The organism is Streptomyces sp. NPDC029292, assembly GCF_055569295.1.
In genome coordinates this window covers 643,142-698,992 of sequence record NZ_JBVHXR010000002.1, presented here as the reverse complement: position 1 = coordinate 698,992, position 55,851 = coordinate 643,142, and the positions used below count along the sequence as shown (strand labels likewise).

General features: G+C 70.7%; 52 protein-coding genes and 3 pseudogenes (1 of these 55 running past the window's edge). 23 read left to right on the top strand and 32 right to left on the bottom strand.

What is annotated here, in order from left to right; translation table 11 throughout:
• Positions 1-76: 76 nt before the first annotated feature.
• A complete protein-coding gene (gene lon, locus ACZ4WS_RS08080) occupies positions 77-2,512 on the bottom strand; it encodes an endopeptidase La (protein ID WP_467978228.1) in 2,436 nt (811 codons plus the stop codon).
• Between the two features lie 139 nt (positions 2,513-2,651).
• On the opposite strand from lon, the gene ACZ4WS_RS08075 reads away from it, so the two are divergent.
• The 5 genes from ACZ4WS_RS08075 to ACZ4WS_RS08055 all read left to right on the top strand — a co-directional run bounded on the left by ACZ4WS_RS08075 (position 2,652) and on the right by ACZ4WS_RS08055 (position 6,963).
• The gene (locus ACZ4WS_RS08075) at positions 2,652-3,305 is read left to right on the top strand and encodes a class I SAM-dependent methyltransferase (RefSeq protein WP_467978226.1); all 654 of its coding nucleotides are present in this window, start codon (positions 2,652-2,654) and stop codon (positions 3,303-3,305) included.
• 134 nt (positions 3,306-3,439) lie between these two features.
• Positions 3,440-4,192, top strand: coding sequence for a GNAT family N-acetyltransferase (locus ACZ4WS_RS08070; protein WP_467978360.1), 753 nt, complete (start codon positions 3,440-3,442; stop codon positions 4,190-4,192).
• 118 nt (positions 4,193-4,310) lie between these two features.
• Positions 4,311-4,955, top strand: coding sequence for a GNAT family N-acetyltransferase (locus ACZ4WS_RS08065; protein WP_467978224.1), 645 nt, complete (start codon positions 4,311-4,313; stop codon positions 4,953-4,955).
• Between the two features lie 149 nt (positions 4,956-5,104).
• Positions 5,105-6,640, top strand: a complete 1,536-nt coding sequence (locus ACZ4WS_RS08060) for a sulfatase family protein (RefSeq protein ID WP_467978223.1) — start codon at positions 5,105-5,107, stop codon at positions 6,638-6,640.
• 170 nt (positions 6,641-6,810) lie between these two features.
• A complete protein-coding gene (locus ACZ4WS_RS08055) occupies positions 6,811-6,963 on the top strand; it encodes a hypothetical protein (protein ID WP_467978221.1) in 153 nt (50 codons plus the stop codon).
• On the opposite strand, the gene ACZ4WS_RS08050 is transcribed toward ACZ4WS_RS08055, so the two are convergent.
• Positions 6,930-7,742, bottom strand: a complete 813-nt coding sequence (locus ACZ4WS_RS08050) for a rhomboid-like protein (RefSeq protein WP_467978358.1) — start codon at positions 7,740-7,742, stop codon at positions 6,930-6,932. The two genes, ACZ4WS_RS08055 and ACZ4WS_RS08050, sit on opposite strands and share 34 nt — an antisense overlap.
• 161 nt (positions 7,743-7,903) lie before the next feature.
• Entirely contained in the window at positions 7,904-8,038 is a 135-nt protein-coding gene (locus ACZ4WS_RS08045) for a hypothetical protein (protein WP_467978219.1), read from the bottom strand.
• Between the two features lie 13 nt (positions 8,039-8,051).
• Here ACZ4WS_RS08045 and ACZ4WS_RS08040 point away from each other — a divergent pair, with 13 nt between their 5' ends.
• The 5 genes from ACZ4WS_RS08040 (at position 8,052) to ACZ4WS_RS08020 (ending at position 15,090) form a co-directional block, all read left to right on the top strand.
• Complete coding sequence (locus ACZ4WS_RS08040; RefSeq protein WP_467978217.1) at positions 8,052-8,276, top strand: hypothetical protein; 225 nt, start codon at positions 8,052-8,054, stop codon at positions 8,274-8,276.
• Between the two features lie 63 nt (positions 8,277-8,339).
• Positions 8,340-9,017, top strand: coding sequence for a spermine/spermidine synthase domain-containing protein (locus tag ACZ4WS_RS08035; protein WP_467978356.1), 678 nt, complete (start codon positions 8,340-8,342; stop codon positions 9,015-9,017).
• A 113-nt stretch (positions 9,018-9,130) separates the two neighbouring features.
• Positions 9,131-9,868, top strand: coding sequence for a response regulator transcription factor (locus tag ACZ4WS_RS08030; RefSeq protein ID WP_467978215.1), 738 nt, complete (start codon positions 9,131-9,133; stop codon positions 9,866-9,868).
• Positions 9,865-10,971, top strand: a complete 1,107-nt coding sequence (locus tag ACZ4WS_RS08025; protein ID WP_467978213.1) for a HAMP domain-containing sensor histidine kinase — start codon at positions 9,865-9,867, stop codon at positions 10,969-10,971. Before ACZ4WS_RS08030 ends, ACZ4WS_RS08025 begins: the two co-directional genes overlap by 4 nt.
• 282 nt (positions 10,972-11,253) lie before the next feature.
• The gene (locus ACZ4WS_RS08020) at positions 11,254-15,090 is read left to right on the top strand and encodes a multifunctional oxoglutarate decarboxylase/oxoglutarate dehydrogenase thiamine pyrophosphate-binding subunit/dihydrolipoyllysine-residue succinyltransferase subunit (RefSeq protein WP_467978211.1); all 3,837 of its coding nucleotides are present in this window, start codon (positions 11,254-11,256) and stop codon (positions 15,088-15,090) included.
• Positions 15,091-15,213: 123 nt separating this feature from the next.
• Here the strand turns inward: ACZ4WS_RS08020 and fxsT (ACZ4WS_RS08015) are convergent, their stop codons facing one another.
• The 11 genes and pseudogenes from fxsT (ACZ4WS_RS08015) to ACZ4WS_RS07965 form a co-directional block, all read right to left on the bottom strand.
• Positions 15,214-17,502, bottom strand: a complete 2,289-nt coding sequence (gene fxsT / locus ACZ4WS_RS08015; RefSeq protein WP_467978209.1) for an FxSxx-COOH system tetratricopeptide repeat protein — start codon at positions 17,500-17,502, stop codon at positions 15,214-15,216.
• Positions 17,503-17,737: 235 nt separating this feature from the next.
• Positions 17,738-18,391 (bottom strand): annotated as a pseudogene (locus ACZ4WS_RS08010) (AAA family ATPase); the annotation flags it as partial.
• Positions 18,334-18,738, bottom strand: coding sequence for a CU044_2847 family protein (locus ACZ4WS_RS08005; RefSeq protein WP_467978207.1), 405 nt, complete (start codon positions 18,736-18,738; stop codon positions 18,334-18,336). The pseudogene ACZ4WS_RS08010 and the gene ACZ4WS_RS08005, both read right to left, overlap by 58 nt.
• Before the next feature lie 107 nt (positions 18,739-18,845).
• Positions 18,846-21,857, bottom strand: coding sequence for an FxSxx-COOH system tetratricopeptide repeat protein (gene fxsT, locus ACZ4WS_RS08000; RefSeq protein WP_467978205.1), 3,012 nt, complete (start codon positions 21,855-21,857; stop codon positions 18,846-18,848).
• Positions 21,858-22,017: 160 nt separating this feature from the next.
• Positions 22,018-23,595 carry an aKG-HExxH-type peptide beta-hydroxylase gene (locus ACZ4WS_RS07995; RefSeq protein ID WP_467978354.1) on the bottom strand — a complete coding sequence of 526 codons (1,578 nt, stop codon included), beginning with the start codon at positions 23,593-23,595 and terminating at the stop codon, positions 22,018-22,020.
• Entirely contained in the window at positions 23,595-24,791 is a 1,197-nt protein-coding gene (locus ACZ4WS_RS07990; protein ID WP_467978203.1) for an FxsB family cyclophane-forming radical SAM/SPASM peptide maturase, read from the bottom strand. Before ACZ4WS_RS07990 ends, ACZ4WS_RS07995 begins: the two co-directional genes overlap by 1 nt.
• Positions 24,792-25,036: 245 nt before the next feature.
• Positions 25,037-25,213: an FxSxx-COOH cyclophane-containing RiPP peptide gene (gene fxsA / locus ACZ4WS_RS07985; protein ID WP_467978201.1), complete on the bottom strand. Its 177-nt coding sequence runs from the start codon at positions 25,211-25,213 to the stop codon at positions 25,037-25,039.
• A 54-nt stretch (positions 25,214-25,267) separates the two neighbouring features.
• On the bottom strand, positions 25,268-28,630 hold the full coding sequence (locus ACZ4WS_RS07980; RefSeq protein WP_467978199.1) for an SAV_2336 N-terminal domain-related protein: 3,363 nt from the start codon (positions 28,628-28,630) through the stop codon (positions 25,268-25,270).
• A gap of 7 nt (positions 28,631-28,637) precedes the next feature.
• Positions 28,638-29,681: an AAA family ATPase gene (locus ACZ4WS_RS07975; protein ID WP_467978197.1), complete on the bottom strand. Its 1,044-nt coding sequence runs from the start codon at positions 29,679-29,681 to the stop codon at positions 28,638-28,640.
• Positions 29,682-29,861: 180 nt separating this feature from the next.
• On the bottom strand, positions 29,862-32,021 hold the full coding sequence (locus ACZ4WS_RS07970; protein ID WP_467978195.1) for a VMAP-C domain-containing protein: 2,160 nt from the start codon (positions 32,019-32,021) through the stop codon (positions 29,862-29,864).
• Positions 32,018-32,623 carry a CU044_2847 family protein gene (locus tag ACZ4WS_RS07965; RefSeq protein WP_467978194.1) on the bottom strand — a complete coding sequence of 202 codons (606 nt, stop codon included), beginning with the start codon at positions 32,621-32,623 and terminating at the stop codon, positions 32,018-32,020. The genes ACZ4WS_RS07970 and ACZ4WS_RS07965 overlap by 4 nt, the downstream gene beginning before the upstream one ends.
• A 183-nt stretch (positions 32,624-32,806) precedes the next feature.
• Between ACZ4WS_RS07965 and ACZ4WS_RS07960 the strand changes: the two genes are divergently transcribed.
• Complete coding sequence (locus ACZ4WS_RS07960; RefSeq protein WP_018892073.1) at positions 32,807-32,989, top strand: DUF6104 family protein; 183 nt, start codon at positions 32,807-32,809, stop codon at positions 32,987-32,989.
• A gap of 39 nt (positions 32,990-33,028) precedes the next feature.
• Here ACZ4WS_RS07960 and ACZ4WS_RS07955 read toward each other — a convergent pair whose 3' ends face one another.
• The gene (locus ACZ4WS_RS07955; RefSeq protein WP_467978192.1) at positions 33,029-33,859 is read right to left on the bottom strand and encodes a hypothetical protein; all 831 of its coding nucleotides are present in this window, start codon (positions 33,857-33,859) and stop codon (positions 33,029-33,031) included.
• A 225-nt stretch (positions 33,860-34,084) separates the two neighbouring features.
• Here ACZ4WS_RS07955 and ACZ4WS_RS07950 point away from each other — a divergent pair, with 225 nt between their 5' ends.
• The gene (locus ACZ4WS_RS07950) at positions 34,085-35,068 is read left to right on the top strand and encodes a DUF4097 family beta strand repeat-containing protein (RefSeq protein WP_467978190.1); all 984 of its coding nucleotides are present in this window, start codon (positions 34,085-34,087) and stop codon (positions 35,066-35,068) included.
• A gap of 1 nt (position 35,069) precedes the next feature.
• Positions 35,070-36,140, top strand: coding sequence for a PadR family transcriptional regulator (locus tag ACZ4WS_RS07945; protein WP_467978188.1), 1,071 nt, complete (start codon positions 35,070-35,072; stop codon positions 36,138-36,140).
• Positions 36,141-36,252: 112 nt separating this feature from the next.
• On the opposite strand, the gene ACZ4WS_RS07940 is transcribed toward ACZ4WS_RS07945, so the two are convergent.
• The 4 genes from ACZ4WS_RS07940 to ACZ4WS_RS07925 all read right to left on the bottom strand — a co-directional run bounded on the left by ACZ4WS_RS07940 (position 36,253) and on the right by ACZ4WS_RS07925 (position 39,768).
• Positions 36,253-36,840 carry a Clp protease N-terminal domain-containing protein gene (locus tag ACZ4WS_RS07940; protein WP_467978186.1) on the bottom strand — a complete coding sequence of 196 codons (588 nt, stop codon included), beginning with the start codon at positions 36,838-36,840 and terminating at the stop codon, positions 36,253-36,255.
• Positions 36,840-37,049: a helix-turn-helix domain-containing protein gene (locus ACZ4WS_RS07935; protein ID WP_010984411.1), complete on the bottom strand. Its 210-nt coding sequence runs from the start codon at positions 37,047-37,049 to the stop codon at positions 36,840-36,842. Before ACZ4WS_RS07935 ends, ACZ4WS_RS07940 begins: the two co-directional genes overlap by 1 nt.
• Before the next feature lie 199 nt (positions 37,050-37,248).
• Positions 37,249-38,214 (bottom strand): zinc-binding dehydrogenase, encoded by a 966-nt coding sequence (locus ACZ4WS_RS07930; protein ID WP_467978184.1) that lies wholly within the window; start codon positions 38,212-38,214, stop codon positions 37,249-37,251.
• A 330-nt stretch (positions 38,215-38,544) separates the two neighbouring features.
• On the bottom strand, positions 38,545-39,768 hold the full coding sequence (locus ACZ4WS_RS07925) for an NAD(P)-dependent malic enzyme (RefSeq protein WP_467978182.1): 1,224 nt from the start codon (positions 39,766-39,768) through the stop codon (positions 38,545-38,547).
• A 539-nt stretch (positions 39,769-40,307) separates the two neighbouring features.
• Here ACZ4WS_RS07925 and ACZ4WS_RS07920 point away from each other — a divergent pair.
• The 3 genes from ACZ4WS_RS07920 to ACZ4WS_RS07910 are packed head-to-tail and all read left to right on the top strand — an operon-like array spanning position 40,308 to position 43,019.
• Entirely contained in the window at positions 40,308-41,264 is a 957-nt protein-coding gene (locus ACZ4WS_RS07920) for an ABC transporter substrate-binding protein (RefSeq protein WP_467978180.1), read from the top strand.
• A 28-nt stretch (positions 41,265-41,292) separates the two neighbouring features.
• Positions 41,293-42,258 carry an amino acid ABC transporter permease gene (locus ACZ4WS_RS07915; protein WP_467978178.1) on the top strand — a complete coding sequence of 322 codons (966 nt, stop codon included), beginning with the start codon at positions 41,293-41,295 and terminating at the stop codon, positions 42,256-42,258.
• On the top strand, positions 42,258-43,019 hold the full coding sequence (locus ACZ4WS_RS07910) for an amino acid ABC transporter ATP-binding protein (protein ID WP_467978177.1): 762 nt from the start codon (positions 42,258-42,260) through the stop codon (positions 43,017-43,019). Before ACZ4WS_RS07915 ends, ACZ4WS_RS07910 begins: the two co-directional genes overlap by 1 nt.
• Positions 43,020-43,080: 61 nt before the next feature.
• Here ACZ4WS_RS07910 and ACZ4WS_RS07905 read toward each other — a convergent pair whose 3' ends face one another.
• From ACZ4WS_RS07905 to ACZ4WS_RS07895, 3 genes are all read right to left on the bottom strand, one after another.
• Complete coding sequence (locus ACZ4WS_RS07905) at positions 43,081-43,848, bottom strand: hypothetical protein (protein ID WP_467978175.1); 768 nt, start codon at positions 43,846-43,848, stop codon at positions 43,081-43,083.
• On the bottom strand, positions 43,845-44,333 hold the full coding sequence (locus ACZ4WS_RS07900) for a sigma-70 family RNA polymerase sigma factor (protein ID WP_467978173.1): 489 nt from the start codon (positions 44,331-44,333) through the stop codon (positions 43,845-43,847). The genes ACZ4WS_RS07905 and ACZ4WS_RS07900 overlap by 4 nt, the downstream gene beginning before the upstream one ends.
• Before the next feature lie 128 nt (positions 44,334-44,461).
• Positions 44,462-45,220, bottom strand: a complete 759-nt coding sequence (locus tag ACZ4WS_RS07895) for a class I SAM-dependent methyltransferase (protein ID WP_467978171.1) — start codon at positions 45,218-45,220, stop codon at positions 44,462-44,464.
• 100 nt (positions 45,221-45,320) lie between these two features.
• On the opposite strand from ACZ4WS_RS07895, the gene ACZ4WS_RS07890 reads away from it, so the two are divergent.
• Positions 45,321-45,950, top strand: coding sequence for a CGNR zinc finger domain-containing protein (locus ACZ4WS_RS07890; protein WP_467978169.1), 630 nt, complete (start codon positions 45,321-45,323; stop codon positions 45,948-45,950).
• Here the strand turns inward: ACZ4WS_RS07890 and sodX are convergent.
• Positions 45,854-46,288 (bottom strand): nickel-type superoxide dismutase maturation protease, encoded by a 435-nt coding sequence (gene sodX / locus ACZ4WS_RS07885; protein ID WP_467978353.1) that lies wholly within the window; start codon positions 46,286-46,288, stop codon positions 45,854-45,856. The two genes, ACZ4WS_RS07890 and sodX, sit on opposite strands and share 97 nt — an antisense overlap.
• Before the next feature lie 145 nt (positions 46,289-46,433).
• Between sodX and sodN the strand changes: the two genes are divergently transcribed.
• The 5 genes and pseudogenes from sodN to ACZ4WS_RS07860 all read left to right on the top strand — a co-directional run bounded on the left by sodN (position 46,434) and on the right by ACZ4WS_RS07860 (position 49,193).
• Positions 46,434-46,829, top strand: a complete 396-nt coding sequence (sodN, locus tag ACZ4WS_RS07880; protein WP_023546844.1) for a superoxide dismutase, Ni — start codon at positions 46,434-46,436, stop codon at positions 46,827-46,829.
• Between the two features lie 148 nt (positions 46,830-46,977).
• Positions 46,978-47,217 (top strand): annotated as a pseudogene (locus ACZ4WS_RS07875) (ATP-binding cassette domain-containing protein); the annotation flags it as partial.
• Between the two features lie 341 nt (positions 47,218-47,558).
• Entirely contained in the window at positions 47,559-47,939 is a 381-nt protein-coding gene (locus ACZ4WS_RS07870; RefSeq protein ID WP_467978351.1) for a helix-turn-helix transcriptional regulator, read from the top strand.
• A gap of 10 nt (positions 47,940-47,949) precedes the next feature.
• A complete protein-coding gene (locus ACZ4WS_RS07865; RefSeq protein WP_467978167.1) occupies positions 47,950-48,366 on the top strand; it encodes a VOC family protein in 417 nt (138 codons plus the stop codon).
• Positions 48,367-48,443: 77 nt separating this feature from the next.
• Entirely contained in the window at positions 48,444-49,193 is a 750-nt protein-coding gene (locus tag ACZ4WS_RS07860; protein ID WP_467978165.1) for a VOC family protein, read from the top strand.
• On the opposite strand, the gene ACZ4WS_RS07855 is transcribed toward ACZ4WS_RS07860, so the two are convergent.
• From ACZ4WS_RS07855 to ACZ4WS_RS07830, 6 genes and pseudogenes are all read right to left on the bottom strand, one after another.
• A complete protein-coding gene (locus ACZ4WS_RS07855; protein WP_467978163.1) occupies positions 49,190-49,378 on the bottom strand; it encodes a hypothetical protein in 189 nt (62 codons plus the stop codon). The two genes, ACZ4WS_RS07860 and ACZ4WS_RS07855, sit on opposite strands and share 4 nt — an antisense overlap.
• Positions 49,379-49,431: 53 nt before the next feature.
• Positions 49,432-49,779 carry a DUF952 domain-containing protein gene (locus tag ACZ4WS_RS07850; RefSeq protein ID WP_467978161.1) on the bottom strand — a complete coding sequence of 116 codons (348 nt, stop codon included), beginning with the start codon at positions 49,777-49,779 and terminating at the stop codon, positions 49,432-49,434.
• A 10-nt stretch (positions 49,780-49,789) separates the two neighbouring features.
• Positions 49,790-50,298, bottom strand: a pseudogene (locus ACZ4WS_RS07845) (RNA polymerase sigma factor); the annotation flags it as partial.
• 38 nt (positions 50,299-50,336) lie between these two features.
• A complete protein-coding gene (locus ACZ4WS_RS07840) occupies positions 50,337-50,750 on the bottom strand; it encodes a YciI family protein (RefSeq protein ID WP_467978159.1) in 414 nt (137 codons plus the stop codon).
• A gap of 104 nt (positions 50,751-50,854) precedes the next feature.
• Positions 50,855-51,079 carry a hypothetical protein gene (locus ACZ4WS_RS07835; protein WP_467978157.1) on the bottom strand — a complete coding sequence of 75 codons (225 nt, stop codon included), beginning with the start codon at positions 51,077-51,079 and terminating at the stop codon, positions 50,855-50,857.
• Positions 51,080-51,389: 310 nt separating this feature from the next.
• Positions 51,390-51,992 carry a dihydrofolate reductase family protein gene (locus ACZ4WS_RS07830; protein ID WP_467978155.1) on the bottom strand — a complete coding sequence of 201 codons (603 nt, stop codon included), beginning with the start codon at positions 51,990-51,992 and terminating at the stop codon, positions 51,390-51,392.
• A 136-nt stretch (positions 51,993-52,128) separates the two neighbouring features.
• Here ACZ4WS_RS07830 and ACZ4WS_RS07825 point away from each other — a divergent pair, with 136 nt between their 5' ends.
• On the top strand, positions 52,129-52,719 hold the full coding sequence (locus ACZ4WS_RS07825) for a TetR/AcrR family transcriptional regulator (protein WP_467978153.1): 591 nt from the start codon (positions 52,129-52,131) through the stop codon (positions 52,717-52,719).
• Positions 52,720-52,725: 6 nt separating this feature from the next.
• Here ACZ4WS_RS07825 and ACZ4WS_RS07820 read toward each other — a convergent pair whose 3' ends face one another.
• From ACZ4WS_RS07820 to ACZ4WS_RS07810, 3 genes are all read right to left on the bottom strand, one after another.
• Complete coding sequence (locus ACZ4WS_RS07820; protein WP_467978151.1) at positions 52,726-53,316, bottom strand: GNAT family N-acetyltransferase; 591 nt, start codon at positions 53,314-53,316, stop codon at positions 52,726-52,728.
• Between the two features lie 300 nt (positions 53,317-53,616).
• Positions 53,617-54,726 (bottom strand): family 2 encapsulin nanocompartment cargo protein polyprenyl transferase, encoded by a 1,110-nt coding sequence (locus tag ACZ4WS_RS07815; RefSeq protein WP_467978149.1) that lies wholly within the window; start codon positions 54,724-54,726, stop codon positions 53,617-53,619.
• A gap of 127 nt (positions 54,727-54,853) precedes the next feature.
• Positions 54,854-55,851, bottom strand: partial view of a family 2B encapsulin nanocompartment shell protein gene (locus tag ACZ4WS_RS07810; protein ID WP_467978147.1) — the 3' portion only. It continues 409 nt past the right edge of the window; only the last 998 of its 1,407 coding nucleotides appear in the window; the start codon falls outside the window, past its right edge — the gene reads right to left on this strand; it ends in the stop codon at positions 54,854-54,856.

The window sequence follows — 55,851 nt, the reverse complement described above, 5'->3', positions numbered from 1 at the left end:
CTGACGTACGGCGAAGGCCCGGGCCTCCCTCACGGGACCCGGGCCTTCCCTATCCGGTCGCGTCCTCCCCCAGTGCTTAACGCCTGGGAGGTACCCCCATCGCCGCTACCGGAACCTCCGGCGTCGCGCCGTTCGTCGCCGGCGACAGCGCCAGCTCCAGGACCTGGCGGACGTCCGTGACGGCGTGGACGTCGAGCTTCTCCAGGACCTCGGCCGGGACATCGTCCAGGTCGGGCTCGTTGCGCTTCGGGATGATGACCGTCGTGACACCCGCGCGGTGCGCGGCGAGCAGCTTCTGCTTCACCCCGCCGATGGGCAGGACACGACCCGTCAGCGAGACCTCACCCGTCATCGCCACGTCCGTACGGACCAGGCGGCCGGACAGGAGCGAGGCCAGCGCCGTCGTCATGGTGACGCCCGCGCTCGGACCGTCCTTGGGAACGGCCCCCGCCGGGAAGTGGATGTGCACACCCCGGTCCTTCAGGTCGCCGACGGGCAGTTCGAGCTCCGCGCCGTGCGACCGCAGGAAGGAGAGGGCGATCTGTGCCGACTCCTTCATCACGTCACCCAGCTGACCGGTGAGGGTCAGACCGGCCGCGCCCGTCTCCGGGTCGGCCAGCGACGCCTCCACGTACAGCACGTCACCGCCCGCGCCCGTGACGGCCAGTCCGGTGGCGACACCGGGGACCGCCGTACGGCGCTCGGCCGGGTCCTGGGCGGACTCGGGCACGTGGTGCGGACGCCCGATGAGCGCGCGCAGATCGGCGTCGGTCACCGTGAACGGCAGCTTCCGCTCGCCCAGTTCGTGCTGAGCCGCGACCTTGCGCAGCAGTCGCGCGATCGACCGCTCCAGGTTGCGTACGCCCGCTTCCCGCGTGTACTCACCGGCGAGCTTGCGCAACGCGCTCTCGTCGAGGGTGACTTCGTCGCCCTGCAGCCCGGCCCGCTCCAACTGCCTCGCCAGCAGGTGGTCACGGGCGATGACGACCTTCTCGTCCTCGGTGTAGCCGTCCAGGCGGACCAGCTCCATACGGTCGAGCAGGGCCTCCGGGATGGCTTCGAGCACATTGGCCGTGGCCAGGAAGACGACGTCGCTGAGGTCGAGTTCGACCTCCAGGTAGTGGTCGCGGAAGGTGTGGTTCTGCGCGGGGTCGAGGACTTCGAGCAGGGCCGCGGCGGGGTCGCCTCGGAAGTCGGAGCCCACCTTGTCGATCTCGTCCAGCAGGACCACCGGGTTCATGGACCCGGCCTCCTTGATGGCTCGGACGATACGGCCGGGCAGCGCGCCGACGTACGTACGCCGGTGGCCGCGGATCTCGGCCTCGTCCCGTACGCCGCCGAGGGCGACGCGGACGAACTTACGGCCCATGGCGTGCGCGACGGACTCGCCGAGCGACGTCTTGCCGACACCGGGCGGGCCGACGAGCGCGAGCACAGCACCGCCGCGCCGTCCGCCGACCACGCCGAGCCCGCGCTCGGAACGCCGCTTGCGCACCGCGAGGTACTCGGTGATGCGCTCCTTCACGTCCTCCAGGCCGGCGTGCTCGGCGTCGAGGACGCCCTTGGCGCCCTGGATGTCGTACTCGTCCTCGGTCCGCTCGTTCCACGGCAGCTCAAGGACGGTGTCGAGCCAGGTCCGGATCCACGAACCCTCGGGCGACTGGTCGCTCGCCCGCTCGAGCTTCTCGACCTCCTTGAGCGCGGCCTCGCGGACCTTCTCGGGGAGGTCGGCGGCCTCGACACGGGCCCGGTAGTCGTCGGACTCGTCCTCGCCCTCTTCGCCCTTGAGGTCGCGCAGCTCCTTGCGCACGGCCTCCAGCTGGCGCCGCAGCAGGAACTCGCGCTGCTGTTTGTCGACGCCTTCCTGTACGTCCTTGGCGATGGACTCGGCGACATCCTGCTCGGCGAGGTGCTCGCGGAGCTGCTCGGTGGCGAGCTTCAGCCGGGCGACCGGGTCGGCGGTCTCCAGCAGCTCCACCTTCTGTTCAAGGGAGAGGAAGGGCGAGTACCCGGAATTGTCGGCAAGGGCGGAAACGTCATCAATCTGCTGTACGCGGTCCACGACCTGCCAGGCGGCGCGCTGGCGCAGCCAGCTGGTGGCGAGGGCCTTGTATTCCTTGACCAGGTCGGTGACCCGGCCGGGCAGCGGGTCCGGCACGGTCTCGTCGACCCGGGTGCCCTCCACCCACAGGGCGGCGCCGGGACCGGTCGTCCCCGCACCGACCTTCACGCGCCCGCGCCCGCGGATCAGCGCGCCCGGGTCGCCGTCGGCCAGGCGGCCGACCTGCTCGACGGTACCGAGCACACCCGTGCCCGCGTACGTCCCGTCGATGCGTGGCACCAGCAGTACCTGTGGCTTGCCCGGTGTCGAACGGGCGGCGGCCTGGGCGGCCTCCACCGCGGCGCGTACGTCGGTGTCGTTCAGGTCCAGCGGAACCACCATCCCGGGCAGCACGACCTCGTCGTCGAGCGGCAGCACGGGCAGGGTGAGCGGTGTGGAGGTGGCAGCCATGATCTCCCCTTCGGCAGTCAAGTTGAGCTATGCCGACTCAATGCATGTGAGCCTTCAATTGTTCCCCGGGCGTTGTTCGCTCTGAGCGATCGATCGCTCGCCGCTGGTCTTGTCCGAGGGGACACCTAAGGTCACGGGTATGCCCGAGCCCTCCTATCTGGCCGCGGTCCGCGACTCCTACGACACCGTCGCCGCCGACTACGTGACACACGTCCCGCGTCCGGCCGAGCTGGATCCGCTGACGCGCGCGATGCTCGTCGCCTTCGCCGAACTCGTGCGGGCCGCCGGCCGCGGCCCGGTCGCGGACCTCGGATGCGGGCCCGGCCTCGTGACGGCACACCTGACCACGCTGGGGCTGTCCGCCTTCGGCATCGACCTGTCGCCGAAGATGATCGAGCCGGCTCGGCGCATCCACCCGGACCTGCGGTTCACGGAGGGCTCGATGACCGCGCTGGACCTCGGGGACGACGAGCTCGGCGGCATCCTTGCCTGGTACTCCACCCACCACACGCCACCGGAGCAACTGCCGTTGGTGTTCGCCGAGTTCCACCGCACACTCGCACCCGGCGGCCACCTGCTGCTGGGAGGCCACGTCGGCGACGAGCACCTGCGTCCGGCGCAGGCGTACGGGCACCCGGTGTCCTACCGGTCCTACCTCCAGCCGCTACCCCGCATCGCCGAGCTACTGGGCGAAGCCGGACTCGTCGTCACCGCACGGCTGGAGCAGGAGCCGAGCGAGCGGGTGAAGAGACAGCACGCCTGCCTCCTGGCCCACAAACCCGAGCGGCCGTAATCCGGAATCCGGAAAGGGCCCGGACACCCTTGTGCCAATAATCGGTTGCCGCAGCTCACGTGACCCGTACCGTCTACTCAGTGACGGATACGAACACAAGCACGGACACCTTGCTCGCGGCCTACGACGAGCAGATGCGCGGCGCTCCTCCCACCCCGCCCACCGGGGTCACGTACGAGCAGGACGGGCCACTGCTGCGAATCGTCGGGCAGTCCCGCGGCTTCGTCAGCGGCAGGCGCGATCTGGGCGTGCGCGGGGCGGAACTCGATGAGCTGATCGCCCGGCAGTGCGCGTATTTCGCCGCGCGCGGCGAGGCGCTGGAGTGGAAGACACGTGAGCACGACCACCCGGCCGACCTCACCGACCGGCTGCGTGCCGCGGGCTTCGTTCCCGAGGAGCGGGAGACGGTGCTCATCGGGCGCGCCGAGGAGATGGCCGTACGGCAGCCTGCCCTGCCGGAGGGCGTCGTCGTGCGGCAGGTCACCGAGGACGCGGACATGCGCCGTATCGCCGCGATGGAGTCGACCGTCTGGGGAGACGACTGGAGCTGGCTCGCCGACGATCTGATCGGCCGGGTCGCCACCGCGCCGGACGAGATCGCCGTCTTCGTCGCCGAGGCGAACGGTGAGGTGGTCTGCGCGGCCTGGCTGGTCTTCCGCGCGGGCACCGAGTTCGCCAGTCAGTGGGGCGGCTCGACCCTGCCCGAGTGGCGGGGCCGCGGAATCTACCGCGCTCTGGTCGCCCGGCGCGCCGCCCTCGCCGTCGCCCGCGGCGTCCGCTTCCTCCACGTGGACGCCTCCGACGACAGCGCCCCCATCCTGCGCCGGCTGGGCTTCCACGCCGTCACCACCACGACGCCGTACGTCTGGTCGCCGTCGCAGGCCTGAGATTCCGCCGTCCAGTCATACCTGCACGCCCTGCGCTCCTTTCGGAACGGATGGGCTCTGCCGTACCCTCATCCCCGTAATACTCCTTTTTGCATAGTGACTATTACAGGGGGTCTCGATGGGCAAGCTCGTACGGGCCTGGGTCGACGGCTGGGTCGTCTCGCGCGGGGCGGCGGCGCCGGTCGTCGAACCGTGGGGGTACACGGTCGACGTGGGGCAGGCGCAGCAGGTCACACGGCATGTCTTCGGCGCGACCAATGACGAGGTCGACGAGACCACGGTCCGGAAGATCGCCGACGGGGTGACCGGGGCCGGGGTGTGGCTCAAGGTCTTCACCGAGCCGTCGACCGTGGCGAGCTGGCTCGGCGCGGGCTGGTGGCTCGACGAGGCCGCCCATCTGATGACAGTCCGCTTCTCCGATGTCCCGCAGTCGCCCGTCCCGGACGGTTACCGGCTGCGCGCCTGGTCGTGCGGCGGCGTCACCCGCGTCCTGATCGCGGCGCCGGACGGCTCGCTGGCGGCGCGCGGCCAGATCGCTCCGACCGGCGAGACGGCGGTCGTCGACCAGATCGAGACGGCCGCGGCACACCGTCGGCGGGGGCTCGGCCGCCTGGTCATGCACACCCTCACGCACGCCGCGCTCACTCAGGGCGCGGAGATCGGCGTCCTGGCGGGGACACCGGTCGGGCGGACGCTGTACGAGACTCTGGGGTGGCGCGCCATCGCACCGCTCACGAGCGCGAAGTTCACCGGCAGCGCCTGAACTCGACGAACCCCTGCCCCTCCCCCGGTGACTGCCACCGCTTCGCAAGGCCACCGCCACACGACCGCAACGCCATTCACAGGCAACGCCTTCAAACTGCAAGCTCATTCACAGCTTTCGGGGACGGCACGACGGGGGCGAGCGGGAACATGGGGAACGACATGGGCGAGGAGCGGCGGGGGCGGCCGGGGCGGCGTGCGGTGATCGCCGGGGCCGGGGCCGTGGTGGCGGCGGGCGTCGGCGCGGTGGTGGTCCGGGCGGCACAGGGTGAGGGCGAGGGCGGGGCCGAGACCACGGCACCGGTGGGGCGCACCGCGGCGCCGGTCGTCAGCCGGGCTCCCGCCACCGCACCGGGAGCGGGAGCCACCAGGCCGCCCGGGAAAGCCGGCGACCGCCCCAACATCCTCGTCGTCGTCACCGACGACCAGCCCAGGCAGACCGAGTGGGCCACCCCGAAGACCCTCGACTGGCTCGGCGAACACGGCGTGACCTTCGAGCGGGCGCACGCCACCACTCCCCTCTGTGCCCCCTCCCGCGCCTCGATCATGTCGGGCCGGTACGCCCACAACCACGGCGTTCTCGACACCCGCCACCCCACCCGCCTGGACCAGAACACCACCGTCCAGCGGCAGTTGCACCAGGCCGGATACCGCACGGGAATGTTCGGCAAGTACCTCAACTACTGGCACACCGGCGTCAACCCGCCGCACTTCGACGAGTGGCTGCTGCAGGAGCCGGTCCGGTACTACAACGGCCACTACAACGACAACGGGACCGTCCGGAACATCCCCGGGTACAACACCACCGTCATCAAGAACCGGACCCTCGCCTTCATGGAGCGCTCCCGCGGCGACGACCGGCCATGGTTCGCGTACGTCGCCACGCGGGCCGCCCACGAACTGAACGTCCCGGAGAAGAAGTACGCGGGGACCCGGGTGCCTGAGTGGGAAGGGCGGCCGTCGGTCTTCGAGAGCGACAAGGCCGACAAGCCGCCGTTCCTGCGCGGCGGTGCGGCCCAGCACTCGCTCGCCGACGGACAGGCCCTGCGGGCACGACAGTTGCGCACGCTGCTCTCCGTGGACGACGCGATGCGGGACTTCCGCGACAAGCTGCGCGCGCTCGGGCAGCTCGACAACACGCTCGTGCTGTTCACCAGCGACCACGGTCTCCTCTGGGGCGACCACGGCTGGCTGCGCAAGTCGGTGCCCTACCGGCCGAGTCTGGAGGTGCCCTTCTATCTGTCCTGGCCGGGCGGCGGGCTCGGGGCCCCCAAGGCCGACGACCGGCTCACCGCCCACATCGACATCGCGCCCACCCTCCTCGACGCGGCCGGGATCGAGGCGGACACCCCGCACGACGGGCACTCGCTGCTCGGCACGCACGACCGTGACCATCTGCTCGCCGAGTGGTGGTGGAACCGCCAGGACAAGCAGCCCATCCACAGCTGGGCCACGTACATCGGCAAGACCGAGCAGTACACGGAGTACTACCGCCTCCGCCTCGACAAGAACGGCCGCCTCCCCGGGGACACCAACAGCGGCGAGGTCCTCTTCCGTGAGTACTACGACCTGCTCCACGACCCGTACCAGCTCACGAACAAGCTCCATGGGGCGACCACCGCGCAGGAGCACCGGCTCGGAATCCCGGAACTGGCGCGCCGGCTGACGGCGGACCGGCGCGGCTGACCACAGGCGCGCGGACACGATCACGACGCACAACTGATCCAGGCCGTCGGGGCGGGCACCCGTACGCCCTGCACCGACTGCTCCTGTTCGACGAGCCGACGACCGGCCTCGACCCCCGTCAACGCGAGCGGTTCCACGCCCTCCTGCGCGACATCGGCCAGGAGACGACCGTGGTCGTGTCGACCCACCTCATGGAGGACATCACCGGCGCCTGCGACGACGTGACCGTACCGGTGTCCGGCCGGGTCCGCTTCCACGGACCGGTCGCCGGACTGGCGGCGGCCGGAGGCTACTCGGCGGTGGTGGGGAACGGCCGCGGCTGAGGGCCGGCGGCTCCCGCGGATCCTCCGCGCGCTCCCCGCCAGCGCCGCACCAGCGGCCAGGTCGAGACCCCGATCGCCAGGGACAGCAGGTGTCCCCAGTCCGTCATCGGGTCCGTGAATTCGATCAGGTCGGCGACGAGCGTCGTACCGAAGGCGATCAGAACCGGCCAGCGCAGCCACGGGGTCAGCAGTCCCGTGAGCGCGCCGACGCTCGCGGCGACACCGAAGCTGATGCCGTAGTCGAGGCGGTGCAGGGAGCTGTCGGGCAGCCGGCCCGCCAGCACCGAGAGGCCGACGGGCACTTCGGTGGCCAGGGTGGCGACCACATGCCCGAACAGGAAGACGCCCGCCGTCCGCAGACCGCCTGTCCGCCGCTCCAGCGCGGTGAGCACCAGCAGGAACCCGACCGCGTACGGCGAGGTGATCCCGCCCGCGATCCACAGCGCGCTGGCCAGCAGCGCCAGCACCGGGTTCTGCACGAGGTGGGCGACGTCCGTGCTGGATCCCTGATGCAGCGCGTGCACGACCGAGGGGTCCGCGCGGTCGGCGACGAGCGAGGTGACGGCGAGGACAGCCACGTAACCAAAGGTGAAGGGTGTCCCGGTCGGGGTGGGGAGCAGGCGCCAGGGGCGGAGGCCGCGGAGCCGGGCGAGGAGTGCGGACGCCGGGGCCGAGGGGGCGGGTACCGGGGCCGCCGGGGCGGAGGGGACGACGGTGACGAAGCCGCCGCGCTGCCGGGGCACCCCCTCCAGCAAGGGCGCACCCGTTTGCGGATCCATGAGCGCGGCGTCAGCCGGCTCGGGCGCACTCCGGTCCACGGTGAGGCGCTCCTTCCGTTACGCCCCACCCTTCGTGTCCCGGGCGTCGCTGTCTATGACCGACGCCACGCGAGAGGCGATTCACAGCAACCTGAGAGACGTGTACGGCATCCCGCCGCGCGTCAGTCGGTGCCGGCGGGCAACCCCGTGCCCGCGGTGGGGGGCGAGCGGAGCAGCCGGTCCAGGTACGCCCGCATACGGGCGGCCATGCCGACGCCCTGGGGGTCGAGCGCCCACTGGAGCCGGATCCTCGACACGACGCCCACGCTCGTGTGCGTCCATCTCGAACGGCCCGCCGTACTCCCCGAGATCGCCGGGAAGGCCGCCGCGCTGGTCGCCGACTACGGCGCGAGCGACGCGGCCCTGCTCGACATCGCCTTCGGGCGGGCGCGGGCCGAGGGGCGGCTGCCCTTCGAACTGCCGCGCTCAATAGAGGCGGTGGAGGCATCCCGGCCGGACGTGCCCCACGACACGGAGGACCCGGTGTTCCCGTAAGGGCACAGGCTCTGATCCGTCAATTCGGTCGCCCGTCCTGGTGAAACTGCCAGGATGGGGACCATGACTGCCTCGTACGACACCCCCGTAGTCATCGATCGCCGAGAGGGCCCGTACGGCGAGGTCGTGCTGCGGCGCCACGGCGCGCTGTTGCAGATCATCGCCAACGGGTGCTTCCTGATGGACACTTCCGACGGTCGCTCGGAGCGGCTGCTCGTCGACGCCGCGTACGACGCGCTGGACGGGCGGGCGGCGCCAAGCGTGCTGATCGGGGGCCTCGGCGTCGGTTTCTCGCTCGCCCACGCCGCCGCGGACCCGCGCTGGGGCCGGATCACGGTCGTCGAGCGCGAGCGGGCCATCATCGACTGGCATCTCGGCGGGCCGCTCGCCGAGCTCTCCGCGGGCGCGCTCGCCGATCCACGCACCGACATCGTCGGAGCCGATCTGGTCGCGTACGTCAATGAGACTTCCGCCACGTACGACGCGCTGTGCCTCGACATCGACAACGGGCCTGGCTGGACGGTCACCGAGGACAATCAGAGCCTGTACTCGAAGGCCGGACTGGCAAGCTGCGCAAGGGTATTGAGGCCCGGCGGGGTACTCGCGGTGTGGTCGGCGCAGCCCTCTCCGGAATTTGAAGGAACCTTGTGGAATGCCGGGTTCCAGCGGGTGCGTACCGAAGAGATCCCGGTTGCCCGGGGCGTTCCGGACGTCGTACATCTCGCAGTCAGGCCTGGATAGCCGAGCGATGGTGACTGCCCGTACTCTGCTTCCCTGACGCGGATCATTCAAGCGTCAAGCGCAGTCATGGGATCACCCCACGGATTCCGGAAAGCACACCTCAGGGGCGGGCGATGGAGCAGACACACACCTCCCACAACGGCACGGCGGCAACGCCGGGCGCTCAACGACGGGTCCTCGTGGTCGAGGACGACCCGACGATCGTCGACGCCATCGCGGCCCGCCTGCGTGCCGAGGGATTCCTGGTGCAAACCGCGGGCGACGGCCCTGCCGCCGTCGACACCGCCGAGGCCTGGCAGCCAGACCTGCTGATCCTCGACATCATGCTGCCCGGCTTCGACGGCCTGGAGGTCTGCCGCCGCGTGCAGGCCCAGCGCCCGGTGCCGGTGATGATGCTCACCGCGCGCGACGACGAGACCGACATGCTGGTCGGGCTCGGCGTCGGCGCCGACGACTACATGACCAAGCCGTTCTCGATGCGCGAGCTGGCCGCCCGCGTGCACGTCCTGCTGCGCCGGATGGAGCGGGCCGCGCTGGCCGCCGCGACGCCGCGCAGCGGGATCCTGCGCCTCGGCGAGCTGGAGATCGACCACGCGCAGCGCCGGGTGCGGGTGCGCTCGGAGGACGTGCACCTGACGCCCACCGAGTTCGACCTGCTGGTCTGCCTGGCGAACACCCCGCGCGCCGTGCTCTCGCGTGAGCAGCTGCTCGCCGAGGTGTGGGACTGGGCGGACGCCTCCGGCACCCGGACCGTCGACAGCCACATCAAGGCGCTGCGCCGGAAGATCGGCGCCGAGCGGATCCGCACGGTGCACGGCGTGGGTTACGCGCTGGAGACCCCGACGCCATGAGCGGCGGGCCGCCCGCACGGAGAAGCCCCGGGGAGCCCTGGGGCGGTGTACGCCCGTTCTCGATCAAGACCAAGCTGGGCGTGCTGGTCGTCATCTCGGTGCTGATCACCACCGGGCTGTCGATGATCGCGGTGCACACCAAGACGGAGCTGCGCTTCATCACGGTGTTCTCGATGATCGCCACACTGCTGATAACGCAGTTCGTGGCGCACTCGCTCACCGCGCCGCTCGACGAGATGAACGCGGTGGCCCGGTCCATCTCGCACGGCGACTACACGCGCCGGGTGCGCGAGAACCGCCGCGACGAGCTGGGCGACCTGGCCCAGACGATCAACGTCATGGCCGACGAGCTGGAGGCCCAGGAGCGCCAGCGCAAGGAACTCGTGGCGAATGTCTCGCACGAGCTGCGCACGCCGATCGCGGGCCTGCGCGCCGTGCTGGAGAACGTGGTCGACGGCGTTTCGGCCGCCGATCCGGAAACCATGCGTACGGCGCTGAAGCAGACGGAGCGGCTCGGGCGGCTGGTCGAGACGCTGCTGGACCTCTCGCGCCTCGACAACGGCGTCGTACCGCTCAAACAGCGCCGCTTCGAGGTGTGGCCGTACCTCTCGGGCGTGCTCAAGGAGGCCAACATGGTCGCCTCCGCGCGCGCGGGCATCGCGTCCGGCTCCGGCAGCCACACGCGTACGGACGTCCATCTGCACCTCGACGTGTCCCCGCCGGAGCTGACCGCGCACGCGGACCCGGAGCGGATCCACCAGGTCGTGGCCAACCTGATCGACAACGCGGTCAAGCACAGCCCGGCCCATGGCCGGGTGACGGTGAAGGCGCGGCGCGGGACCCTGCCGGAGTCGCTGGAGCTGGAGGTCCTCGACGAGGGCCCCGGCATCCCGAAGTCGGAGTGGCACCGGGTCTTCGAACGGTTCAACCGGGGATCGGTGCGCGCGCCGCACGGGCCGGGCAGCGACGGCGGCACGGGCCTCGGCCTGGCGATCGCCCGCTGGGCGGTCGATCTGCACGGCGGCCGTATCGGTGTGGCCGAATCCCAGCGGGGCTGCCGGATCCAGGTCACCCTTCCGGGACTTCCGTCTCTGCCAAGTTGACGTAAAGTTCGAACCGGAGCCACAAGATCCATCGCTGTCCCCCCTGGCGGACACGTGTGATCAGGCAGAGGGGCCGCGTGAGTCGTACCGCGACCCTGGATCGACGTACCCATTCGGGGCCGGAACCCCGCTTGTTTCCCGCCATTTCCACAGGCGAAACACGGTTTCCGATGTGACTTACACGACGTTGGACGGGCCCGGCCTGACCTTCTCGGCCATGGGGGCGTAGCCTTTATTTCCGCTGTCCATCACCTTGTGAAGCGGAAGAGGGCGGTTGCCGCCGTGTCGCCACAGTCCCCCAGTAACTCATCGAGCATCTCGACCGAAGACCAAGCCGGGAAGAACCCTGCTGCCGCGTTCGGTCCCAATGAGTGGCTCGTCGACGAGATCTATCAGCAGTACCTCCAGGACCCGAATTCGGTAGACCGAGCCTGGTGGGACTTCTTCGCCGATTACAAGCCTGGGGCGGCTGCCGCCCCGGCTCCGGCGGGTACTGCGGCCGCGGGGGCCGCAGGGACCACCACGGCGGCTCAGGCCGCCCCTGCCGCTCCGGCCGCCCCTGCGGCGCCCGCGACGCCCACGGCTCCGGCTCAGGCCGCTCCCGCGGCCCCTGCGCCCGCTCCGGCCGCCGCGCCGAAGCCCGCCGCCGCTGCTCCGGCTCCGGCCGCCGCCCCGGCCGCCGCCCCGGCTCCGGTGAAGGCCGCTCCGGCCGCCGCCAAGCCGAAGGCCGCTCCGGCGACCGAGGGCCCCGAGGGTCCCGAGCTCGTCCCGCTGCGCGGCCCCGCCGCCGCGGTCGCGAAGAACATGAACGCCTCGATCGAGGTGCCCACGGCCACGTCCGTGCGCGCGGTCCCGGTGAAGCTGCTCTTCGACAACCGCATCGTCATCAACAACCACCTGAAGCGTGCCCGGGGCGGGAAGATCTCCTTCACCCACCTCATCGGCTACGCGATGGTGCAGGCCATCAAGGCCATGCCGTCGATGAACTGGCACTACGCGGAGAAGGACGGGAAGCCGACCCTCGTCAAGCCGCCGCACATCAACTTCGGCCTCGCCATCGACCTGGTGAAGCCCAACGGCGACCGCCAGCTGGTCGTCGCGGGCATCAAGAAGGCCGAGACGCTGAACTTCTTCGAGTTCTGGCAGGCCTACGAGGACATCGTCCGCCGCGCCCGTGACGGCAAGCTGACGATGGACGACTTCACCGGTGTCACGGTCTCCCTGACCAACCCCGGCGGCCTCGGCACCGTCCACTCGGTCCCGCGTCTGATGCCCGGCCAGTCGGTCATCATGGGCGTCGGCTCGATGGACTACCCGGCGGAGTTCCAGGGCACCTCCCAGGACACCCTGAACAAGCTCGGCATCTCGAAGGTCATGACGCTCACGTCGACCTACGACCACCGGGTCATCCAGGGCGCCGCGTCCGGCGAGTTCCTGCGCGTCGTCGCGAACTACCTCCTCGGCGAGAACGGCTTCTACGACGACATCTTCGAGGCGCTGCGCATCCCCTACGAGCCGGTCCGCTGGCTCAAGGACATCGACGCCAGCCACGACGACGACGTCACGAAGGCCGCCCGCGTCTTCGAGCTGATCCACTCCTACCGGGTCCGCGGCCATGTCATGGCCGACACCGACCCGCTGGAGTACCGCCAGCGCAAGCACCCCGACCTGGACATCACCGAGCACGGGCTCACCCTCTGGGACCTGGAGCGCGAGTTCGCGGTCGGCGGCTTCTCCGGCAAGTCCCTGATGAAGCTGCGCGACATCCTCGGCGTGCTGCGCGACTCGTACTGCCGCACCACCGGCATCGAGTTCATGCACATCCAGGACCCGAAGCAGCGCAAGTGGATCCAGGACCGCATCGAGCGCCCGCACTCCAAGCCGGAGCGCGAGGAGCAGCTGCGCATCCTGCGCCGGCTGAACGCGGCGGAGGCCTTCGAGACCTTCCTGCAGACGAAGTACGTAGGCCAGAAGCGCTTCTCCCTGGAGGGCGGCGAGTCCGTCATCCCGCTCCTCGACGCCGTCATCGACAGCGCCGCGGAGTCCCGCCTGGACGAGGTCGTCATCGGCATGGCCCACCGCGGCCGCCTGAACGTCCTGGCGAACATCGTCGGCAAGTCGTACGCGCAGATCTTCCGCGAGTTCGAGGGCAACCTCGACCCGAAGTCGATGCACGGCTCCGGCGACGTGAAGTACCACCTGGGCGCCCAGGGCACCTTCACCGGCCTGGACGGCGAGCAGATCAAGGTCTCGCTGGCCGCCAACCCCTCCCACCTGGAGACGGTCGACCCGGTCATCGAGGGCATCGCCCGCGCCAAGCAGGACATCATCAACAAGGGCGGCACGGACTTCACGGTCCTGCCGGTCGCCCTGCACGGTGACGCGGCCTTCGCGGGCCAGGGTGTGGTCGCCGAGACGCTCAACATGTCGCAGCTGCGCGGCTACCGCACGGGCGGCACGGTCCACATCGTCATCAACAACCAGGTCGGCTTCACCGCCGCCCCGGAGTCGTCGCGCTCCTCCATGTACGCCACCGACGTGGCCCGCATGATCGAGGCGCCGATCTTCCACGTGAACGGCGACGACCCCGAGGCCGTCGTCCGCGTCGCTCGCCTGGCCTTCGAGTTCCGCCAGGCGTTCAACAAGGACGTCGTCATCGACCTGATCTGCTACCGCCGCCGCGGACACAACGAGTCCGACAACCCGGCGTTCACGCAGCCGCTGATGTACGACCTGATCGACAAGAAGCGCTCGGTGCGCAAGCTCTACACCGAGTCCCTCATCGGTCGCGGCGACATCACCCTGGAAGAGGCCGAGCAGGCACTGCAGGACTTCCAGGGCCAGCTGGAGAAGGTCTTCACCGAGGTCCGCGAGGCCGTCTCGGCGCCGGCCGAGGCACCCGCCCTCGACACCCAGGCGGAGTTCCCGGTCGCCGTGCCGACCGCGGTCTCCCAGGAGGTCGTGAAGCGGATCGCCGAGTCCCAGGTCAACATCCCCGACCATGTCACCGTCCACCCGCGGCTGCTCCCGCAGCTGCAGCGCCGGGCGGCGATGATCGAGGACGGCACGATCGACTGGGGCATGGGCGAGACCCTCGCCATCGGCTCGCTGCTGCTCGAAGGCACTCCTGTCCGCCTCTCCGGCCAGGACTCCCGCCGCGGCACGTTCGGCCAGCGTCACGCGGTGCTCATCGACCGCGAGACGGGCGAGGACTTCACCCCGCTGCTGTACCTCTCGGACGAGCAGGCGCGCTTCAACGTCTACGACTCGCTGCTGTCCGAGTACGCGGTCATGGGCTTCGAGTACGGCTACTCGCTGGCCCGCCCCGAGTCCCTCGTGATGTGGGAGGCGCAGTTCGGCGACTTCGTCAACGGCGCGCAGACGGTCGTCGACGAGTACATCTCGGCGGCCGAGCAGAAGTGGGGCCAGACGTCCGGCGTCACCCTGCTCCTCCCGCACGGCTACGAGGGCCAGGGCCCGGACCACTCGTCCGCGCGCATCGAGCGCTTCCTCCAGCTGTGCGCGCAGAACAACATGACGGTCGCCCAGCCGACGCTCCCGTCGAACTACTTCCACCTCCTGCGGTGGCAGGTGCACAACCCGCACCACAAGCCGCTGGTGGTCTTCACCCCGAAGTCGATGCTGCGCCTCAAGTCCGCCGCGTCGAAGGCGGAGGAGTTCACCACGGGCGCGTTCCGTCCGGTCATCGGCGACGAGTCGGTCGACCCGGCCGCCGTCCGCAGGGTCGTCTTCTGCGCCGGCAAGCTGTACTACGACCTCGAGGCCGAGCGGAAGAAGCGCGGCAGCACGGACACGGCCATCATCCGTATCGAGCGCCTGTACCCGCTGCCGGGTGCCGAGCTCCAGGCGGAGATCGCCAAGTACCCGAACGCCGAGAAGTACCTGTGGGCCCAGGAAGAGCCGGCGAACCAGGGCGCCTGGCCCTTCATCGCCCTCAACCTGATCGACCACCTCGACCTGGCGGTCGGCGCGGACGTCCCGCACGGCGAGCGCCTGCGCCGCATCTCGCGCCCGGCCAGCTCGTCGCCCGCCGTGGGTTCCGCGAAGCGGCACCAGGCGGAGCAGGAGCAGCTGGTGCGTGAGGTGTTCGAGGCGTAGGTCTCGGAGCACGCTCGTACGACGTTCTTGTACGGCGTTCTTGTACGGCGTTCTTGTACGGCGGTGGAGGCCCGGTTCCCTTTTGGGGACCGGGCCTTCGGCGTGGGTGCGGGTCGGTCGGCTTCAGGTCGTGAGGGGTTCGAAGTCCCAGTAGGGGCGTTCACGGTTCCGGGCGGCGTGGGTGCGGGGGTGCTGGGGGCCGAGGGTCGCCGTCAGGGCGCCGAGGGCAGCGCGCTCCACCCGGTCGGCCTCCCGCCGGTCGCCGGTGGCCCGCAGGTCGGCGGCGAGGGCGATGCGGGCGGAGAGGGTCAGGGGGTGCGTAGGGCCGAGGGCGTCGGCGGCGCCCGCCCGAGTGGCCGTGTCCAGACTGATCAGGCGGGCCCGTTCGGGGTCACCGGCCCAGGCGGCTTCGGCAGAGGTGTTGAGGGCGCAGCCGAGCGTCCAGGGGTGGAGGGACCCCAGCGCCCGCTCCATGTCGGCCAGGGCCTGGTAGGCCAGGGCACGCGAATCGGCCCGATCGCCGACGGCACGCAGGATCAGTCCCTGGTTAGCGTGGGCCCCGGCGACATACGGATGCGCCGGGCCGAGCATCCGCTCATAGTGGGCGACCACGGACTCGCCGATCTCAAGCGCATGGACGATGTCCCCGTGCTCCCGCGCGAAACAGGAATGGGCGACGGCAAACATCAGGCTCAGCGGGTCGTCCTCGTCGAAGACCCGCTCGCCACGTTCCCGGACCGAGGCGAACAAGGACCTCGCCTCCTCGAACTCCCCGGCCCGATAGCGGCACAGGGCCAGGTTGTGCTCGGCGTGCAGCGTCTGGGGGTGATCGGGGCCCAAATGGACGCGGTGCCGTTCCACACTGCCGGCCTGAACGGACGCGGCATCTCGTGGGTTGCCCAGCAGGCGCAGATCGGTCGCGTAGGAGATCTCGGAGAACAGCGTCCACGGGTGACTCGGGCCCAGTACGCCGCGGCGAGCGTCCAGCGTGCTCCGGTCGGTGTCGCGCGCGCCCTGGTAGTCACCGAGCAACCGCAGCGACACAGCCAGGTTGTTCCGCGCCGCGAGGACGGCCGGGTGACTCTCGTCGCCCATGAGTTCCTCATAGGCCTCGCAGACCTCCTGCGACAGGCCGTACGCCTCCTCGTAGCGCCCCAGCGCCCGCAGGTCCGCGGCGAGGCCGCCCGCGGCGCGCAGGTACTCGCTGTCGTGGTGGCCGACGACGGCCCCATGACGCTCGGCGGAGGCGCGGCTGACGGCCTCGCTGTGCCGGTAGTCGCCGACCGCGCGCAACAGGTTGGCGTAGTGGTGACCCAGATCCCACAGGAGCGGATGGTCTTCGCCAAGGAGTGACTGCCAGGCGGGGATGGCCTGTTCGGCGAGGTGCAGGCCGGTGCCGTACTCGCCCGAGAGGTAGAGGTGGCGCAGGCAGTCGATGACCAGGTTCTGCACGGCCGGGTCGGCGTCGTGCAGCGCGCCTGCGTACTCCAGGTGCGGGACGATCTCGGCGTAGGCGGGCCACACCTCCGGGGCGCCCGGCCTGCCGGGGGCGGCTGCGGCAAGTGCGGCGCGGGCCGCGGCGGCGTACTCCCTGGCGTCGTCCTCGGGGATCTCCTGACGGATGATCTGGTGCACCATACGGTGCAGGTACAGGGCCGTCTCCCGGGGCTCCAGACGGATCACCGAGTACTGGGACAGCCGCGCGAGCGCCCTGCCCCACAGCCGGGGATCGTCGATCAACTCGGCCAGATTCTCCGGCCGTTCACCCGCCGGTACGCCCTTGAGGAATCGTACAGGGATGGAGCCCGGCGCAAAGAACGCGCACAGACGCAGCAGATCGACGGATTCGGGAGCGGTGTCGCGCAACTGGTGCAGCAGGATCGCCCAGGCAGTCTGAAAGGTGACCGGGAAGTCCGCAGAGACCGTGACGGCGTCGTACTCGCTGCCGGATTCCAGCAGCTCGATGTACTCCTGGACGGACATGTCGGAGTCGCTCAGCCAGCCGGCCGTCTGGTCGAGCAGAAGCGGCAGGTCCTCCAGCGCCTCGGCGAGCCGGTCCGCCTCGCCCTCGGTGAGGCGGGGCGCGCGACGGCGGATGAAGGCCACGGACTCGCTGCGCTCGTAGAGCGGGACATCCAGCAGTGCTCCGGCGTGGCTCTCCCAGTCGGCGTTACGGGTCGTGATCAGGACATGGCCGGTTCCGGTCGGCACGAGGTCGGCGATGGCATCGGGGTCGTCGGCGCCGTCCAGGACGAGCAGCCAGCGCCCGTACGGGTCGCCGCGGCGCAGCGCCTGGCGCACCGCGCGAATGCGTTCGCCGTACTCCTGGCCGGTCACCAGACCCATCGCGGGGGCGAGTTGGGCGAGGCGCTCCCGATAGGTGCCGCGCAGGTCGGCGGTGACCCACCACACGAGGTCGTACTCGGAGCCGAAGGGCGGCGAGGGCTCGGGCGGCCTGCGCGGCGACGATGTCGCCGCGTGTTCCGACGGCGTCGAGCCGTACGGCCGTCTCGCCACACAGGCGCAGGATGCCGTCGGGGACCGCGACCTGCAGGTACCGCGTCCGGGCGGCTTCAAGACGGTCACGGATGGCGGCGTTGTCCCGTTCGGCCGCCTCCAGCCACTCGGACGTGCCCCGGGCCCGCTCCTCCTCGAAGGCGAGGACGGTGCGGAGCATGCGGTGGCGGGCGTCGGCGTCCAGGTCCGCGGCCGTGACCATGAGCCCGAATCGGTCCAGCAACTGCGGCCGTAGTCCGCCCTCTTCGGGGTTCATGGTGCCGACGAGGCCGAAAGTGAGCTCCTTGTCACTGTCCAGCCCCTCGCGCTGCACGGACAGCTGTCCGGTCGAGACGACGTCGAGGATGATGTTGACAATGTGGTCGTCGAGGAGGTTCACCTCGTCGACGTAGAGCATTCCCTTGTCGTGCGCCTCCGCCAGAAGCCCGGGCTGTTCGAGGGTCTCGCCACGCATCAGTGCGTCGAGCTGCCAGCCTCCGACGACCCGGTCGTCGGTCGCGTTGATGGGCAGCGTGACGGGCAGCTTCCCGTGCATCATCAGGGCGAAGGCCCGTACGAGCGTGGACTTGGCAGTGCCGCGCTGCCCGGCCATGAGCACCCCGCCGATGTGCGGCGCCACATGGTTGAGCCCCAGGGCCAGCTTCAGGTCGTCCTGTGCCACGACACGGCTGTACGGGAGGATCGACGCCCCCAGCAGTGTGCGGCTCGCCCCCGGCGGTGTGCTGCTCACAAGGCGGCTCCGGCCGCGCCCCCTGCCGCGTCCGGAGCACCGGAGGTCTGCCATCGGAAGGTGATCTGGAGCTGGGCTTCGGCCCCGCTCTTGACCAGGGCCGCCACTCCCGCGTCGACCTTGATGGAGAGCTGCAACTCGATCTCGTCGGGCCTCACTTGCTCTTCCAGCTCCCCGAATCTCCGTACGGCCTGTGCGGCGCACCGGCGCGCCAGGTCCAGCCCGTCGGTGTAGGCGTCGCGGGCGACCTCGACGACGCGCTGGGCGGCTCCTCCCCTGGTCGCCTCATCGCCGTAGACGAGATCGAGGCCTCCGGGGGCGGCAGGACTCAGGTCCGTGTCGACTTCGACAGGGATGGGTCCATCCGCGCCCGCCGGGACAGGCCCCACTAAGATCACCACGCGTCCCCCTGGTTCAACTCTCCTGTGCTGCATGGCTGTTGAGAGAGAACTGGGTCATTCCCCGCTGCGCGGGGGGTTATGCGCACTGGGGATCGGCCCCTGGGCGATCAGGTGACCTGAGGTTCGAAGTCCCAGTAAGGACGATTACGGGAGCGGGCCGAGATGGTGTGCACGTGCTGAGGGCCCAGCGTGGCGGCCAGGTCGGTAAGTGCCGCTTGCTCGATCTTCTCGGCCTGTTGGCGCTCCCGCAGTCCACGCAGGTCCGCCGCGAGGGCGACGCGGGCGGAGAGGGTGAGCGGGTGGGTGCGGCCGAGCGCCTCGGTAGCCCGGGTGACCGCTTCCTGGGTGAGCGCGGCGGCCGACTCAGGATCGCCGACGAGGTTGCGCAGCGCGGCGGCGTTGATGGCGCAGCCCAAGGTCCAGGGGTGGTTCTCCCCCACCGCCGCGGTCATGTCGGCCAGCGACTGTTCGATGACCATGTGGGCCTGATCCCGTTCACCGACGCTCCGCAGGACCAGAGCGAGGTTGGCCCGGACGCCGGCGATGAACGGGTGTCCGTCGGCAAGCATCACTTCGTAGCGGGCGATGACGGATTCACCGATCTCACGCGCCTGGTCGATGTCACCGTGCTCACGCGCGAAACAACTCATGCTGGTCGCGTACTTCAGCGTCTGAGGGTCGGTCTCGCCCAGCACGCGCTCACAACGGTCCAGTACGCGGGCGAACCGCGGCCCCGCCTCGTGGCGGTCGCCGCTGCGGTACTGGCACAGGGCGAGGTTGTGTTCGGCATCCAGGGTCTGAGGCCGGTCGGCCCCCATGACGATGCGGTACTCACGCACGTTCTTCGCCTGGATCGATTCGGCCTCGGTGTAGTGGCCCAGGAGGCGCAGATCGATCGCATACGCAGACTCGGAATAGAGCGTCCACGGGTGCCGTCCCCGCAGCAGCAGCCGACGAGCCTCCATCGTCCGCCGGTTGAGATCCAGGGCCCCCTCGTAGCGGCCGAGTAGCCGCAAGGAGACCGCCAGGTTGTTCTGAGCGCTCAGTGTGCGCGAGTCCTGATCACCAAGGAGGTCGCGGTAAGTCGTGACGAGCCATTGGGAGAGTCCCAGCGCCTCGTCGTAGCGGCCGAGACCTCGCAGGTCGGCAGCGAGGCCGCCGGCGGCGCGCAGATGCTCCAGGTCCTGGACCCCGCGCTCCTCGCGCAGATGCTCGACGGCGGCGCGCATGATCGCCTCCGTGCGACCGTAGTCGCCCACCGCCCGCAAGAGGTTCGCGTAGTGATGGGTCAGTTCCCAGACCCGCGGATGGTTCTCCCCCAGCAGCGTTCGCCAGGCCTTCATCGCGCGCTCGCCGAGCTTGACGCCGGCCGTGTACTCACCCGAGAAGTACATGTACCGCAGGCAGTTCAAGACCAGCCCCTGAACAGCCGGATCCTTGCTCTTCAGCACGTCCGCGTACTTCAAATGCGGAACGATCTCCGCATACCCGGGCCACAACCGCGTATCCGTAGGACGCCGGGGATCCGCCGCAGCCAACGCCCGCCGCACGACGTCAATGAACTCGCGATGGTCCTCATCAGGCATGTCCTTGTGCACGATCTGGTGGACCATGCGGTGGAGATAAAGGGACTCACCGGAGGACGTGGTCTCGTCGGTGGCCGTCTCGTGGGACTCCAGGCGGACGACGGAGTACTGGCGGAGCTGGTTGATCGCCTTGTTCCACAGCAGCGGATCGTTGAGGAGCCCCGCGATCTGCTCGGGCAGCTCGTCGTGCGGCATCTCCTTCAGGAGGCGTACGGGGATGAAGCCGGGCGCGAAGAAGGTGCACAGGCGCAGCAGGTCGACGGACTCGGGGACGGTGTCCTTGAGCTTGTTCAGCAGTATCGACCAAGCCGTCTGGAAGGCCACCGGGAAGTCCGCGGAGATCTTGACGACGTCCTGGTCGATGCCGCCCTCCAGGAGGGCGATGTAATCCCGCACGGAGAGGTCCGAGTCGTTGAGCCAGCCCGCCGTCTGGTCGAGAAGCAGTGGCAAGTCCTCCAGGGCTTCGGCGAGTTGGTCGGCCTCGGGTTCGTTGAGACGGGGCGCCCGGCGGCGGATGAAAGCGACCGACTCGTCGCGGTCGTAGACCGGCACCTCCAGCAGCTTGCTGTTGTGCTCGCCCCACTCGGGGTTGCGGGAGGTGATCAGGACATGACCGGGACCGGTGGGCACGAGGTCCCAGATCTGGTCCGGCTCGTCCGCGCCGTCGAGGATCAGCAGCCAGCGGGCGTACGGGTCACCGCGGCGCAGCGAGTCCCGTACGGCACGCAGCCGCTCGCCGTACTCGGCACCCGTGGACAGCCCCAACTGCGGTGCCAGTTCGGCGAGTCGGCGCCGGTAGGTGACCCGCTTCTCGGCGTTGACCCACCACACCACGTCGTACTCGGAGCCGAAGCGGTACACGTACTCGGCGGCCAGCTGCGTCTTGCCCACGCCGGACATGCCGTGCAGGGTCACCACGCCGGCGCCCGGCTCGGCGCTCTGAAGGAGGTGGTAGGCGTCGTTCAGCAGGGGCTCGCGGCCGGTGAAGCGGGTGTTGCGGCGGGGCACGCCGCCCCAGATCTCGGGCATGGCCGCGGGGAAGCGGGGGCCCTGGCGGGCGCCGTCGGCGGACTCCGGGAGGGGGTCGACGGGCAGGTCGAGGCGCTCCAGGACGCGGCGCTCGGCCTCGTCGGCGCCCATGTTGTTCAGTTCGACCGCGGCGAGTACGGCGGTGGCGGTCGGCACGGGGCTCGTGGTGACCGAGACGGCCGCGAACCGGGCCGGGTCGGGAGCGACGACCTCACGCAGGGCCGTGTTCCACTCGTCGTGGGTACGCGGGCCCAGCTGGAAGTACCACTCGCTGACAATGATCAGGATCCGGCCCTGGGCCAGTTTCAGGTCACGCAGCAGATCGACGAGCGGTACTTCCGCCGGGGAATCCCAGCGCTGGTACACGACACGATGGCCACGCCGCTCCAGACGGTCTCCGATCCAGGCCGCCCAGGCCCGGTTGAAACCGGCGAAGCTGATCGTGACAGTCTGCTTCGCGGCCCCCCTCTCGGTTGACCCGACCGGCGTACGAGCTCCAGACATGCAGCGGCCTCCCCGCGTGATTTTAGAACCTGGGCGCCGCGCTGCGGTAGGCACTGGCGGCGACAACCAGTGACTGGCAACGAGTAGCTCGCGCCGCGGTTCGTTTTCCTCAAACGCGACGATCTTCGCGCAAGGATCTTGAAACGGCTGGCATCCGGGATTATTCGGCGGGTGGCTGGCGCTGCGCCCACAGGGCGCGCGCCGCCCTGACGTACGCCGCCGCCCGCGCGGCCTGCCCGCGAGGCGCCGGATGGTCGGCCAGCCGCTCGAACACCGCAACCATCTGGTCGACGAACTGACGTCCCTGCGCGGTGAGATCGCCCGATCCCACGAGCGTCGGCAGTACGGCCCCGACCTGCTCCCGGTAGCGCGCGTGCGCGGCCCAGGCGGCGTCCCGGTGGGCCGGGTGCGTGGTGCCGAGGGCGCAGCGCTGGAAGAAGTCCGCCAGCGCGAGGTGGGAGTAGGCGCCCTGCAGCAGGCCGTCGTACGGCCGTGGATCGGGCCGCCATGGCGCGAAGTACCGAGCCTTTGGTCCCGCGTGATGAAGCGTCAGCATGTCACTCAGCGCGGCGAGTTTGGTGTGCTGCAGTTCGTGCACGAGGGTGGCCGCGAAGGTCGTGGGCGTGGGCGGGGTGCTGCTGAGGACGGCCCCGAAGGCCTCGCGCCGGGTGCCGCTGCAACTGCCGCCGGGCCGGCCCCCGGGCACCGCGCCGGGCGGCGCGGACAGCGGGACCAGACAGCGCAGCAGGGTCACGGCCTCCGCGAGACGGTGCTCACCGCCGAGACCGAGTACGGGGGCGGTGCCCGACCAGGAGTGCAGCCACCGTTTGCGTTCGGCGTCGTCGAGGGTGACCGGGCCGCTCAGCGCGTGGTGGCGGGGTCCGCCGCGCACGGTGCGGTACGGGTCGAGGTCGTCCAGCGGTATGGGCCCCGCATCTGGCAGCAGGCCGGGCAGCGCGTACGCCGGGGTCCAGGCGGCGGCGCCGGACCACGCGCCGACGCCACTCTGCGGGTGTACGACGATGTCCGGCTCGCCGGGCTGACGGAGGGTCAGCCGGTGGTGGCGGTGCACGACCTCGACCGGGGCGTCCCCGGGGGCGGCCGTGCGCAGCGCGCCCAGCGACGGCAGCGTCAGTACACCATCGCGTGCGGTCAGCCGCACCGCGAAGGACACCCCGGACCGGGCGCCGGCCACGGCGGCGAGCGCGCCGAAGTAGGCGAGGTCGCGGCTCAGTTCACGCGCTTCCTCCTCCGTACGCGGCCCGCTTCCCGCGCCGAGTCCACGCAGACAGTGCCGGGCCCAGGGGCCGACGAAGGGGTGCAGGAGAAGGGCGCGCACGGGAGAGAGCGGGGAGCCCGTCGCCCCGGCCTCATGCGGGGAGGCAGTTGTCCCGGCCTCACGCATGGAGCGAGTTGTCCCGGCCTCACCCACGGAGGCCGGTGCCGCGGCCTCACCCACGGAAGCGGGCGTTGCCGTCTCGGCGTACGTCGAGGCCCCCCACCGGACGGGCGTCGTCACCCGGTCCGCCTCCTCCAGCAGCGCCCAGTCCTCCCGCAGGCGGCCCCGCGCACCGGGCGAGCAGACCGCCGGGTCGGCCGCCTCGGCGGCGTCGAGTACCGCACGCAGCAGGAGCAGCCGCCGCGTGTGCTGATCGCGTACGAGGAGCCCCAGGGTCTCGGGGCCGCCTTCGGTGCGGCCGAGTTCGGTCAGGGCCCGCGCCGGGACTGTCGGCAGGATCACGGGGCGCCTCCTTCGAAAGAGGCAGGGACGGGGGCGGCCTCGGCGAGCCGTCCCGCCACATGGCGGATGAAGCGCTGGAGGTCGGCGCAGTAGACGGAGGGGTTGGCGAAGCCGTGTCCGGCACGGTAGCGGTGGGCGTAGTGGCCGCCGCCGCAGACGGAGAGCAGCGGGCAGGCCCGGCAGCGCGCGGCCAGCGAGGCGGCGCCCGCCTGCCGGGCCGCGACACCGGGGTGGCGCAGCGCCTCGTCGAAACTGTGCTGGAAGACGTCGAGGCCGGTCTCCGCCGCCCCCTCGTAACAGGATTTCAGGGAGTCGACCTGCTCGATCGACCCGTCGGTCTCCACGACCACGGCGTCGAAGGGCGTAAGGCCCAGCGACTCGGTGGCGGCGGGCAGCCCGAGCAGGAGCGCGAGACACTCCTCGAAGAGCCGTACGCGCGTCTCCCGCCGCCCGGCCGCCCACCAGCGGTCGAAGACGGCGCACAGCCAACCCCCGTACGACACACCGGTGCTCTCCCAACGCGGTGGCGGAGCCGACCAGTTGCCGTGCGGCAGCAGCAGGTCGAGGGCTGGTGGCCGCAGGTCGAGCAGGGACTCGTACAGCTCGACCGGGTCCGTCGTGGGGTTCACGACCGTGAGGATCCCGGCGTACGCCTCGGGAAAGCGGTCGGCGATCAGGCGCGCGCCGCGCGAGGCGGCGGGCCAGGACGGGCGCCCGGCGCGGTCGGTGCGCAGGGTGTTGTGCGCGGACCGGCCGCCGTCGAGGCTGATGCCGACGCGGATGCCGTGCCGGGCCAGGACGGCGAGCCGCTCCTCGGTGAGCAGGGTGGCGTTGGTCTGGACGGTGGCGTGGACCGTACAGGAGGCCGGGACCTGGTCGCGGACGAGGTCGGTGAGGCGGGCGAGCGTGTCGGCGCCCGCGAGCAGGGGCTCGCCGCCGTGCAGGACGAGGGAGAGCGCCGTCATGCCGTGGGCGCGCGCGTGCTCGCCGATCCGGGACGCGGTCCGGTCCAGGACGTCGGGCGGCGCGGCGGCGGGGCGGGTGCGCCAGGTGTGGTCGGGGCCCTCGTAGAGGTAGCAGTAGCGGCAGGCGAGGTTGCAGCGGCCGTGTGCCTTGACGATGAACTGGCGGAAGGGGAAGGGAGGTTCGGGTGCTGACCGGACGGAAGTCGCGGAGGTCACCTCGTCAGACACTCCGGCACCCCCATGCTGTACGGCCCGCGCTCCCGCGGTACGGCCCGCGCCACGGTCCCCCGCCCGTACGGTGCGGCATTCCCTGACGGGGGCCCGACGCAAACGCGGCACGATCGAACTTGTCCGGTTCAGTCACAGGGCAGACCAAAACTGTTGCCTTGTGACCATCAATTGACCGACTCTTCGCCTCGGGAGGCGCTGCAGAAGACGCCTCGGAAGGCGCCTCAGATGGCGTTGCGGAAGCCTCAGAAGGCGTTGTTGAACCCCCAGAGCATCTCGCTGGGCTGCCCGGCCCGCTCCCTCAACTCCGTCAACACCTCGGCCAGCACCGGGTGCTGAAGTGTCCTCAGATCAGCCAGGTCCAGTTCCAGCAGATCCGGAAGCCGCTCCGCGGAATCCGGCGCGTCGTCCTGTACGCCCATGTCCTCCCCCTCTTCTTTCGCTCCGCCCCGGCGTCCGCCGACGGGCGGGATCCGTCACTCCAGCTCGGCCAGCCGCTGCGCCGTCTGCTGGGCAGTCGGCTCGCCGGTGGACACCGCGCCGTCCGGCAGCCTGGACCACTCGGCCCGGGCGGCCCGGTAGGCCTCGCGCGCGGCACGCGGGCGCGCCGCCGCCTCGTAGGACATACCCCGCCAGTGGTGCGCCTGCGCACCCAACTCGACGGCCTCCTGGCGTCGCCGGTCCGTCTCCGCCTCCTGCTCGGCCTCGCGCGCCGACTCCGCCGCGTTGCGGAACGCGTCGACGGCCTCGTCGAGCCGCGCGGGCCTGCCGAGGCTCTGGTACGCCTCGAACTGCGCCTGCCCCAGCTCCAGCCAGCAGCGCGCGGCCGTCAGCGGTGCACCGGCCTCCAGCGCCGCGAGCCCGAAGAGATGCTCGGCCTCCCGCAGATCGACCCGGTCGCCCCGGGCGCGGTAGCGCAGCATCAGGGCCCGGCCGAGCAGCAGCAGACGGTGGGCGAGGTGCGCGCTGCCCGCCGGGGTCTCCGTGCGGCAGTCCCGCAGCACCCGGATGGCCTGCGACAGCGACTCGCGCGTACCGGGTCCGTTGTCCAGCACCGCCCGGCGCAGCAACACCTCGCCCCATTCGGCGAGCACGTCCGCGTGCGCGAGGGCGTCCCGGGGCACGCCCTTGGCGGCGTGCTCGAACCGCTCCGCGGCCTCGTGGAGTTCGCGCGGGTCGCCCGACTCGGCGTACCGCGCCACCCTGATGCGTCCGGCGCGCACCAGCAGCGAGGCGCGCAGCCCCTGTTCGCGGGTCAGGCCCAGCGCCTCGTCGACGCGTGCCTGGGCGTCGTCCAGCTCGCCGCCCGACTTCAGAAGCGCGTCGACGAGGTCGAGGAGGATGCGGACCCGGTCGCGGGACGGTTCGCCGGAGACGGGGAGCACGGCCTCGGGACCCGGTTCGAGGGCGTCACTGAGCGAGTGGGCGCCCTGTTCCGCGTACAACCGCGCCTGTTCGTCGTCGGCCGTCGCGCTCGACAGGCGCAGCAGGACACGACCGTGTGCCAGCGGAAGTTCGGGCGGGCGGCGGCGCCGGTCGGGCCAGGCGTCGGCGAACGCCTCGAGCATGCCGACCGCGCCCTGGAGCAGCGCGCTGTCGCCGCCGAGGCGCCACTGTGCCTCCAGCGCGCGCACCCGTTCCAGGGTGAGCCGCAGGGCTTCCCGCGCTTCCAGATCGGGTGCGGCGCAGGCCACGGCGTACTCGCGGTCGGCGCGGCGCAGCAGGTCGAGCGCGCCGCGCCGGTCGCCGCGGCGCCTGCGGTCGGTGGCGGCGGCGTGCAGCACGCGTGCCAGCGCGGCCCGTTCGCGCAGGGCGCGCGGGTGCGCGACGGCCCGTTCGGCGGCCGTCTCGGCCTCGCGCAGCAGCTCCGCGCCGCCCTGCACCTCCCACAGCCGCAGCAGAGAGTTCGCGTACTCGGCCCACAGCTCGGGGTCGGCACCGGCGGGCCGTTCGTGTTCGGTGGCGCCGCGCAGCAGCTGTACGGCGTCGATGAGGTCCTGCACCATGCCGTCCGTGTCGAACCGCCCGACCAGGGAGCGGGCCCGGATCACCGCCGCGTGGGTCGGCCGCTCGTCGGGCAGGTCGGTGCGCCCCCGGCCGCCGTACAGCGCGAACTGTTCCGGCAGCGGCATGAAGCGCTCCAGGACCCGCGCGGCGACCTCGGCGAAGGGCTGCGGGACCAGGGTGGCGCCGCCGTTGTCGCCGTTCTCGCCCGGGTATCCGGCGCCCGGCGCGTACGGCCGCCCGGAGCCGCCGTCGCCGAGCTGCGCGAGCGCCAGCGCAGGGAAGTTGGGGCCGCCCTTGCCGAAGCGGTTCTCGATGTACTCCGAGCAGTGCTTCAGCACCAGTATGGCCTCGTCGCGGCCCAGCGGGGACAGGAGCGCCTCCTGCACGCCGGGCGCGAACTCGTACCACTGGGCGCCGTCCGCCCCGTACTCCTCCGCCTTGGCGCGCGAGACGAGGCCGCTGAGCAGGACCTCGGCCAGTTCGGACGGGCCGGAGTCGGGCAGCATGGTGCGCTGTACGAGCTGCATCACGGGGAGGCTGAGGGGCGCCGCCGCCAGATAGCCGGCGAGCCGTCCCGCCGTCTTGGAGGCGTTGGAGCGGAACCGGCTGACCAGTTCGAGCGCGGACAGTCTGCGCCCGGGACGGGCGGCCTGAGCGGGCGGATGGTTGTGGCGCACCCAGCCGACCGCACCGGCCACGGGCCCCGCACCGGCCCCGGACAGCAGCCGCGCCCAGGCGCCGAGCGCGGTGGGCTCCGGAGGCAGTACGGGCACGGCAAGCGCCCCGGCGCGGGCCTCCGGCGGGACGCCCGTCGGCAGCCGGACCTTCAGCGTGCCCGCGCCCGCGAGGGCTTCGCCACGCGTCAACTCGCCGTACGAGACCGGCAGTCGGGTGCGGTTCCACATGCGCTGCGGCAGCGGCTGGAGTACGGCGGCGGGGCCCTGCCGGGACAGGTGGTACAGCAGCCGGTGGGCGTGGCCGCTGTGCCACAGGGGGCCCGCGCAGTCGCTGACCAGGAGGGTGATCCGGCGGCCCGTGGGATCGCTCAGCCGGTCGGCGGAGTGCAGCGGGGCCGCGTGGGCCTCCGGACTGCGGCTGACGGCGGGCTCGCCGTCCGGTCCCCGGTGCAGATGGCTGACCTGGATGTCCCAGAAGGCGCCCAACTGGCCGAAAACCTGCTCCAGTTCGGCGAACATCCGGTCCCAGACCCGCATCGAGGAGGAGGCGTCCATCACCAGCTGAAGCGCCGCGTCGGCCCGGGTCACCCCTCGGAACACCGGCAGGACCAGACCCCCGGCGCGGGCGCTCAGCTCCGCGGTCGCCGTCTCGTCGAGGGTCGTCCGCAGGGGCGGCGCGGCGGTCCGGTAGCCCTGCAACGGCCGTAAGGCACGCTGGAGTTCGAGCGGAGCGGGGAACGCGGGCGCGGCGGGCACCCCGACCGGGAGCGCCGTCGCCCGGCCCCGCCCGCGCAGCTGCGGGGCGCCGTCCCGTGGCAGGGGGTAGAGGGCGACACGCCGGTCCACTCCCCCGGCCTGCGGCGGCGGCTCGGGCCGGTCGCCGGGCGGAACCGGACCGGCGTCACTGATGTCCGGGCGCTCGGGCAGCGGGTCACCCCCGGACGGCGGAGCACCGGGCGGCTGGGCGATGCTCCCTTCCGCCACGTCGGCGGCGTCCGCCGGGCGCGCCCAGCGGGCCAGCCACAGCGTGTCGCAGAGCTGACCGGCGTCCGGGTCGAGCCCGATCTGCCGCATCCGGGCGATGAGTTCGGCGATCGGGTCACCGCCGGAAGGCCCGGGAGGTACCGGCCCGTGGCGCGCCGCGGCGTCAGGCATCAGCGGGTCACCTCGGGCGGTCGAGTCGCTGGATGAGCAGGTCCGCGAGACGGTCGCGACTGGGCGGGGCGGCCGCGTCGGTGAGGTAGATGGCGTTCAACAGCTGGTCGGCGGCGACGAGTTCGCTGCGTGAGCGCTCCAGGAAGTGGGTGATGAGATCGTCCCCGGCCCGCGCGGCCTCGTCACCGAGGTGGGCGCGTACGAAGGTGGCGAGACGCTTGTGATCCGGCTGCCCCAGTTCGAGGTGGATGCAGCGGCGCATGAGTGGAGCCGGGAAGTCACGCTCGCCGTTGCTGGTGAGCACCACGAAGGGGAAGGCCCGGCAGCGCACCCGGCCGTCGCGCACCCGCGCCTTGGTGCCGTCGGCGGTGAGCACCTCGGCCTCGCCGCCGGGCAGCCGGTCGGCGATCCGCTCCAGCTCCGGTATCGCGAACTCGCCCTCCTCCAGCACGTTCAGCAGGTCGTTGGGCAAGTCGATGTCGCTCTTGTCCAGCTCGTCGATGAGCAGCACGCGCGGGGTGTCGGACGGCAGCAGCGCGGTGCCGAGGGGGCCGAGGCGGATGTAGCTGCCGATGCCCTCGACGGAGCCCGGGGCCACCGCCCCGGCCGTCTGCGCACCGCCCGGCGCGGCGATCTGCACGTCCTGGAGGCGGGCGATCGCGTCGTAGTGATAGAGCCCGTCCTGGAGTGTGGACCGGCTGACGATCGGCCACCGCAGCACATTGCCCAGGCCCAGTTCGTACGCCACCGAATGGGCGAGCGTGCTCTTGCCCGCGCCGGGGCTGCCGGTGACGAGCAGGGGCCGGCGCAGATAGAGGGCCGCGTTGATCATTTCGAGTTCCTCGGCGCCCGGCCGGTGCAGTTCGGCCAGATGCCGGTGCGCGCCCAGCCTGCGGTCCTCGGTCCCGTCGCCGTCCGTCCCATTGCCATTCGTCCCGGCCGTGTGCCGGCCGGCGAAGTCGCGCCAGGGCGGCGGGGCCGGCAGACGGTCTATGCCGTCGTGGGGTTCACCGGCGCCCCGGTAGATGAGCCACTCGCTGGATTCGGTCATTGCCCAGTCCTCGTCGTCACTCGTCCACCCCGGCAGCCGTCGAACGTGCATCACGGTATCGACCCTCGGGAACCCTCGATAGGGCCAAGTACGGCCTCGTAACAGCCCCGTTCGTCCTCCTGGGAGCCCGGTACGGCGCTGCGCCGTACTCCCGGTAGGGCGCAGCGCCGGGTCCTTCGGTCATGGCGCCTCCAACAGGTCCCCGGTCCCGGGCAGGGGCCGGCGCGGATCGTCGTAGAACAGCGCGATGCCATCGGCCCAGAAGGTCTCCGGCTTTCCCGCACGCAGGCCCGCCCGCAGCGCATGGACGAGCTCGGGAAGCCGCTCCGCACTGTCCGCGCCCGCGACCGTGTCGCCCGCCCTCCGGTGGAACTCGCCGCACACGGCGTCCGACTGGCCCCGCCAGCGCCGCCACAGCGCGACACCGAAGCCGCCGTGCACGATCCGTACGAGCGCCACCGGGTCGTCCTCGAAGCGGTGGTCGCCGTAGCGGCAGAGCACCGGCACCGTTCGGTGCGGCAGCCCGCGCAGCGACTGCGCGGGCGGTACGGGTACCCGTAACCCGTCCTCGCAGTCCAGGACTTCGGCCTCCGCCCCGTACGCATGGATCCACCGCCACCGTGCCTCGCGTTCAAGATCCTCCTCGTCGGCGGAGACCTGTGTCCTGGCGACGGGAACGGGGTCGTCCCCGTCGGGCAGCTGCTCCCGGTCCGCGCAGCGCACGACCACCGGCCGGTGCGCGCCGAGCGGTGCCTCGTCCGGCCTGAGCTGCCAGTCGTCGACGTCAAGGCCGAGCAGCAGATGGGGCAGCGCGACCTGGAGGACCGCGGGCTGCCCGGGTTCGTCGCAGCGGCGGAAGGCCTCCGCGAGGGGTGCCGCGAGGCTGCGCGGCAGTTTGGCCATCGGAACGCGCTCGGCGTCGCGCAGGCGCTCCACCCCGCCGGTCGGGTGGCCCACGGAGACCCGCCAGTCGCAGCGGTCCGGTTCCCAGGCCAGCTGCACCAGTTCGAGCAGGGCGAAGGGACGGGGCGCGCGGTGGGCGGTGTGCGCCGAGGTGTGCGCCGGCGGTGCACCCGACGAGGACGGCTCGCGGTGCGGCAGCCGGAGACTCTCGACGCGCTGCTGCCCGAGCCGACGCCGGTACGCGAGCCCCAGGTGCCCCTCCGCGGCCTGCCGCACCCACTCCCACAACGCCCGCTCCGCGCTCTGCGTGCCCGGCGTGACGAAGGGGCGCTCGGCGGACATGACCCGCATCGCATAGTCGAGCACCAGTTCCAGCGCGCCGTCCTGACGCGAACTCTCGTACAGCGCCCCGAGACCGTCACGCCAGCCGCGCGGCGCCGGGTGCGAGATCGTGCCCTGGCCGCCGAGGAGGGATTCGAGTACGTCGAGCAGACCCCGTGTGCTGACGGGCGGCGGCAGATCGGCGAGCCTGCCGAGCAGCTGGGTCCGCTCGTCGGGGCTGAGCGCGCGGCCGGGCCGGGCGCCGAGCTGGTGCTGGACGTCGGCCCAGGTGCTGCGGACGGCGTCGGGATGGCGCTGCCGGTCGCGGTGGTAGCGGTCGTGGGCGTGGAAGACCGCCTGGTACAGATCGTCGTGCTCGGCCCGCACCGCATCCGTCGGCACCGGCAGGGACCGTAACTGCTCCACCCCCGTGGAGGTGCCGCCGAGACCCCGGTCCGCCTGCGACTTCAGGACACCGACGACCTCACCGCGTACGGGGTCGACCACCGGCCCTCCCGAGACCCCTGGCGGCAGCACGTCACCGCCCAGCCGTATCTGCTCGTCCTCGGACCAGCCGCCGAGGGTGCCCTGGACCGTGCAGGTCCCGTTCAGCCGGCGCAGCTCCCCGCCGACCACGGACCAGCCGGAGTAGAAGACGACCGCCTCTCCGTAGTACGCCGCCGGGCGCTCGGTGACATAGGCGCAGTCGTGGTCGACGGGCTCGCGCAGCCGGACGAGCGCAAGGTCCGGGGAGGGCCAACTGCCGCGCACGGCACGCGCGGCGCGGTCCGGGAGGGCCCCAGGGAGAGCCCCCGGCATCGCCTCCGGGAGAGCGGTCGCCACCTCGCCGACGACGGCGGACGTACCGCGGCCCGGCCCTGTCTCGTAGACCACGGTGACCTCGCCCCCCTCCCCGCTCCGCGCCACATGCGCGCAGGTGAGAACCCAGTTCGGAGCGATGAAGAAACCACTCCCGAGGAACGTGCCGGGTTCGTCCAGGGCATACCCGGACGCCACGCGATGGATGCGCACCGTCGCCGCCATCACGAGATCACGCAGCGCACGATGAGCGTTCTCGGAGCCGCCCGGTGCGCCCCGGGCGTGCCCGTCCGTCATGCCCCGCCCCCGACAGAGGCGTCACCGTAACCACCGTGCGCCGGGGCGCCGGGGGACGCGCCCGCGCGCGGGGCGGTCACCGGGTCTGGCTGCGCGTTTCCGTCAGTAGGGGGTGGGGGTGTGTTTTCGTTGGTGGGGGTGGGAGTCGGCGGACCGCTGGTTCCGCTGGTGGGAGCCGGGGTCGATGAGCCACCACTTCCCCCGGCAGGACCCGGAGCCGAAGAGCCACCACTTCCGTCGGTGGAGTCGAGGTTCGGTGGGCCGCCGTTCCAAGTGAGCGTCACCGTGATGCCGGCCTTGGCCTCGCCGTCCGCGAGGAGGCCGACGACCTTCCCGGCCTTCGCCGTCAGTTCGATCCCGAACTCGACACTGACCTCGTCGGGCCGGACGGCACGCAGCGGCGCCGCCAGCGAGCGCGCGACGCCGGTGATCACCGACTGCAGGCTCTCGACCTGCGCCTCGATCCGCTCACCGAACCCCACGTCCGTGAACGACAGCTCGCCCGACGGCTCGTCCAGTTCCTCGGCCCCCGAGATCCGCGCCCACACCGGCGTCCCGTCCGGCAGCTCGATCCGTGCGATCCGGGTCACTCCATCACCCATGACATCCCCCGTTCCCCCGTCACCCCGCGCCCCCGTGGTCCCGCCCGCCCTTTGCGCAGGCTAGCGTCAGGCCGACGGCCGCGCGAGAGGACCTCCGGGCGTCGCCCGCCCCCACCTATCCTTTTCCTAGCCTCCCCTTACGGGAAGCCCCCCGCCCATCACTTCACTCACGGAGCACCATCCATGTACTTCACCGACCGCGGCATCGAGGAACTGGAGAAGCGGCGCGGCGAGGAAGAGATCACCTTCGAGTGGCTCGCCGAGCAGCTGCGTACGTTTGTCGATCTCAACCCGGACTTCGAGGTCCCGGTGGAACGGCTGGCGACGTGGCTGGCGCGCCTGGACGACGAGGACGACGAGGAGTAGGACTCGGCGCCCTCCTGGCGCCTGGCCTCCGCCCGGGCCTCAGTCGAAGGCCCGCAGCCGGTCGTAGGCGAGGCCGAGGGCGCCGTGGATCATCAGGAGCGCCCCGGCGACGATCCAGCCGCCACTGCGGCGGCGTACACCACAGACGGTGAGCGGGAGACCGACGGCCAGCTGGGCCGCGGCGAGAGTGCGGGCCTTCGGACCACGCAGCCAGGACCCCAGGCTGCCGCCCTCGACGACATCGAGTTCCGCGCGGACGGCGGCACGCCACCCCACCCACTCGATCTGTTCGGCACCGGGCTGGATCCGGGCCACCGCACCGAGCCGGTCGGCGGGTTCACCAGGACTGAGGCCGGCCGGAAGCAGCACTCCCGCGCGCGCGAGGACGGCGAGCAGCCCGCGCATGCGCGCGCGGACGTCCGCTGCGGAGTCGGGTTTCGTCAGCTGCTCCAGGGACTGCATGTCGAGCACCGGGTCGAGCCCGAGCCGCGCGGCGAAGGTGCGCATCGCCTCGTCCTCGCCGACCGGGGTGCCGTTCGCCAGCCACTCGTAGCCGACGGTGCGGCGGAAACCCGAGGCGAGGGTGTAGCCGCCCCGGTCGGCGTCCCACCAGAGGGCGAGTACGGGCCAGGGGGCGCCGACGGCAAGAGCCGTGGCCCAGCCGGTGACCACGCGGTCGACCGGTTCCGCGCCGTGCAGCCAGGGCTTGCCCTCGGGAACCAGCACGCTCCACTCGGGACCGGCCCCGGTGAGCAGCATCCGCTCACGCAGCAGCTGGGCGGCGGGACCGACGGACTCGGGATGCGCCCGGCACAGGAGCAGGGCGCCGGGGGCCGCCTGGGCCGAGTGCTCGTCGGGCGTCGTCGACATGGTCATACGTTAGGGCGATTTCACCGCGCCTTGCCCCTTTTATCCCTTTACCCCCTTCCGGTGGCCGCTGGAACAAGTGTCTTGACTTTCGACATCCGCGATATATCGTGAGTAGCGAAGACGCGATATGGCGCGTCACTCCATCCAGCACCACCCATGCCCCACCCATGTCCTTTCCACGTCCCATCCACGTCCCGGCCCGGTCCGGTCGAGGAGGTCCGCATCATGTCCGAGTGGTCCGTCGCAGAGCCGAGGAAGCTCACCTTCGACGACCCCGTGACGGCGCTGCACGTGCGCGTGGTCAACGGAACAGTGAACGTGGTGGGCACCGACGAAGGTTCCCCCCGCCTCGAGGTGTCCGAGCTGGCGGGCCCGCCCCTCCAGGTCATCCAGGAGAGCGGCACGCTCACGGTGGCGTACGAAGACCTTCCCTGGAAGGGCTTCCTCAAGTGGCTCGACCGCAAGGGCTGGCGCCGCGCCGCGGTGGTCTCACTGGCCGTCCCGGTCGGCACGCGCGTCGAGGTGGGCGTGGTCGGCGCCGCCGCCGTGGTCTCCGGGATAGACGGGCGCGTGGAGGTGAAGGGCGTCACGGGCGACACGACACTCGTCCGCGTCGCGGGGCCCGTGCACGTGAACACCGTCTCCGGAAACCTGGAGGCCCAGGCCGTCACCGGCGACCTCCGCTTCAACTCCGTCTCCGGCGACCTGACCGTCCTGGAGGGCTCCGGCTCCTCCGTGCGGGCCGAGTCGGTGAGCGGCTCGATGATCGTGGACCTCGACCCCACGGGCACCCCCACCGACGTCCAGCTGACGAACGTCTCGGGCGAGATCGCCATCCGCCTCCCGCACCCCGCGGACGCGGAGGTGGAGGCGAAGACCGCGAGCGGCTCCGTCTCCAGCGCCTTCGAGGACCTCCGGATCAGCGGACAGTGGGGCGCCAAGAAGCTCACCGGGCGACTGGGCGCGGGCAACGGCAGGCTGAAGGCGATGACGGCCTCCGGCTCCATCGCCCTCCTCCGCCGCCCACCGGCAGAGGACGAGCCGTACGAGGACGGACCGTACGACACCACGTCACCGGACACCACGCCACCGGACACCGCTCCAGCCGACGGCGCGACCGACGGCCCGGCCGACATCTCGACCGCCGTCCCGACCGATGTCCCGACCGACGCTCCCTCCAATGCCCCCTCCGACAAGAAGGTGCTCTGAGATGCCTCCCGTCTTCGCTCATGGTCGCCTGCGGCTCTACCTGCTGAAGCTGCTGGACGAGGCGCCGCGCCACGGGTACGAGGTGATCCGGCTCCTGGAAGAGCGCTTCCAGGGCCTGTACGCCCCCTCGGCGGGCACCGTCTACCCCCGGCTGGCGAAGCTGGAGGCGGAAAGACTCGTCACACACACGACCGAGGGCGGTCGCAAGGTGTACGCGATCACGGACGCGGGCCGCGCCGAACTGGCCGACCGCAGCGGCGAACTGGCCGATCTGGAGCTGGAGATCCGCGAGTCGGTGGCGGAGCTCGCGGCGGAGATCCGTGCCGACGTACGGGGCGCGGCGGGCGATCTGCGCCGCGAGATGGGGGCGGCGGCCACGGAGGCCCGGCGCGGCACCAAGGGCGGCGCCGGACCCGGGGAACACGCCACCGCCTCGGGCGAGTTCGGGGACTTCGGCGAATACCGCGACAAGGAAGCATGGCGAGCCGCGAAGGAGGAGATGCGGCGCGTCAAGCAGGAATGGAAGGAGCAGACCCGCCGTGCGAAGGACGAGAGCCGCCGCGCCCGCGACGAGAGCCAGCGCGCCCGCCGTCAGGCCAAGGAGGCCCAGGACGAGATGCAGCGCATGGCCAAGCGGGTCCAGGACCAGGTCCAGGAGCACTTCGCGCGGGGCGACTGGCCGACGGGTGTCCGCGAGGGACTGAACGAACTGGCCAAGGAATTCGGCGAGTTCGGAAAGACCTTCGGGAAGGACTTCGGTAAGGACTTCGGCTTCGGACGCCCGGGAACGACGACCGGAGCAACGAGCGGAGCGACGACCGGCGCGGCGAAGGAGCCGGACTACACGGTCACCCCGGACGACTTCCCCGCCGGCTACGAACCCTCCTGGGCCCACGAGGACTCCACCGGCAACCCCGCCCGCGACCTCGACCGCCTCCTCGACCGCTTCCGCGACGACATCCGCGACGCGGCCCGCGACCAAGGAGTGACGGAGGAACAGCTACGCGAGACCCGCCGCCACTTGTCGACGGCGGCGGCACACATCGGCGCGGCGCTGCGCAAGCATGTGTAGCCCGTCCGGCGTTCGAGGACGAGGCCGTTCACGCCGACAGCGGCTGCCTGGGGCCGCAGCCCCCAGGCACAGTCCCCAGGCACAGACACCCCCGTAACCCTGTACCCAACCCTCACCCCGCCTCGGCCACACCACCCCCGCCCCCGTACAGCACCCGCGTCACCGCCTCATACGTGACCCCGTGCTCGGCAAGCACCTCCGCAGGCACCCCACCCCGCACTGTGAGAGCCATCAGCAGATGCTCGTCACCGATGTGCCGATCATGGTGAGCAAGGGCGATCCGAAGGGACCGGGTCAACACATCCCGAGCCCCCGCGCTGAAGGGCCGACGGCGGGACAACCACCCCGCACCCCCACTTCCGCCACCCCCCTTCCTCCCCGACTCCAAGGCCCCCACCCCGTGCGCCTCCTCAACCCGGGAGACGATCTCCGAGAGGTCGATACCGAGCCCGGAGAGTGCGTCCGCGTCCGCGCGGGAGAGCCCACCGCGGCGACGGGCCTCGGCCAGCGCCCGTTCCACCGAGTCACGACGCCCCGCCAACCCGAGCGAGGCGAGGGCGAACGACCCACGACTCCCCTCCCGCTCAAGGAGAGCGAGCAGCAGGTGCGCCTCCTCGACCGTCGCGTCCCCCGCCCGCTCGGACTGACGCGCCGCACCCTCGACAACGGCGCGCGCATCCTTCGTGAACCGCTCGAACATCACTGCCTCCCGTACTTCTTGTGCACGGCCTGCCTGCTCACTCCGAGTTCCGCGGCGATCTCCTGCCACGACCAGCCCTGATTGCGCGCACTGCGCACCTGTACCGCTTCCAACTGCTCCAGCAGCCTCCGCAGCGCGGAGACCGCCCGCAGCCCGATCCGCGGATCGCGATCACCCGCGCGCTCGGCAAGATCCGTTGCTTCGGTCATACTGTCAACCTACATTGACACCCTCGCCACGTCAACCACGGTTGACAGATGCAGGCACGGACACGCAAACGGCGGGCTCGAAGACCCCGAGCCCGCCGCAGCGGAAAACGCCTGGAATGCACGTGGAGTGCACGTGGAATGCACGTGGAATGCACGTGAAACGTCACATACCGACTCCAGCCCGCGTCACATACGGACCTCAGCCCACCGTGAGCACGATCTTCCCGAACTGATCGCCGGACTCCAGCCGTTCGAACCCCTCGCGGGCCCGGTCGAGCGGAAGCACCTCGTCAATGACGGGCCGTACGCCGGTGGCGGCGCAGAACGCCAGCAGGTCCTCCAGCTCGTCCTTGGTGCCCATCGTGGAGCCGACGACCTTCAGCTCCAGGAAGAAGATGCGGGTCAGTTCGGCGTGCGAGGGCCGGTCACCGCTCGTCGCACCCGAGATGACCAGAGTGCCGCCGGGCCGCAGGGACTTCACCGAATGCGACCACGTGGCGGCACCGACCGTCTCGATGACGGCGTCCACGCGCTGCGGCAGCCGGGCCCCGGACTCGAACGCCTCTACGGCCCCCAGCTCGACGGCCCTCTTCCGCTTGGCCTCGTCGCGGCTGGTGGCGAACACCCGCAGCCCGGCGGCCTTCCCGAGCACGATCGCCGCCGTCGCCACGCCACCGCCGGCGCCCTGGACGAGGACGGAGTCTCCGGGACGTACCCCGGCATTGGTGAAGAGCATCCGGTAAGCCGTCAGCCAGGCGGTGGGCAGACAGGCGGCCTCTTCGAACGACAGCTCCTTGGGCTTCGGAAGCACGTTCCACGCCGGTACGGAGACCTGCTCGGCGAAGGTGCCCTGGTAACGCTCGGTGAGGATGGACCGGGGTTCCTTGGGGCCGACCCCGTGCCCGGTCTGTCCGATCACGGAGTGCAGGACGACCTCATTGCCGTCCTCGTCGATTCCGGCGGCGTCGCAGCCGAGGATCATCGGCAGTTTGTCCTCGGCCAGGCCGACTCCGCGCAGCGACCACAGGTCGTGGTGATTGAGCGAGGCGGCCCGCACGTTCACGGTCGTCCAGCCGGGCCTCTTCTCGGGGGCCGGGCGCTCCCCCAACTCCAGGCCGTTCAGCGGCTGGTCACGGTCGATTCGGGCAGCGTAAGCAGCGAACATGACCTTGACGATAGGCTCCGTCCCCGCCCGGGGGAACCAGGTCCCCGTGTGACACACGTCCCGCCGACCCCAAAGCGGTTTTCGCCCCGCCCTCAAACGCCGGAGGGGCCGATTTCAGCCCGTCGTGGGGGTCCCCCCGCTCGAGCGAAGCCGAGAGTGGGGGAGTTTGAGGACGAGCGCGTCAGCGCGACAGCGGGGGCCTGGGGCGGCAGCCCCCAGGTACGGGACGGGCAGGGGCGGAGGGGGCGAAAAACCACCCACCCGGCCCACCCCCCAAGCAAAAAATGGCCCCGCCGGAAGAATCCCGGCGGGGCCACACCACCAACCGCGTCAGCGGCGAGCGACACCCTCCGCCCGAGCAGCCGCGGCCACGGCGGCCGTAACCGCCGGAGCCACCCGCTCGTCGAACGGCGAAGGAATCACGTAATCCGCGGCAAGGTCATCCCCCACGACCGCGGCCAGCGCGTCGGCCGCCGCGATCTTCATGCCCTCCGTGATCCGGGAGGCCCGCACCTGCAGGGCACCCGCGAAGATGCCGGGGAACGCCAGCACGTTGTTGATCTGGTTGGGGAAGTCGGACCGCCCGGTCGCGACGACAGCCGCGTACTTGTGGGCGATGTCCGGGTGCACCTCGGGGTTCGGGTTGGCCATGGCGAACACGAACGCGCCCTCGGCCATCGAAGCCACCGCCGGCTCCGGCACCGTACCCCCGGAGACGCCGATGAAGACGTCGGCGCCCGCGAGAGCCGACTCCAGCGACCCCGAGAGGCCCGCCTTGTTGGTGATCTCCGCAAGCTCCCGCTTGACGTCCGTCAGGTCGTCCCGGTCCCTCGACACGACACCCTTGCGGTCCGTGACGGCGACGTCACCGAGCCCCGCCTCCAGCAGGAACTTGGCGATGGCGACCCCGGCGGCACCGGCGCCGGAAATCACCGCGCGCAGGTCACCGAGCGTCCGCCCGGTCAGCTTCGCGGCGTTCCGCAGCGCCGCCAGCGTCACGACCGCGGTCCCGTGCTGGTCGTCGTGGAAGACGGGAATGTCCAGGCGCTCCTGGAGCTTCCGCTCGATCTCGAAGCACCGGGGCGCCGAGATGTCCTCCAGGTTGACGCCACCGAAGGACGGCGCCAGCCGGACCACGGTCTCGACGATCTCGTCGACGCCCGTGCACGCGAGCGCGATCGGCACCGCGTCGACCCCGCCGAACTGCTTGAACAGAATCGCCTTGCCCTCCATGACGGGGAGCGAGGCCTCCGGGCCGATGTCGCCGAGTCCGAGCACGGCCGTCCCGTCCGTCACCACAGCGACGACGGACGACTTCCACGTGTAGTCGTGGACGAGCTCGGGCTGCTCGGCGATCGCGCTGCACACCTTCGCGACGCCGGGCGTGTACGCCAGGGACAGGTCGTCCTTGTCACGAACGGGCACGGTGGCCTGCACGGCCATCTTGCCGCCACGATGCAGCGCGAATGCCGGGTCGAAGGAATCGAGGGGCTCGCCCCCGCCTTCCTGATCCGTACTGCTGTCGCTGCGAGGATTGACGATCTCCGCTGCCACTTTGTTTTACCCCTTAAGTCTTCATTGTTTGAGGGTGACCACTCCTGGTTGAGGGGTGGGCGGGCACCGCGCAAGCCCAGCCGCCGTGGTTGCGTACGGGCGTTTGCGCGACGGGCGCGCCGCACACGCGCCCTGAGCCCCGGATGAGGGGTGTAAAGAACCTTCTTACCGGACGGACAGTGTCGCCGACGAGTCCATAACGCGAAGGTCACACGCCGGTGACATGACTCATACCTGGATATGTGGACAAGTCCACGACTTGCCCTCCAGCGCCGCAATGGTGGAGACGCGGCCGCCCGCATCCTGAGATGCACCGAAGATCTTCCGGCCGGAAGGAGTGATTCCCGCATAAGGTCCGGCCTGATGTACCGGTCGGTAGCGGTTCGGGGGTCACCCGTTATCCGATTTTGACATAGCCGGTCGTCTGAATGCCGCAGTCCGAATGGCAAGATGCCGTCATCACACGAGGTCGCGACACCCGATGGTGTGTGTTCTCGTCGACCTATCGGCTACTCCCTCATCCGCCGGAGGAACCCACCATGACCGCAAGCTCCACCCGTCGTACGACCGCCGCGCAGTCCCGGATAGCCGCGGTCGGTGCGATCGCGGTCGCCGGCGCCCTGATCCTCACCGGCTGCGGTGACCAGACGAACAGCGGGGGTGGCTCCAAGACGGCCTCGGCCAACAGCGCCCCCCTCTTCTCCAAGCTGCCGAAGAAGATCCAGGACGCGGGTGTCATCAAGGTCGGCACGAACGCCGAGTACGCCCCGATGGAGTCGACCGAGGGCGGCAAGATCGTCGGCGTCGACCCGGACCTGGCCGACGCGCTGAGCAAGCAGCTCGGTGTGAAGTTCCAGTTCACCTCCGGCTCCTTCGACGGCCTGATCACCGCCGTCAACTCCGGCCGCTACGACATCGCGATGTCGTCCATCACGGACAACAAGCAGCGCCAGGAAGGCCTGGACGACAAGGGCAAGAAGCTCGGCGAGGGCGTCGACTTCGTCGACTACTTCACCGCCGGTACTGCCATCTACGTCAAGAAGGGCAACCCGGAGAAGATCACGGGCATCGAGGACCTCTGTGGCAAGACCGCTGCCGTGCAGCGGGGCACCACCTACGAGCAGGCGCTCAAGGACCAGTCCAAGAAGTGCACGAGCGGTGGCAAGAAGGCCATCAACATCGAGTCGTTCGACAACGACACCGAGGCCCAGACCCGGGTGAAGTCCGGTGGCGCGGTGGCCGGCATCAACGACTACCCGGTCGCCCTGGACCTGGCCCGCAAGGCCGACGGCGGCAACGCCTACGAAGTGATCAATAAGCAGTACGACGCCGGCCCGTTCGGCATCATCCTCGACAAGAAGAACACCGAGCTGCGTGACGTGCTGAAGGAAGCCGTCGACGCGATCATCAAGGACGGTTCGTACCAGAAGGTCCTGGAGAAGTGGGGCGCCCAGTCCGGCGCGATCGAGAAGTCCGCGATCAACGGCGGCAAGTGAGCCCGGCGCACCACTGAAGGGCAAGCAAGTGACTGACAATCTCGACAAGTCTCCCGCGGACACTCCGCCCCCGGGAGACAAGGTCTCCAAGACCTCGGACTCCGGGGTCAACCCTGAGGCCATCAAGGCGATCCCCGTCCGGCACTTCGGCCGGTGGATCAGCGGCGTCATCGTCGTGGCGCTGCTGGTCGCGCTCGTCTACGCGTTCTCGCAGGGCGACATCCAGTGGCACACGGTCGGCGACCAGCTCTTCGTGTCCAGTGTCGTCAAGGGCGCGGGCCGTACGCTGCTGATCAGCGTGCTCGCCATGATCGTGGGTGTGCTGCTGGGCATCCTCCTCGCGGTGATGCGCCTCTCGAAGAACCCGGTGACCAGCACCGTCGCGTGGCTGTACATCTGGTTCTTCCGCGGCACCCCGGTCTACGTCCAGCTGCTGCTCTGGTTCAACCTGGCGCTGATCTTCCCCGTCCTCAATCTCGGTCCGATCTACAAGAACGAGATGACGGACGTCATGACCCCGTTCATGTGCGCCCTGCTGGGCCTCGGCCTGAACGAGGCCGCGTACATGGCGGAGATCTGCCGCGCCGGCCTGCTGGCCGTCGACGAGGGCCAGACGGAGGCCGCTCACGCCCTGGGCATGAGCCACGCCAAGACCCTGCGCCGGATCGTGATCCCGCAGGCGATGCGCGTGATCGTGCCGCCGACCGGCAACGAGTTCATCAACATGCTGAAGACCTCGTCGCTGGTGTACGCGGTCACGTACAACGAGCTGCTGCGCTCGACCTCGGCGATCGGCTCCACGTCGTACGCCGTGATGGAGATGCTCTTCGTCGCCTCGATCTGGTACCTGGCCATGACCAGCGTGTTCAGCGTCTTCCAGTACTACCTGGAGCGTTACTACGCACGCGGTTCCAGCCGGAGCCTGCCGCCGACCATCTTCCAGAAGATCGCGGCGAACCTGTTCTCGAAGGGCAGCCCGAGGGGAGCCGTGTGATGACCGCGATGGTGAAGTCCGAGGGCGTCCACAAGTCCTTCGGCAGTGTCGAGGTCCTCAAGGGCATCGACCTTCAGGTGAACACCGGTGAGGTGTTCTGCCTCATCGGCCCGTCCGGCTCCGGCAAATCGACCTTCCTGCGGTGCATCAACCACCTCGAGAAGATCAACGCCGGTCGCCTGTACGTCGACGGTGAGCTGGTCGGCTACCGCCAGAAGGGCGACAAGCTGTACGAGCTCAAGGACAGCGAAGTCGCTCTGAAGCGCCGGGACATCGGCATGGTCTTCCAGCGCTTCAACCTGTTCCCGCACATGACGGCCATCGAGAACGTCATGGAGGCGCCGATCCAGGTCAAGGGCGTCAGCAAGGCCCAGGCGCGGGAACGCGCGGGCCAGCTCCTGGAGCGCGTGGGCCTGGGCGACAAGGCGAAGAGCTACCCCTCGCAGCTCTCCGGCGGCCAGCAGCAGCGCGTGGCCATCGCCCGCGCGCTGGCGATGGAGCCGAAGCTGATGCTCTTCGACGAGCCGACCTCGGCGCTCGACCCGGAGCTGGTCGGTGACGTCCTCGACGTCATGCGCGACCTCGCCGAGTCCGGCATGACGATGGTCGTCGTCACGCACGAGATGGGCTTCGCGCGCGAGGTGGGCGACAGCCTGGTCTTCATGGACGGCGGTGTGGTGGTCGAATCCGGCCATCCCCGCGACGTACTGACGGATCCGCAGCACGAGCGGACGAGGTCGTTCCTGTCCAAGGTGCTCTGACCGGACCCGAGGAAGGGGCGGTACGGGTCTCCCGTACCGCCCCTTCTTCATGCCCTCCCGGCTACGGCAGCAGCTGCGGGTTCAGGATCAGCTTGTGCAGCTGGTCCCGGGTCAGCGGCGGGGTCTTGAGCAGCGGGCCCAGCTGACCCTTGCCCAGGAAGCCGCCGGTGTCCCGCACATGCAGGACCCTGCCGTCCGTCAGCTTCAGGACCGCGCTGAACGTCGGGCCCCAGGTCGGATACGAGCCGGCATCCGGCTTGCCCTCCTGCCAGATGCCCAGGAGGTTGCCGTTGGACAGCCTCTGGGAGGTGCAGCCCACCCGAACGTCCTTGGGGGCGGCCTTGCACGGGTCCTCGATGCCTCCCGACTTGGCCTGAGCCTCCTTGCGGGTGGCCACGCTCACCGCGATGTATCCGACGCCGCCGTCCCGGCTGACGGCGTAGTCACCGTCGTACGGCCCGACGGGCTTGCGCAGCGGGGCCTTCGGCGCCTGCTTGACCAGGCGCATCAGCGAGACCTCGCTGATCTTGCCGGTCCCGGCGGGCAGCAGTTTCTCGAACCCGCCCGCCTTGGAGGTGAACTCGCCCGCGGTGGGCGCACTGGCCACGCTCGCCCCTTGCCCGTCACTCAGCACGCCGGGCCCGAAGACCAGGCCGGTCACAACGGCCGCCGCCGCGACGCCCGTCGCCGCCGCGCGCCGCCGCCACCGTACCCGCGAGGCCTGCGCGAAGACGGTCTCGCTGCCGCGGCTCCCGGGCGCCCTGACGTCGTCCACCGCCCGCCCGAGCAGCTCCCTGACGTGCTCCGTCTCAACTTCCCGCTGATTCATACGTGTTCCTCCCGCACCGCGGCCCTGAGCGCCGCGAGTCCCCTGGCTGTGTGGCTCTTGACCGTGCTCTCCCGCATCCCGAGCAGCTGAGCCGTGGCGGCCACGCTCAGGTCTTCCCAGTAGCGCAGCACCAGCACGGCCCGCTGCCTGGGCGCGAGCTGCGCGAGGGCGGCCCGCACCATGAGTCCGGTGTCGCTGTCGACCGACCGCCCCGCCACGTCCGGCACTTCGCCGTACGCCTGCTCGCGCCGCCAGAACCGGCGGCGTGCGGAGATGAAGGTGTTGACCAGTGTCTTGCGCGCGTAGGCCTCGAGGTTCTCGAGGCGTCCGTGCCGGCGCGCGCCGAGGACGACCTTCACCAGGGTCGTCTGCACGAGGTCCTCCGCCTCGTCACGGTTGCCGCACAGCAGATAGGCGCTGCGGAACAGCGCCGTCCGTCTGCCCTCCACGAAGGCGTGCAGAGCGGCTTCCTCGCCGCGCGTCATCCCGCCCCCTTCCCCGGCCCGAGGTCACGGGCCGTCTCACCCTTCCAGTGCGGTGGGGGGTCGCTCAGGACGCAGCGGAGGCGGTACGGATTTTTCCGTACCGCCTCTGAATCTCCCTCCCGGAGTCGCTACTTGAGCGCGAGCAGGAGCGTGTCCGAGGGCGAGCACCACACCGGCCGGGCCTCCCCGAAGCCCTTCTCGCGCAGCACGCGCGCGTGCCAGGCGGCGGACGGCATGTCACCGTCGGCGTGCTCGCCGTAGATCTCGAAGCGGCGGGCGGTCGGCGCGGCGAGGACGGGATCCTTGGCTGCCAGCTCCCACCATTCGGCCCAGTCGAGCGCGCCGTCCTTCTTGGCCTGATCCATATGGGCGTGCCGCTGGGCGCGCTCCGCCGCGTTGATCCGGGGCGTGGTCTCGTCGATCATGTGGTCGGCGTTCATGAAGACACCGCCGTCGCGGACGAGTTCCGCGACCTGACCGTAGAGGGCCGCGAGGGGTTCGCTGTGCAGCCAGTGGAGGGCCGTGGCGGTCAGGACGGCGTCGTACGAGTCGTAGGGCAGCCGCGCGGTCCACTGCGGGTCCTTGAGGTCGGCGGTGACGAAGGAGACGCGGTCGTCGCCCTCGAAGGTGCCCTCGGCGATGGCGAGCAGCGCGGGGTCGAGGTCGACGCCGGTGCTGGTGGCCTTCGGGAAGCGGTCGAACAGCCGGGCCGTGATGGTGCCGGTGCCGCAGGCGAGGTCGAGGACGCGGGGTGCGGTGCCGACCAACGCCTCCACCATGTCGAGCATCACCCGGAAGCGCTCCTCGCGGTCCGGCATGTACCACTCCTGCTGCCGGTCCCAGCTCTGCTGCCAGGCGTGCCAGTCGGTTCCGGTCGTCGTGGTCATGAAAGCCCCTTCTTCGCCGCGCCTCGTAATACCCTGGAAGCACGATCATCTGTTACCTGACCGCAGTCACGACGATAGAGCGCCTCCGTAAGGACTACAAGTGGAACTGGCCTATTACTCGGATTACGCCGTCCGTCTCGTCAACACCGAGGAGCCGGCCCGGGGCAAGGACTCGCTGACCTCGGTCGGGGCCGTCCGCGACCTCTTCGGGGGCAACTCCTCGGCGGCCCGGCGCGCCACGGACGCGGACGTCACCCGCTTCCGCTCCGTACGGGCCCGGCTGCGCGCGGTCTTCGAGGCGGCGGACGGCGGCGACGAGACCCTCGCGGTGGACCTGCTGAACTCGCTCCTCCTGGAGTTCCCGGTGAGCCCGCAGATCTCCGGCCACGACTACCGGGACGACGACGGCCGCCCGCTGTGGCACATGCACCTGGCGGACCACCCGTCGAACGCGACGGCGGGCTACGCGGCGATCGCCGCGATGGGCCTGGCGTTCCACCTGACGGAATACGGCGTCGACCGTCTGGGCCTGTGCGAGGCGGCACCGTGCCGCAACGCCTACCTGGACACCTCGACGAACCGCTCCAGGCGCTACTGCTCGGACCGCTGCGCGACCCGCGCCAACGTGGCGGCCTACCGCGCCCGCAAGCGCCTGGAGGCGGACCGGTCGGACAGCACGGGCCTGGCGGCGACGAGCAGCCAGCGCACCAGCGCGAACGGCGAGCGCTGATCCTGCTTCAGCGGCCGATAGCGGAACCGCACTTTCCCCAGGACCAGCTCCTGGGGCACGGTCCCGTAATCGGTGCTGTCGCCACCGGCGTACGCGTTGTCGCCCAGCACCCACCACCCGCCCTCGCGCCGTTCCGCGACCCGCTTGACGACGAGCAGGTCCTGCTGGAACGGATGACGCAGGACGACGACGTCCCCGGGCCCGACCCGCGCCCCCCACTGCACGACGAGCCGATCCCCGTGCTGGAACGTGGGCACCATGGACGGTCCCGTCACCTCTGCCGCCCCAAACGGCAAGAGGGCCCTCCCACGCTCGGTCTCCTGCGACAGCTCCGGCATCACCGGCACCTCCCCGGTCCCATCCTCCACCAGTCCCAGTTTCACCCTGGACTTTTGTCCTAAGCCCATGGGGGCACTCGCGAAAACCCGTCTCCTACGGAGTAATGTCCCACCTGAGAAGACGATCACGAGGAAGGACCGCTCCATGCTCTCCCGCCTGTTTGCCCCCAAGGTCAAGGTCAGCGCACACTGCGACCTGCCCTGCGGTGTGTACGACCCGGCCCAGGCCCGCATCGAGGCGGAGTCGGTGAAGGCCGTCCAGGAAAAGATGGCCGGCAACGACGACCCGCACTTCCAGGCTCGCGCCACGGTCATCAAGGAGCAGCGCGCCGAGCTCGCCAAGCACCACGTGTCGGTGCTCTGGAGCGACTACTTCAAGCCCCCGCACTTCGAGAAGTACCCGGAGCTGCACCAGCTGGTCAACGACGCCCTGAAGGCCCTCTCGGCCGCCAAGGCTTCGACGGACCCGGCCACGGGCCAGAAGGCGCTGGACTACATCGCCCAGATCGACAAGATCTTCTGGGAGACCAAGAAGGCCTGATCCAGGGTCGGTTATCTGTTCGCCACGACCGGCGAGCGGTGCACCCTCGCAGGTCAGCGAGCGTTTCGTAGGGGCCCGGCCGGGTATCCGGCCGGGCCCCTACGCGTTCCCCATGGCGCCGGGAAGACCACGGCCGTGCAGGTGTCACGGGCAGTTCGCCGTCGTGGACGGCATGCTCACCGGCGAGGAGAACCTGCTGCTGATGGCCGACCTGCACCACCTGGGACGGCGCGAGGGAAAGCGGCGGGCCGCCGAGCTGCTGGAGCGGTTCGAGCTGACCGGCGCGGCAAAGAATTTGCCCGCCACCTGCTCCGGGGGGATGCGGCGCCGCCTCGACATCGCGATGACGCTGGTCGGCGATCCCCGCGTCCTCTCGGCCGCCGCCCCAGCGCACGCCCGCCCGCAGCCGAACGCCCGCCCGCAGCCGAACGCCCGCCCCGACGTCCCCACAGCCGCCGACGCACGCAAGGGGCCGTGCCGGTACATCACATGCCCGTCGCTTACGTGGTCACAACCCAGCGATCCCCGACAGCCGGCCAAAGTGCCCGACGGCGACGGGCGGATGTACCGGCACGGCCCCGACCCACCCCCAGCGGCAGGCGTCGCGGTGAGCGGCAGTCGCCACTGTCAGCGGCAGGCATCGCTGTCAGCGGCTCGTGCCATCCTGTTGAGGTGACCAACGCCAGCGCCATAGAGGACCTGGTCCGGCTCCGCCGGGCCCGCGACCGGATGGACCGCGAGTACGCGGAGCCACTGGACATGGCCGCCCTCGCGCGCACCGCGCTGATGTCGCCCGGCCACTTCCAGCGAAGCTTCCGCGCGGCGTTCGGCGAGACTCCGTACACGTATCTCATGACCCGCAGGATCGAGCGCGCCAAGGCCCTCCTGCGACGCGGCGACATGACGGTCACGGAGGTCTGCCTGGCCGTGGGCTGTACGTCGCTCGGTTCCTTCAGCTCCCGCTTCACGGAACTGGTCGGCGAAACCCCCAGCGAATACCGCTCCCGCCCCCACGACCACGGCGCCCCCATCCCGTCCTGCGTCGCCCAACGCCTCACCCGCCCGGCCCGCCACCGCAACCCGGAAGCGGAACCGGGCTCGCGCCTCTAACGTGAAGAACATGGACCTGAAACTCTCCCAGTGCTTCATCGCCGTGGACGACCACGACAAGGCGCTCGCGTTCTACCGCGACGTCCTGGGCCTGGAGGTCCGCAACGACGTCGGCTTCGAGGGAATGCGCTGGGTCACGCTCGGCTCACCGCTCCAGCCGGACGTGGAGATCGTCCTGGAACCCCCCGCGGCGGACCCGAACACCTCCCCCGCGGACAAGCAGGCCATGGCCGAGCTCCTGGCCAAGGGAGTCCTCCGCGGCGTGATCTTCTCGACCACGGACTGCGACGCCCTCTACGAACGCGTCCGCTCCTCCGGCGCCGAAGTCCTCCAGGAACCCATGGACCAGCCCTACGGCCTCCGCGACTGCGCCTTCCGCGACCCGGCGGGCAACCTCATCCGCTTCAACGAACGCCCCAGTATGTAGAAACGTCGTTGCGCGGTCCGCCGGGACAGGAGACGGTACGAGACGCCGTACGCACCGTCCGACAGGGGAATCGCACCATGGCCGAACCCATCCGGTGGACCTACGCCTTCATCGACCGGCCCATGAAGGAGTTCGGGCGGGCCGGTGACTTCTGGACCGCGGTCACCGGGACAAGACTGTCCGAACCCCGCGGCGACCAGGGCGAGTTCGTGACCCTGCTGCACGACGGCGCCGACCCGTGCGTGAAGGCACAGGGCGTCGGGGCGGGCGACGGCGGCGCGCATCTCGACCTCGCCGTCGAGGACGTACCGGCGCTGGTGGAGTCGGCGCGGCGGCTGGGCGCCGAGGTGGTCGGGGACCACCAGGGGTGGGCCGTACTGCGTTCCCCCGGTGGGCAGTTGTTCTGCGCGGTGCCCTGGCACGGGGAGTCGACGCGGCCGCCCGTGGTCGAGGGACCGGATGGCGCGACCAGCCGGCTCGACCAGGTGTGCCTCGACCTCGCACCGGACGTGTACGCCACCGAGATCGCCTTCTGGAGCGACCTGACCGGGTGGGAGTCCCGCCCCGGCGCGCTTCCGGAGTTCCACGTGGTCAAGCCGTCCGCCGCGCTGCCCGTCCGCATCCTCCTGCAACGCCTGGGCACCGACCGCCCCACCACCGCCCACCTCGACGTCGCCTGCTCGGACATCGAGGCGGTCCGCGCCCGGCACGAACAGCTCGGCGCCGCACTCGTCGACCGCGGCACCCACTGGGCCGTGATGCGCGACCCGTCGGGCGGCACGTACTGCCTGACGCCCCGTGACCCCGGCACGGGCAGCCTTCCCTAGCGGGCCGTCGCGTAGACGCAGAGCACCGCCGTCCCGTCTCCCGCGGTCGGGCAGGACGGGGGCGACCCCGTGAAGGAGAGCAGGGGGGCCGGGCCGTCCTCGTCCTTCTCCCAGCCGCCCGGTCGCTGCGGCTCGGCCGAGTCCTGGAGCCAGAGGGTGAGGGCGCCGCCCACGATCACGGACACGGTCCACACCGCCAGGGCCCACCGCCAGACGCGGCGCGGTCCCCCCGCCGCGGTCACTCCGGGGCCGCCCCGCCGGAGGGCCACACTTCCACGTCCACGACGGCCTCCACCGGGATCGGCCCATAGACGTGCGGGAACTCCTCGCCGCCGGGCTTCATCGCCTCGTACCGCACCGGCACCCCGAGCCGTTCGGCGTCGACGACGAGGACCACCAGTTCGTCGGGGCCGTCGTACGCGCCGTACAAGAAGGCGGCCACGTTCGGAAGTTGGTGGCGAAGGGAGCAGTGGATGAAGCCCTCCTCCTGGAGGGTGCGACCACGGGTGGACATCTCGTACGCGCCGGACACACGGGCCGCGTCCCACAGGGACCGCTCGGTGAGGTGCAGAAGAGGTTCGGGCATGCCGCACACGCTACGGCTCCAGGCGGGCGGCCCGCGCCTGCAAATAGGGCTGTTCCGGGAGGCTGAGGGTCTTTCCGGCCGCCGACACGTATGCCACCCGGGCCGCCGCCGTGTCACCCGCGCGCTCCAGCAGATGACCGCGGACCGCGTCCAGTCGGTGCCCGCCCGCCGACTCCAGCCGGGGCCCGCCCGCCACCTCGTCTTCCAGCGTGTCGAGTTCGGCGAGTCCCGCGCGCGGCCCGTGCACCATGGCGACGGCCACCGCCCGGTTGAGACATTCGACCGGGCCCGGGACCTGGCGGACCAGCAGGTCGTACAGGCCGAGGATCTCGCGCCAGTCCGTCGCCTCCGGGACGGCGCCTCGCCGTGGACCGCGGCGATGGCGGCGCGGAGCTGGTACGCGCCCGCCCTCCCCCGCGACAAGGCCTCCGTCGCCAATGCCACGCCCTCCTCGACCGCCGTCCTGTCCCACAGACCGCGGTCCTGCTCGTCGAGCGCGCCGGGGACCTGCGGCGCGTGCCGGCGCAGCAGATCCTCGACCTCGGTGTTCATACCGCTCAGATGTCTCCGGCGCCGTCCAGGATGGGCCGGATGACCACCGGATAGTTGGTGAGCCCCTCGGGGCCGGGACACCGGGTGACGCGCTCGGCGATCTCGGTGACCCGCTCCAGGCTCTCGCACTCCAGGACCCAGTAGCCGGCCATCAGCTCCTTGGTCTCGCTGTACGGCCCGTCGGTGATCACGGTCCTGCCGTCCTCACCGACGGTGACCAGCCGGGTCTGCGCGGGCTCGGCCAGCCCGTTCCCGTCGACCAGTTCACCGGACTCGGAGAGGTCGTCGTTGATCGCGCCCATGTACGCGTACATGGCGCTCAGCTCCTGCTTGCTCCAGGCCGGGGAGCCGGCGGAGGCCTTGCCCCGCATGCCCTCGTAGTCGGCCTGCGTTCCCTGAACCATCACCAGGTACTTCATGAGTCAGCTCCTTCGGCTTCCCGCTCGGACCGCCCGTGGTGGGCGGCTCTCAGAGGGGACGTCGGAGCCGGCCCGCGTTTCTCTACACGGCCGCGCGCACCCCGTCAGGATTTCTCGGTGACGGGCTCCTCGGGCTTCTCCCGAGGCTCCTGAGCGCCCGGCTTCTCCCGGGGCGCCTGAGTGGACGCGTCGGCGTACGCCTCGCACTTCGGGTTCCGGCAGGGACCGGCCACCCAGACGGGGACCCATGCGCCCAGGGTCTTGTGCCGCCGCACGACCGTGGCGACCGGCTGCCCACAGACGGGACAGACATGCTCATCGGTGCCCATATCTTCAGGGTATTACGGGAGGGGGATTAGCTCGATACTTGCGAGGAACCCAGGGCGTCCACGTCCAGGAGGAATCACATCCAGAATTCGGGATACGCGAACGCGCGACCGCATAATTCGCTCAATTTGATGAATGCACTCGAACATGGTGTGGCGTCTCGTACGGGTGCGTACGGCCGGTGATCGTGAAGCTGGTGGTGCAGGTCGGACTGGTCAACGGCCCCTGCCCCACCCCGCATCACCACCAGGGTGGGCCTGGACGCAAACGCAGCACCACAGCCAGTGATGCCCGTCGTGCAAGCCCGTCGCTTCAGCGACGGACAGTTGACCGTTTCCTGCCGTACGTCCTCACGAGCACCCCGTTCTTGAAGACCCGCATCTCGTCGAGCGTGAACTCCTTGACGTCGAACCCGGAGCCGAACATCGGCATGCCGGAGCCCAGCACCACCGGGTAGGTCTTGATGACCAGCTCGTCCACCTCGTCGATCAGCTCACCGGCGAGCTGCGAGCCGCCGCACAGATAGATGCCGAACCCGCTGTCCTCCGCCTTGAGTTCGCGGATCTTTCCGACGACGTCGTCCGCGACGATCTCGACATGCGGGTCGGGCGACTCCTTGAGGCTGCGCGAGGCGACGTACTCGCGCAGATGGGCGTACGGGCTGGTGACGCCGAGGTCCAGCGCCAGGTCGTAGCTGGCGCGGCCCTGGATGATCGTGTCGAACTTCCGGTTCTCCAGGTCGTCGATGCCGAGCGGCCGACGGCCGTGGGTCGGCAGGGTGTCCGGGTACTCCGCCTTCAGGAAGTCCTCGAGGAACTCCTCGTCGACGAACGGCATGAAGAACTGCGCGTCCCCGGCGGGATCCCCGATGAAGCCGTCGATCGAGCAGGCGATGAAGTACGTGAGCTTGCGCAAGCGGGTCTCTTTTCGCAGGTGGCGTTCGGGACGACTCCAGTGACGCCTCCAGTGGCCGCCCCCGAACCACTCCAGTTATAGTGCTTCACCTGTAGTGGTTACAAGCGATTTCAGTGATGTACCGGAGGACGCCCGCATGGCAAGAAACCCGGAGCGCAGAGCGGCCCTCGTCGACGCGGCCGTCGAAGTGCTGGCACGCGAGGGCGCGCGCGGGCTGACGTTCCGCGCGGTGGACGCCGAGGCGGCCGTGCCGGTGGGCACCTCGTCGAACTACTTCACCGACCGCGACGACCTGCTGAACCAGGTCGACGCCCGCATCCACGAGCGTCTCGCGCCCGACCCGGCCGTACACGCCGAGCTGCTGAAGGGGCCGAAGGACCGCTCACTGGTGCTGGAGTTCATGCGCGACCTGCTGGCCCGCGCGATCCGCGACCGCACCGGCTACCTGGCCCTGTTCGAGATGCGTCTGGAGGCCACCCGCCGCCCGGCCCTGCGCGCCTCGTACACGAAGTCGGTGCGCGGCGACCTGGAGCAGGGCATGGAGTTCCACCGGGACGCCGGGCTCCCCGGTGGCGACGAGACCGTCACGGTGCTCTATCTCGCCATGCTCGGACTGCTCCTGGAGCACCTGACGCTGCCGGGCGTGCTGGACGGCGTACTGCCGTCGGTCGCCGTACCGGACGAGCTGCTCGAACGGATCGTGGCGACGATCGTCCCGGAGAGCTGAGCGGGACTAGGTCCGCGGCTCGCGCCACATCGGCCACATCTGCGGGCCGTCCGGCAGGTCGAGGGGACGGCCCGCGAGGTCGAAGCCGAGGCGCTCGTACAGCGTGCGGCTGCGGGCGCTGCTCGCCTCCAGGTACGCGGGCAGGCCCGCGCGGTCGCAGCGGTCGAGGACCGACCGGATGAGCGTGCTGCCGAGGCCCTCGCCCTGGCGCTCCGGCGCCACGGCGATCATCCACAGGTACTCGTGGGCGCGTCCCGCGGGGTGGATCCCGGCCGTCAACCTGCCGATCAGCTCGACGCGTTCGTTCTCCGGGTCGACGGCCTCGCGCAGCTGTACGGGGCCGTCCTCGTCGGCATGGTCGTCGGCGGGGACAGCCAGCCACAGGGCGCACGCCGTGCCGTCCTCGGTGACGTCGACACGGCCCTCGGCGAGCACGACGTCGAGGAAGGCGGCCATGAGTTTGTGGTGGGTCGTACGGCGGTGCGCCTCGTCCGGGAAGACCCAGCCGCTCACCGGATCGTCCCGGAAGGCCTCGTCCAGCAGCCGGACCACCAGCTCGCGGTCACCCTCGCCCGCCGCGCGGATCGCCACGCCCATGTGCCGCCCCTTCTTCGCCCCGACTGGCGTTGATCGTACGGCGGTTGCAGCCTGGTCGGAGGGGCTTCTCCGGGCGGCGCCGGAGATCTTTCAGCCCGTCCGGCGTTCGAGGACGAGCCCTTCGGGCGACCGGGGGTCTGGGGGGAGCCCCCAGGTACGGACGCCCCGCACAAAGGGGGCGGGTCCCGCGCACCGTGGGGATGTGCGGGTCCCGCCCCGGCCGGAGCCCGGTGCCGTACGGAGGTCAGGTGCCGTACGGTCCCGGCGGCTCCGGGGTCTTCAATCGCGGGACAGTCGCGCTCAGTTGCTGCGCCGCGTCACGAACTCCGCCAGTGCGAGGAGGCCGCCCGCCGCCTCCGGGTCGGGTACCGCCCGGGACAGCTCGTGCATCGCCCGCGCCATCCGGTCGGCCGCCTGGACCTGCGCCCAGTCCCGGCCGCCCGCGAGCTCTACGGCCAGCACCGTGCGTTCCAACTCCCCTTCCTCATAAGGAAGTCCGTACAGCTCGGCGAGTTCGGTCGCCGCCGGGGTGCCGGAGGCGAGCGCGGCCACCACGGGCAGGGACTTCTTGCGGGCGATGAGGTCCGCCCCGGCCGGCTTGCCGGTGCGGCTCGGATCCCCCCAGATCCCGATCACGTCGTCGATCAGCTGGAAGGCGAGCCCCGCCTCGCGCCCGAACGCGTCCAACGCCTCGACGTCCTCCTCCCCCGCCCCCGCGTACAGCGCCCCGAGCGCGCAGGCGCAGCCGAGCAGCGCGCCCGTCTTGGCCTCGGCCATGGCGAGGCACTCGGCGAGGGTGACCTCGTCGGGACCGCGCTTCTCCATGGCCGTGTCCGCGTGCTGCCCCGCGCACAGTTCGACGACACAGGACGCGAGCCGGGCGGCGGCCGCCGAGGACGCCGGGTGCGGGTCCTCGGCGAGCAGCCCCTGGGCCAGCGCCTGCAGGGCGTCCCCGGCGAGGATCGCGTCGGCGTCGCCGAACACGGTCCACGCGGTGGGGCGGTGCCTGCGGGTGGTGTCCCGGTCCATCACGTCGTCGTGCAGCAGCGTGAAGTTGTGGATCAGCTCCACGGCGGCTGCCGCCCGTACGGCGGTCGTGTGCTGTCCGCCGAGCGCCCGGACCGCGGTCAGTACGAGCGCGGGCCGGATCGCCTTGCCCGCGTTGCCCGCCGCCGGAGTGCCGTCCGCGTGCTCCCAGCCGAAGTGGTAGAGCGCGATCCGGCGCATCGAGCCGGGCAGCGAGTCGATGGCCCTGCGCAGCTCGGGGTCGACGGACGCCCGGGCGCGCTCCAGGATCCCCGCCGCTTCCTGCCCGTCGAGCGGGTGTGGCGGACCCTGCCGTTCCGTGGGCCTCCCGATAAGGCTCCGCCTTTCCAGGGACTCGGTCGGGTTCTGCTTCGTCTCCGTCATGAACTCACCTATGGGATCGCCTTGGAGAGGCTGCGGACGGTGGCGCTTCCGCGGCAGCTGGGCGCGTACCCCCTGGGTGTACCCGCCCCGAAGGGCGGGAACACGGCGACCACCGGCGCGCGGAAGGTCACCGCCACCGGCCGGTCTCGACGTTCTCCAGAATGCCGAGGGCGTCGGGCACGAGGACCGCCGCCGAGTAGTACGCCGTCACCAGGTAGGAGATGACCGCCTGTTCGTTGATGCCCATGAAGCGCACCGACAGGCTGGGCTCGATCTCGTCCGGGATGCCCGCCTGCTGGAGCCCGACGACGCCCTGCTCGGCCTCGCCGGTACGCATGGCGATGATCGAGGTCGTACGGGCGTCGCTGACCGGGATCTTGTTGCACGGAAAGAGCGGGACGCCGCGCCAGGTCGGGATGCGGTTGCCCGCGATCTCGACGCTCTCGGGGACCAGTCCGCGCTTGTTGCACTCGCGGCCGAACGCGGAGATCGCGCGCGGGTGGGCGAGGAACAGCTTGGTGCCCCGCCTGCGGCTGAGCAGTTCGTCGAGGTCGTCGGGGCTGGGGACGCCGTCGTGGGGCTGGAGCCGCTGCTCGTACTCGCAGTTGTTGAGCAGTCCGAACTCCCTGTTGTTGATGAGCTCGTGCTCCTGGCGCTCCTTCAACGCCTCGACGGTCAGGCGGAGCTGCTGCTCCGTCTGGTTCATCGGCTGGTTGTAGAGATCGGCCACGCGCGTGTGCAGGCGCAGCACGGTCTGGGCGATGCTCAGTTCGTACTCGCGCGGCGCGGCCTCGTAGTCCACGAAGGTGCCGGGGATGTCCGGCTCTCCGGTGTGGCCGGCGGCGAGGTCGATCTCCTTCTCGCCGTACTTGTTGGTGCGCTGCGCCGGAATCGCGCGCAGCTCCTGGAGGTGGTCGCGCAGGGACTCGGCGCGCTCCGCGACCTGTTCGAGATCCTGGCGGGGCAGCGTGAGCACGGTGACCGCGGTGAGCGCGCGGGCCGTGTACTCCCAGATGGCGTCCGGGTCGATGAGGGCCTGCTCCCCGAAGTACGCGCCGTCGGCGAGGACGCCGAGGACCGCGTCGTCGCCGTAGGGACCTGTGCCGGTCTTCTCGACCTTGCCGT

Coding starts and splice junctions, on each gene's coding strand:
- fxsA (WP_467978201.1), bottom strand. CDS start 25,213: ATGGGCGTACAGGACGACGCGCCGGATTCCGCGGAGCGGCTTCCGGAT.
- ACZ4WS_RS07895 (WP_467978171.1), bottom strand. CDS start 45,220: ATGACCACGACGACCGGAACCGACTGGCACGCCTGGCAGCAGAGCTGG.
- ACZ4WS_RS08065 (WP_467978224.1), top strand. CDS start 4,311: ATGGGCAAGCTCGTACGGGCCTGGGTCGACGGCTGGGTCGTCTCGCGC.
- ACZ4WS_RS07980 (WP_467978199.1), bottom strand. CDS start 28,630: ATGCCTGACGCCGCGGCGCGCCACGGGCCGGTACCTCCCGGGCCTTCC.
- ACZ4WS_RS07910 (WP_467978177.1), top strand. CDS start 42,258: ATGACCGCGATGGTGAAGTCCGAGGGCGTCCACAAGTCCTTCGGCAGT.
- ACZ4WS_RS07900 (WP_467978173.1), bottom strand. CDS start 44,333: ATGACGCGCGGCGAGGAAGCCGCTCTGCACGCCTTCGTGGAGGGCAGA.
- ACZ4WS_RS08050 (WP_467978358.1), bottom strand. CDS start 7,742: ATGGATCCGCAAACGGGTGCGCCCTTGCTGGAGGGGGTGCCCCGGCAG.
- ACZ4WS_RS08025 (WP_467978213.1), top strand. CDS start 9,865: ATGAGCGGCGGGCCGCCCGCACGGAGAAGCCCCGGGGAGCCCTGGGGC.
- ACZ4WS_RS07920 (WP_467978180.1), top strand. CDS start 40,308: ATGACCGCAAGCTCCACCCGTCGTACGACCGCCGCGCAGTCCCGGATA.
- ACZ4WS_RS07850 (WP_467978161.1), bottom strand. CDS start 49,779: ATGCCCGAACCTCTTCTGCACCTCACCGAGCGGTCCCTGTGGGACGCG.
- ACZ4WS_RS07945 (WP_467978188.1), top strand. CDS start 35,070: ATGCCTCCCGTCTTCGCTCATGGTCGCCTGCGGCTCTACCTGCTGAAG.
- ACZ4WS_RS07930 (WP_467978184.1), bottom strand. CDS start 38,214: ATGTTCGCTGCTTACGCTGCCCGAATCGACCGTGACCAGCCGCTGAAC.
- fxsT (WP_467978205.1), bottom strand. CDS start 21,857: ATGTCTGGAGCTCGTACGCCGGTCGGGTCAACCGAGAGGGGGGCCGCG.
- ACZ4WS_RS07970 (WP_467978195.1), bottom strand. CDS start 32,021: ATGACGGACGGGCACGCCCGGGGCGCACCGGGCGGCTCCGAGAACGCT.
- ACZ4WS_RS07935 (WP_010984411.1), bottom strand. CDS start 37,049: ATGACCGAAGCAACGGATCTTGCCGAGCGCGCGGGTGATCGCGATCCG.
- ACZ4WS_RS07870 (WP_467978351.1), top strand. CDS start 47,559: ATGGACCGCGAGTACGCGGAGCCACTGGACATGGCCGCCCTCGCGCGC.
- ACZ4WS_RS07840 (WP_467978159.1), bottom strand. CDS start 50,750: ATGAAGTACCTGGTGATGGTTCAGGGAACGCAGGCCGACTACGAGGGC.
- ACZ4WS_RS07975 (WP_467978197.1), bottom strand. CDS start 29,681: ATGACCGAATCCAGCGAGTGGCTCATCTACCGGGGCGCCGGTGAACCC.
- ACZ4WS_RS07940 (WP_467978186.1), bottom strand. CDS start 36,840: ATGTTCGAGCGGTTCACGAAGGATGCGCGCGCCGTTGTCGAGGGTGCG.
- ACZ4WS_RS07960 (WP_018892073.1), top strand. CDS start 32,807: ATGTACTTCACCGACCGCGGCATCGAGGAACTGGAGAAGCGGCGCGGC.
- ACZ4WS_RS07950 (WP_467978190.1), top strand. CDS start 34,085: ATGTCCGAGTGGTCCGTCGCAGAGCCGAGGAAGCTCACCTTCGACGAC.
- ACZ4WS_RS07835 (WP_467978157.1), bottom strand. CDS start 51,079: ATGGGCACCGATGAGCATGTCTGTCCCGTCTGTGGGCAGCCGGTCGCC.
- ACZ4WS_RS08075 (WP_467978226.1), top strand. CDS start 2,652: ATGCCCGAGCCCTCCTATCTGGCCGCGGTCCGCGACTCCTACGACACC.
- sodN (WP_023546844.1), top strand. CDS start 46,434: ATGCTCTCCCGCCTGTTTGCCCCCAAGGTCAAGGTCAGCGCACACTGC.
- ACZ4WS_RS08060 (WP_467978223.1), top strand. CDS start 5,105: ATGGGGAACGACATGGGCGAGGAGCGGCGGGGGCGGCCGGGGCGGCGT.
- ACZ4WS_RS07865 (WP_467978167.1), top strand. CDS start 47,950: ATGGACCTGAAACTCTCCCAGTGCTTCATCGCCGTGGACGACCACGAC.
- ACZ4WS_RS07815 (WP_467978149.1), bottom strand. CDS start 54,726: ATGACGGAGACGAAGCAGAACCCGACCGAGTCCCTGGAAAGGCGGAGC.
- ACZ4WS_RS08030 (WP_467978215.1), top strand. CDS start 9,131: ATGGAGCAGACACACACCTCCCACAACGGCACGGCGGCAACGCCGGGC.
- ACZ4WS_RS07825 (WP_467978153.1), top strand. CDS start 52,129: ATGGCAAGAAACCCGGAGCGCAGAGCGGCCCTCGTCGACGCGGCCGTC.
- ACZ4WS_RS07820 (WP_467978151.1), bottom strand. CDS start 53,316: ATGGGCGTGGCGATCCGCGCGGCGGGCGAGGGTGACCGCGAGCTGGTG.
- ACZ4WS_RS08035 (WP_467978356.1), top strand. CDS start 8,340: ATGACTGCCTCGTACGACACCCCCGTAGTCATCGATCGCCGAGAGGGC.
- ACZ4WS_RS08070 (WP_467978360.1), top strand. CDS start 3,440: ATGCGCGGCGCTCCTCCCACCCCGCCCACCGGGGTCACGTACGAGCAG.
- ACZ4WS_RS07905 (WP_467978175.1), bottom strand. CDS start 43,848: ATGAATCAGCGGGAAGTTGAGACGGAGCACGTCAGGGAGCTGCTCGGG.
- sodX (WP_467978353.1), bottom strand. CDS start 46,288: ATGCCGGAGCTGTCGCAGGAGACCGAGCGTGGGAGGGCCCTCTTGCCG.
- ACZ4WS_RS07965 (WP_467978194.1), bottom strand. CDS start 32,623: ATGGGTGATGGAGTGACCCGGATCGCACGGATCGAGCTGCCGGACGGG.
- ACZ4WS_RS07860 (WP_467978165.1), top strand. CDS start 48,444: ATGGCCGAACCCATCCGGTGGACCTACGCCTTCATCGACCGGCCCATG.
- ACZ4WS_RS07955 (WP_467978192.1), bottom strand. CDS start 33,859: ATGTCGACGACGCCCGACGAGCACTCGGCCCAGGCGGCCCCCGGCGCC.
- lon (WP_467978228.1), bottom strand. CDS start 2,512: ATGGCTGCCACCTCCACACCGCTCACCCTGCCCGTGCTGCCGCTCGAC.